This is a genomic window from Bacillus mesophilum, assembly GCF_008923265.1.
GTDB lineage: Bacteria > Bacillota > Bacilli > Bacillales > Cytobacillaceae > Cytobacillus > Cytobacillus mesophilum.
In genome coordinates this window covers 1-57,671 of sequence record NZ_WBOT01000010.1, presented here as the reverse complement: position 1 = coordinate 57,671, position 57,671 = coordinate 1, and the positions used below count along the sequence as shown (strand labels likewise).

The 57,671-nt window shown below is 37.3% G+C and carries 59 protein-coding genes and 2 riboswitches (1 of these 61 running past the window's edge); of the genes, 37 read left to right on the top strand and 22 right to left on the bottom strand.

Annotation, left to right across the window (positions count from 1 at the left end; translation table 11 throughout):
- The 6 genes from F7732_RS20425 to F7732_RS20400 all read left to right on the top strand — a co-directional run.
- A protein-coding gene (locus tag F7732_RS20425; protein ID WP_151575902.1) for an ABC transporter permease crosses the window boundary here: on the top strand, positions 1-408 show its 3' portion. 396 nt of this gene lie to the left of the window's left edge; only the last 408 of its 804 coding nucleotides appear in the window; its start codon lies beyond the left edge, outside the window; its stop codon occupies positions 406-408.
- Position 409: 1 nt separating this feature from the next.
- Entirely contained in the window at positions 410-1,213 is an 804-nt protein-coding gene (locus tag F7732_RS20420) for an ABC transporter permease (RefSeq protein WP_151575901.1), read from the top strand.
- A complete protein-coding gene (locus F7732_RS20415) occupies positions 1,210-2,289 on the top strand; it encodes an ABC transporter substrate-binding protein (protein ID WP_151575900.1) in 1,080 nt (359 codons plus the stop codon). The genes F7732_RS20420 and F7732_RS20415 overlap by 4 nt, the downstream gene beginning before the upstream one ends.
- An 82-nt stretch (positions 2,290-2,371) precedes the next feature.
- Positions 2,372-3,508 carry a M20 peptidase aminoacylase family protein gene (locus F7732_RS20410; RefSeq protein ID WP_151575899.1) on the top strand — a complete coding sequence of 379 codons (1,137 nt, stop codon included), beginning with the start codon at positions 2,372-2,374 and terminating at the stop codon, positions 3,506-3,508.
- 18 nt (positions 3,509-3,526) lie between these two features.
- Positions 3,527-4,636 carry an o-succinylbenzoate synthase gene (gene menC, locus F7732_RS20405; protein ID WP_151575898.1) on the top strand — a complete coding sequence of 370 codons (1,110 nt, stop codon included), beginning with the start codon at positions 3,527-3,529 and terminating at the stop codon, positions 4,634-4,636.
- Positions 4,637-4,691: 55 nt separating this feature from the next.
- Entirely contained in the window at positions 4,692-5,471 is a 780-nt protein-coding gene (locus tag F7732_RS20400) for a divergent polysaccharide deacetylase family protein (protein WP_240056703.1), read from the top strand.
- 297 nt (positions 5,472-5,768) lie between these two features.
- On the opposite strand, the gene F7732_RS20395 is transcribed toward F7732_RS20400, so the two are convergent.
- Both F7732_RS20395 and F7732_RS20390 read right to left on the bottom strand, forming a co-directional pair.
- Positions 5,769-7,043: an ATP-binding protein gene (locus F7732_RS20395; protein ID WP_161598922.1), complete on the bottom strand. Its 1,275-nt coding sequence runs from the start codon at positions 7,041-7,043 to the stop codon at positions 5,769-5,771.
- Positions 7,044-7,331: 288 nt separating this feature from the next.
- The gene (locus F7732_RS20390) at positions 7,332-9,071 is read right to left on the bottom strand and encodes an AAA family ATPase (RefSeq protein ID WP_151575896.1); all 1,740 of its coding nucleotides are present in this window, start codon (positions 9,069-9,071) and stop codon (positions 7,332-7,334) included.
- Between the two features lie 276 nt (positions 9,072-9,347).
- Here F7732_RS20390 and F7732_RS20385 point away from each other — a divergent pair, with 276 nt between their 5' ends.
- Positions 9,348-9,590: a hypothetical protein gene (locus F7732_RS20385; protein WP_066445063.1), complete on the top strand. Its 243-nt coding sequence runs from the start codon at positions 9,348-9,350 to the stop codon at positions 9,588-9,590.
- 40 nt (positions 9,591-9,630) lie between these two features.
- On the opposite strand, the gene qoxD is transcribed toward F7732_RS20385, so the two are convergent.
- From qoxD to qoxA, 4 genes are all read right to left on the bottom strand, one after another.
- The gene (gene qoxD, locus F7732_RS20380) at positions 9,631-9,915 is read right to left on the bottom strand and encodes a cytochrome aa3 quinol oxidase subunit IV (RefSeq protein WP_066445065.1); all 285 of its coding nucleotides are present in this window, start codon (positions 9,913-9,915) and stop codon (positions 9,631-9,633) included.
- 1 nt (position 9,916) lies between these two features.
- Positions 9,917-10,513: a cytochrome aa3 quinol oxidase subunit III gene (gene qoxC / locus F7732_RS20375; RefSeq protein WP_066445068.1), complete on the bottom strand. Its 597-nt coding sequence runs from the start codon at positions 10,511-10,513 to the stop codon at positions 9,917-9,919.
- A complete protein-coding gene (gene qoxB / locus F7732_RS20370) occupies positions 10,510-12,459 on the bottom strand; it encodes a cytochrome aa3 quinol oxidase subunit I (protein ID WP_151575895.1) in 1,950 nt (649 codons plus the stop codon). The genes qoxC and qoxB overlap by 4 nt, the downstream gene beginning before the upstream one ends.
- A gap of 63 nt (positions 12,460-12,522) precedes the next feature.
- Positions 12,523-13,461, bottom strand: coding sequence for a cytochrome aa3 quinol oxidase subunit II (qoxA, locus tag F7732_RS20365; protein WP_151575894.1), 939 nt, complete (start codon positions 13,459-13,461; stop codon positions 12,523-12,525).
- A gap of 480 nt (positions 13,462-13,941) precedes the next feature.
- Between qoxA and F7732_RS23315 the strand changes: the two genes are divergently transcribed.
- The 4 genes from F7732_RS23315 to F7732_RS20350 all read left to right on the top strand — a co-directional run bounded on the left by F7732_RS23315 (position 13,942) and on the right by F7732_RS20350 (position 18,416).
- Positions 13,942-14,070 (top strand): hypothetical protein, encoded by a 129-nt coding sequence (locus F7732_RS23315; RefSeq protein WP_275670940.1) that lies wholly within the window; start codon positions 13,942-13,944, stop codon positions 14,068-14,070.
- Between the two features lie 215 nt (positions 14,071-14,285).
- Positions 14,286-16,451, top strand: coding sequence for a beta-propeller domain-containing protein (locus F7732_RS20360; protein WP_161598921.1), 2,166 nt, complete (start codon positions 14,286-14,288; stop codon positions 16,449-16,451).
- A gap of 166 nt (positions 16,452-16,617) precedes the next feature.
- On the top strand, positions 16,618-17,769 hold the full coding sequence (locus F7732_RS20355) for an acyl-CoA dehydrogenase family protein (protein WP_151575892.1): 1,152 nt from the start codon (positions 16,618-16,620) through the stop codon (positions 17,767-17,769).
- A gap of 68 nt (positions 17,770-17,837) precedes the next feature.
- Positions 17,838-18,416 carry a glycerol-3-phosphate acyltransferase gene (locus tag F7732_RS20350; RefSeq protein ID WP_151575891.1) on the top strand — a complete coding sequence of 193 codons (579 nt, stop codon included), beginning with the start codon at positions 17,838-17,840 and terminating at the stop codon, positions 18,414-18,416.
- Positions 18,417-18,517: 101 nt separating this feature from the next.
- Here the strand turns inward: F7732_RS20350 and F7732_RS20345 are convergent, their stop codons facing one another.
- From F7732_RS20345 to F7732_RS20325, 5 genes are all read right to left on the bottom strand, one after another.
- Positions 18,518-19,729, bottom strand: coding sequence for a M20 family metallopeptidase (locus tag F7732_RS20345; protein WP_151575890.1), 1,212 nt, complete (start codon positions 19,727-19,729; stop codon positions 18,518-18,520).
- 70 nt (positions 19,730-19,799) lie between these two features.
- A complete protein-coding gene (locus F7732_RS20340) occupies positions 19,800-20,615 on the bottom strand; it encodes a MetQ/NlpA family ABC transporter substrate-binding protein (RefSeq protein ID WP_151575889.1) in 816 nt (271 codons plus the stop codon).
- An 18-nt stretch (positions 20,616-20,633) separates the two neighbouring features.
- On the bottom strand, positions 20,634-21,284 hold the full coding sequence (locus tag F7732_RS20335) for a methionine ABC transporter permease (protein ID WP_066445092.1): 651 nt from the start codon (positions 21,282-21,284) through the stop codon (positions 20,634-20,636).
- Entirely contained in the window at positions 21,274-22,305 is a 1,032-nt protein-coding gene (locus F7732_RS20330) for a methionine ABC transporter ATP-binding protein (RefSeq protein WP_151575888.1), read from the bottom strand. The genes F7732_RS20335 and F7732_RS20330 overlap by 11 nt, the downstream gene beginning before the upstream one ends.
- Before the next feature lie 126 nt (positions 22,306-22,431).
- Positions 22,432-22,537: riboswitch (SAM riboswitch) on the bottom strand.
- A 72-nt stretch (positions 22,538-22,609) separates the two neighbouring features.
- A riboswitch (SAM riboswitch) is annotated at positions 22,610-22,707 on the bottom strand.
- 155 nt (positions 22,708-22,862) lie between these two features.
- Positions 22,863-23,054: a hypothetical protein gene (locus tag F7732_RS20325; protein WP_151575887.1), complete on the bottom strand. Its 192-nt coding sequence runs from the start codon at positions 23,052-23,054 to the stop codon at positions 22,863-22,865.
- Between the two features lie 132 nt (positions 23,055-23,186).
- On the opposite strand from F7732_RS20325, the gene F7732_RS20320 reads away from it, so the two are divergent.
- A complete protein-coding gene (locus F7732_RS20320) occupies positions 23,187-23,756 on the top strand; it encodes a hypothetical protein (RefSeq protein WP_151575886.1) in 570 nt (189 codons plus the stop codon).
- Between the two features lie 181 nt (positions 23,757-23,937).
- On the opposite strand, the gene F7732_RS20315 is transcribed toward F7732_RS20320, so the two are convergent.
- Entirely contained in the window at positions 23,938-24,246 is a 309-nt protein-coding gene (locus F7732_RS20315) for a hypothetical protein (protein ID WP_151575885.1), read from the bottom strand.
- 161 nt (positions 24,247-24,407) lie between these two features.
- Between F7732_RS20315 and F7732_RS22885 the strand changes: the two genes are divergently transcribed.
- Entirely contained in the window at positions 24,408-24,551 is a 144-nt protein-coding gene (locus F7732_RS22885) for a hypothetical protein (RefSeq protein ID WP_192913067.1), read from the top strand.
- Entirely contained in the window at positions 24,535-24,870 is a 336-nt protein-coding gene (locus tag F7732_RS20310; protein WP_151575884.1) for a DUF3889 domain-containing protein, read from the top strand. Before F7732_RS22885 ends, F7732_RS20310 begins: the two co-directional genes overlap by 17 nt.
- A gap of 254 nt (positions 24,871-25,124) precedes the next feature.
- Here the strand turns inward: F7732_RS20310 and F7732_RS20305 are convergent, their stop codons facing one another.
- Positions 25,125-25,304, bottom strand: coding sequence for an H-type small acid-soluble spore protein (locus F7732_RS20305; protein WP_151575883.1), 180 nt, complete (start codon positions 25,302-25,304; stop codon positions 25,125-25,127).
- Between the two features lie 197 nt (positions 25,305-25,501).
- Here F7732_RS20305 and F7732_RS20300 point away from each other — a divergent pair, with 197 nt between their 5' ends.
- The 4 genes from F7732_RS20300 (at position 25,502) to F7732_RS22710 (ending at position 30,827) form a co-directional block, all read left to right on the top strand.
- Positions 25,502-25,720 carry a hypothetical protein gene (locus F7732_RS20300; protein WP_151575882.1) on the top strand — a complete coding sequence of 73 codons (219 nt, stop codon included), beginning with the start codon at positions 25,502-25,504 and terminating at the stop codon, positions 25,718-25,720.
- Between the two features lie 431 nt (positions 25,721-26,151).
- The gene (locus F7732_RS20295) at positions 26,152-28,992 is read left to right on the top strand and encodes a 2-oxoglutarate dehydrogenase E1 component (protein ID WP_151575881.1); all 2,841 of its coding nucleotides are present in this window, start codon (positions 26,152-26,154) and stop codon (positions 28,990-28,992) included.
- Positions 28,993-29,006: 14 nt separating this feature from the next.
- A complete protein-coding gene (gene odhB, locus F7732_RS20290) occupies positions 29,007-30,269 on the top strand; it encodes a 2-oxoglutarate dehydrogenase complex dihydrolipoyllysine-residue succinyltransferase (RefSeq protein ID WP_151575880.1) in 1,263 nt (420 codons plus the stop codon).
- 414 nt (positions 30,270-30,683) lie between these two features.
- Positions 30,684-30,827, top strand: a complete 144-nt coding sequence (locus F7732_RS22710) for a hypothetical protein (RefSeq protein ID WP_161598920.1) — start codon at positions 30,684-30,686, stop codon at positions 30,825-30,827.
- A 43-nt stretch (positions 30,828-30,870) separates the two neighbouring features.
- Here the strand turns inward: F7732_RS22710 and sda are convergent, their stop codons facing one another.
- Positions 30,871-30,993 carry a sporulation histidine kinase inhibitor Sda gene (gene sda, locus F7732_RS20285; RefSeq protein ID WP_371806975.1) on the bottom strand — a complete coding sequence of 41 codons (123 nt, stop codon included), beginning with the start codon at positions 30,991-30,993 and terminating at the stop codon, positions 30,871-30,873.
- Between the two features lie 202 nt (positions 30,994-31,195).
- On the opposite strand from sda, the gene F7732_RS20280 reads away from it, so the two are divergent.
- The 6 genes from F7732_RS20280 to F7732_RS20260 all read left to right on the top strand — a co-directional run bounded on the left by F7732_RS20280 (position 31,196) and on the right by F7732_RS20260 (position 35,721).
- Complete coding sequence (locus F7732_RS20280; protein ID WP_161598919.1) at positions 31,196-31,954, top strand: VOC family protein; 759 nt, start codon at positions 31,196-31,198, stop codon at positions 31,952-31,954.
- Positions 31,955-32,168: 214 nt separating this feature from the next.
- A complete protein-coding gene (locus tag F7732_RS20275) occupies positions 32,169-33,806 on the top strand; it encodes an AMP-binding protein (RefSeq protein WP_151575878.1) in 1,638 nt (545 codons plus the stop codon).
- A gap of 134 nt (positions 33,807-33,940) precedes the next feature.
- Positions 33,941-34,111, top strand: a complete 171-nt coding sequence (locus F7732_RS22705) for a hypothetical protein (protein WP_161598918.1) — start codon at positions 33,941-33,943, stop codon at positions 34,109-34,111.
- Between the two features lie 130 nt (positions 34,112-34,241).
- On the top strand, positions 34,242-35,108 hold the full coding sequence (locus F7732_RS20270) for a gamma-glutamylcyclotransferase (protein ID WP_151575877.1): 867 nt from the start codon (positions 34,242-34,244) through the stop codon (positions 35,106-35,108).
- Between the two features lie 124 nt (positions 35,109-35,232).
- A complete protein-coding gene (locus F7732_RS20265) occupies positions 35,233-35,487 on the top strand; it encodes a hypothetical protein (RefSeq protein WP_192913066.1) in 255 nt (84 codons plus the stop codon).
- A 30-nt stretch (positions 35,488-35,517) separates the two neighbouring features.
- On the top strand, positions 35,518-35,721 hold the full coding sequence (locus tag F7732_RS20260; RefSeq protein ID WP_151575876.1) for a DUF6501 family protein: 204 nt from the start codon (positions 35,518-35,520) through the stop codon (positions 35,719-35,721).
- 161 nt (positions 35,722-35,882) lie between these two features.
- On the opposite strand, the gene F7732_RS20255 is transcribed toward F7732_RS20260, so the two are convergent.
- Positions 35,883-36,500, bottom strand: a complete 618-nt coding sequence (locus F7732_RS20255) for a YhcN/YlaJ family sporulation lipoprotein (protein WP_151575875.1) — start codon at positions 36,498-36,500, stop codon at positions 35,883-35,885.
- A 115-nt stretch (positions 36,501-36,615) separates the two neighbouring features.
- On the opposite strand from F7732_RS20255, the gene crcB reads away from it, so the two are divergent.
- Entirely contained in the window at positions 36,616-36,999 is a 384-nt protein-coding gene (gene crcB / locus F7732_RS20250) for a fluoride efflux transporter CrcB (RefSeq protein WP_151575874.1), read from the top strand.
- Positions 36,996-37,352 carry a fluoride efflux transporter FluC gene (locus tag F7732_RS20245; RefSeq protein WP_151575873.1) on the top strand — a complete coding sequence of 119 codons (357 nt, stop codon included), beginning with the start codon at positions 36,996-36,998 and terminating at the stop codon, positions 37,350-37,352. The genes crcB and F7732_RS20245 overlap by 4 nt, the downstream gene beginning before the upstream one ends.
- Before the next feature lie 62 nt (positions 37,353-37,414).
- Here F7732_RS20245 and yidC read toward each other — a convergent pair whose 3' ends face one another.
- Together yidC and F7732_RS20235 are read right to left on the bottom strand one after the other, a co-directional pair.
- Complete coding sequence (yidC, locus tag F7732_RS20240) at positions 37,415-38,197, bottom strand: membrane protein insertase YidC (protein ID WP_240056702.1); 783 nt, start codon at positions 38,195-38,197, stop codon at positions 37,415-37,417.
- A gap of 28 nt (positions 38,198-38,225) precedes the next feature.
- Positions 38,226-38,519 carry a hypothetical protein gene (locus F7732_RS20235; protein WP_151575872.1) on the bottom strand — a complete coding sequence of 98 codons (294 nt, stop codon included), beginning with the start codon at positions 38,517-38,519 and terminating at the stop codon, positions 38,226-38,228.
- Between the two features lie 327 nt (positions 38,520-38,846).
- On the opposite strand from F7732_RS20235, the gene F7732_RS20230 reads away from it, so the two are divergent.
- From F7732_RS20230 to cyoE, 3 genes are all read left to right on the top strand, one after another.
- Positions 38,847-39,773: a lysylphosphatidylglycerol synthase domain-containing protein gene (locus F7732_RS20230; protein ID WP_151575871.1), complete on the top strand. Its 927-nt coding sequence runs from the start codon at positions 38,847-38,849 to the stop codon at positions 39,771-39,773.
- Between the two features lie 46 nt (positions 39,774-39,819).
- A complete protein-coding gene (locus F7732_RS20225; RefSeq protein ID WP_151575870.1) occupies positions 39,820-41,838 on the top strand; it encodes a class I SAM-dependent methyltransferase in 2,019 nt (672 codons plus the stop codon).
- A 139-nt stretch (positions 41,839-41,977) separates the two neighbouring features.
- Positions 41,978-42,898 carry a heme o synthase gene (gene cyoE / locus F7732_RS20220; protein WP_151575869.1) on the top strand — a complete coding sequence of 307 codons (921 nt, stop codon included), beginning with the start codon at positions 41,978-41,980 and terminating at the stop codon, positions 42,896-42,898.
- Between the two features lie 62 nt (positions 42,899-42,960).
- Here cyoE and F7732_RS20215 read toward each other — a convergent pair whose 3' ends face one another.
- Positions 42,961-43,539, bottom strand: a complete 579-nt coding sequence (locus F7732_RS20215) for a biotin transporter BioY (RefSeq protein ID WP_151575868.1) — start codon at positions 43,537-43,539, stop codon at positions 42,961-42,963.
- Positions 43,540-43,644: 105 nt separating this feature from the next.
- Complete coding sequence (locus F7732_RS20210; protein WP_240056701.1) at positions 43,645-44,760, bottom strand: glycoside hydrolase domain-containing protein; 1,116 nt, start codon at positions 44,758-44,760, stop codon at positions 43,645-43,647.
- A gap of 228 nt (positions 44,761-44,988) precedes the next feature.
- On the opposite strand from F7732_RS20210, the gene F7732_RS20205 reads away from it, so the two are divergent.
- The 5 genes from F7732_RS20205 (at position 44,989) to F7732_RS20185 (ending at position 49,680) form a co-directional block, all read left to right on the top strand.
- Positions 44,989-45,735, top strand: a complete 747-nt coding sequence (locus F7732_RS20205; protein WP_151575933.1) for an NUDIX domain-containing protein — start codon at positions 44,989-44,991, stop codon at positions 45,733-45,735.
- 16 nt (positions 45,736-45,751) lie between these two features.
- Positions 45,752-46,294 (top strand): cysteine hydrolase family protein, encoded by a 543-nt coding sequence (locus tag F7732_RS20200; protein WP_151575866.1) that lies wholly within the window; start codon positions 45,752-45,754, stop codon positions 46,292-46,294.
- A gap of 19 nt (positions 46,295-46,313) precedes the next feature.
- Entirely contained in the window at positions 46,314-47,777 is a 1,464-nt protein-coding gene (locus F7732_RS20195; protein WP_151575865.1) for a nicotinate phosphoribosyltransferase, read from the top strand.
- Positions 47,778-47,792: 15 nt separating this feature from the next.
- Positions 47,793-48,614: an ammonia-dependent NAD(+) synthetase gene (gene nadE / locus F7732_RS20190; RefSeq protein WP_151575864.1), complete on the top strand. Its 822-nt coding sequence runs from the start codon at positions 47,793-47,795 to the stop codon at positions 48,612-48,614.
- Between the two features lie 385 nt (positions 48,615-48,999).
- Positions 49,000-49,680 (top strand): hypothetical protein, encoded by a 681-nt coding sequence (locus F7732_RS20185; RefSeq protein ID WP_151575863.1) that lies wholly within the window; start codon positions 49,000-49,002, stop codon positions 49,678-49,680.
- 104 nt (positions 49,681-49,784) lie between these two features.
- Here F7732_RS20185 and pflA read toward each other — a convergent pair whose 3' ends face one another.
- Both pflA and pflB read right to left on the bottom strand, forming a co-directional pair.
- On the bottom strand, positions 49,785-50,513 hold the full coding sequence (gene pflA, locus F7732_RS20180; RefSeq protein ID WP_151575862.1) for a pyruvate formate-lyase-activating protein: 729 nt from the start codon (positions 50,511-50,513) through the stop codon (positions 49,785-49,787).
- A 349-nt stretch (positions 50,514-50,862) separates the two neighbouring features.
- Positions 50,863-53,088 (bottom strand): formate C-acetyltransferase, encoded by a 2,226-nt coding sequence (pflB, locus tag F7732_RS20175; protein WP_151575861.1) that lies wholly within the window; start codon positions 53,086-53,088, stop codon positions 50,863-50,865.
- A gap of 318 nt (positions 53,089-53,406) precedes the next feature.
- Here pflB and safA point away from each other — a divergent pair, with 318 nt between their 5' ends.
- Positions 53,407-54,024 carry a SafA/ExsA family spore coat assembly protein gene (safA, locus tag F7732_RS20170; protein ID WP_192913069.1) on the top strand — a complete coding sequence of 206 codons (618 nt, stop codon included), beginning with the start codon at positions 53,407-53,409 and terminating at the stop codon, positions 54,022-54,024.
- A gap of 223 nt (positions 54,025-54,247) precedes the next feature.
- Here safA and F7732_RS20165 read toward each other — a convergent pair whose 3' ends face one another.
- Positions 54,248-54,700 carry a cupredoxin domain-containing protein gene (locus tag F7732_RS20165; protein WP_151575860.1) on the bottom strand — a complete coding sequence of 151 codons (453 nt, stop codon included), beginning with the start codon at positions 54,698-54,700 and terminating at the stop codon, positions 54,248-54,250.
- 235 nt (positions 54,701-54,935) lie between these two features.
- On the opposite strand from F7732_RS20165, the gene F7732_RS20160 reads away from it, so the two are divergent.
- Both F7732_RS20160 and F7732_RS20155 read left to right on the top strand, forming a co-directional pair.
- Positions 54,936-55,886, top strand: coding sequence for a glycine-rich domain-containing protein (locus tag F7732_RS20160; protein WP_151575859.1), 951 nt, complete (start codon positions 54,936-54,938; stop codon positions 55,884-55,886).
- A gap of 293 nt (positions 55,887-56,179) precedes the next feature.
- Positions 56,180-57,370 carry a D-alanyl-D-alanine carboxypeptidase family protein gene (locus tag F7732_RS20155; RefSeq protein ID WP_240056700.1) on the top strand — a complete coding sequence of 397 codons (1,191 nt, stop codon included), beginning with the start codon at positions 56,180-56,182 and terminating at the stop codon, positions 57,368-57,370.
- The last annotated feature ends 301 nt before the right edge of the window (positions 57,371-57,671 follow it).

Sequence of the window (57,671 nt, the reverse complement as noted above, 5' to 3'; positions counted from 1 at the left end):
CAAATACTCTTTACTGATTTTAGTTTTATTTTTGTTTCGGTATATATATTCCTGCCGTTCATGATCCTGCCGATTTTTAATGCACTGGATGAATTAAATCCGTCTTTGCTGTATGCATCAAGTGATCTTGGTGCCTCACCATTGACAACATTCACACGTGTTATTTTTCCATTAACATTAGATGGTGTAAAAGCAGGCTGCCAAATCGTCTTTATTCCTGCACTATCACTATTCATGCTGACTAGGCTGATTGCAGGAAACCGTGTCATCACCCTTGGAACTGCGATAGAACAGCATTTCCTTGTAACCCAAGACTGGGGCATGGGCTCAACCATTGCTGTGTTTTTAATTTTGGCTATGGTGCTCATTATGATCTTTACGGGTACTAGGAAAAAGGGGGTGCTCTAAAATGAAAAAGAATTCAGTCTTATCAAAAATGTATTTGGTTTTAATTTTTTTCATTTTGTATGCACCTATTTTCTATTTGATTTTCTACTCGTTTAACAGCGGTGGGACCATGTACCAATTTGAAGGCTTTACTCTTAACTGGTACAGGGAATTATTCCAGGATACCAGGTTGCTTACAATTGTATTAAATACAGTTATCATTGCATTACTGTCAGCTACCGTGTCTACCATTCTTGGTGTTGCAGGTGCTTTGGCTATTTTATATGCAAGAAAAAGAAGAGTAAAAAATACGCTTCTTTCTTTAAACAATGTATTAATTGTTAGTCCTGACGTTATCATTGGTGCTTCGTTCCTGATTCTCTTTACCATGATCGGCATTAAACTCGGGTTTATTTCAGTTCTGCTTGCGCATATTGCTTTTAGTGTGCCAATTGTCGTATTAATGGTGCTGCCAAAACTGGAAGAAATGAGTGAATCGATGATTTATGCTGCATTAGATCTTGGAGCAAGTCGATTTGATGTTCTGACTAAGGTCATTCTGCCATACATTACACCAGGTATTTTTGCAGGGTTCTTTATGGCATTGACGTATTCTTTAGATGATTTTGCGGTTACCTTTTTCGTCACAGGAAACGGATTTACAACTCTGTCTGTGGAAATATATTCATTGGCAAGACGAGGTGTATCTCTAAATATTAATGCACTTTCTGCTTTATTATTTGTGTTCACCATGCTTCTTGTAGTTGGCTATTACTTTATTACGAAAAAAAGTGAAAAGCCTCGCGGTATGGGGGTGAGACAGTGAAGCAGCTAGTTAGAGCTTTTGTCGCGGTACTTGCGATTTCATTTATACTGTTATATATCGTTAATCGATTAAATTCTGCACAAGGTTTAACGGAAGGGAATGTACTGACTGTTTTTAACTGGGGAGATTATATCGATGCTGAGCTGATCGACCAGTTTGAAGAAGAAACAGGTATCAAAGTAATATATGAGACGTTTGATTCAAATGAGGCTATGCTTACAAAGATTCAGCAGGGCGGTACTACTTACGATATTGCTGTTCCATCTGAATATACGATTGAAAAAATGAAAGAAGAAGATTTGCTTTTGCCTGTGGATCATAGTAAGATCCCAAACTTAAAAAATATAGATGAACGATTTATGGACCTTTCTTTTGACCCTGGCAATGAGTATTCCATTCCATATTTCTGGGGCACAGTAGGAATTGTGTATAATACAGATATGCTTGAAGAGAAAGGAATGACTCTTACAAGCTGGAATGATCTGTGGGATCCGCGATTAAAAAATGAAATCCTTCTTATCGATGGTGCCAGAGAAATCATGGGCATGGGATTAAATAGCCTGCATTATTCATTAAATGATAAAAATGATGACCATTTGATGGAAGCAAAAGAAAAATTGGATTCCTTAACACCAAATATAAAAGCAATCGTTGGGGATGAAATCAGGCTGCTAATGGAAAACGATGAAGCAAGCATTGGTCTTGTTTGGTCAGGTGTAGCTGCAGAGCTAATGTGGGAGAAAGATAATTTAGAATATGTTGTGCCTGAAGAGGGATCTAACCTGTGGTTTGATAATATGGTTATTCCGAAAACAGCTAAAAATATTGATGGTGCACACCAGTTTATGAACTTTATTCTGGATGCTGAAAACGCAGCTCAGAATACCGAATATGTTGGATATTCAACGCCAAACAAAGCAGCAGTTGCTTTGCTGGATGAGGAAATTGTAGGAGACGAGCGCTTTTATCCTGATGAGGAAATGACAGCCAGATTAGAGGTTTATGAAAACCTGGGACCTAGATTGCTATCTCGCTATAATGATCTGTTTCTTGAATTCAAAATGCATAGGAAATAATGAAGCGATAGCCGATCCTAAATAATAGGGTCGGCTATTAACACAATATAGATAGTATAGAGAAAAAAGGTGGGTTCGTTTAATGATAAAAGAACTTGAAAACTTAAGAGATGAGATCAAAGAAATATTTCAGCATTTGCATGAGCATCCTGAAATTAGCTGGCAGGAAGTTGAAACCACAAAATTCATAACCGCCTTTTTAAAGGACAGAGGCTATCAAGTAAGTAATTTTAAGGAAAATACAGGTTTGGTCATGGAAGTTGGAAGCGGGAGTACTTGTATTGCTGTTAGAACTGATATGGATGCTTTATGGCAAGAAGTGGATGGTGTATTTAAAGCGAACCACTCCTGCGGTCATGATGCCCATATGACCATTATAATAGGTGTACTTCTCTTGCTGGAAAAATTAGAAAAATTAAATAATGACAATATAAAATTAAAGTTTATATTTCAGCCGGCAGAGGAAAAGGGCACCGGCGCATTAAAAATGATTGAGCATGGTGTATTGGACGATGTTGATTACTTATATGGCGTCCATTTACGGCCAATTCAAGAATTGAGTGATGGTTTTGCAGCAGGAGCGATCTTGCATGGAGCTTCAATGTTCCTAAATGGTGAGATCAATGGAAGTGATGCTCATGCAGCTCGTCCTCATCTGGGACAAAATGCAATTGAGGTTGCAGCTGCCATTGTAAATGAAATCAATAATATTCATATTAACCCTTTAGTTCCGTATTCGGCTAAAATGACGAAATTACATGCTGGGGGGGATTCAGCTAATATAATTCCTGGACGTGCTTCTTTTACAATCGATTTACGGGCACAAACAAATGAAATGATGGAACAGCTGATAGCTAAAATTAACATGATTTTAGAGGGAATCAGTCTAATCCATAATGTGAAAATTGATTCACAGATTTGTGCAACAATGCCTGCGGCAACAAAAAATGAAGAAGCAATAAAGATTATGGAAAAAGCGATTGCCGAATGTATAGGCAAAGATAAATTAGTGCCTCCCATTGTAACCACTGGAGGTGAGGACTTTCATCATTATACAAAAAACCGTCCGCACCTTAAGGCAACTATGCTTGGCTTAGGTTGTGATCTGCAGCCAGGACTGCATCATCCAAAAATGATGTTTAATGAAGATAGCATGTTTACAGGGATTGAAATACTGGCAAGAACCATTCTTCATACAATTGATAAAGTACAGAACTGAAAATAGAGGTGTTTTCAATTGATTATTACAAAAGTCATCATGAATCACGTCCGAATGCGACTTCGTGAACCATTTCATACTAGTTTTGGAACGATCCAAGATAAAGATATTGCTATTATTGAGGTAATTGACGAAAAGGGGAACAGCGGCTGGGGTGAATCCGTAGCATTGCCTGATCCAACTTATACGGAAGAAACATTTAAAACAAATTGGCACATTCTTGAGGATTATTTGATTCCTTTGTTATTGAATAGGGAAATCAGCCACCCCGATGAAGTAGGAATGATATTTTCCCCAATTAGGAGAAATTATATGGCAAAGGCCGCCCTCGAGGGTGCCGTCTGGGATTTATACGCTAAAAGAGAGGATCTTTCTCTCTCAGCTGCACTTGGAGGCACCAGAAAGAGTATTGAAGCAGGAATAAGTATTGGCATTCAGCAATCCAAAGAAGAACTTTTTAAAAAGATTAAGGGTTATCTGGAAGAGGGTTTTAAGAGAATCAAGATTAAAATTAAACCTGGTATGGATGTAGAAATCATTAAAGCAGTCCGCGACCGCTTTCCTGATGTTCCATTAATGGCAGATGCAAATTCTGCCTACACTTTAGAGGATATCGACCTTTTGCGCAAGCTTGATGAGTTTAATCTGTTAATGATTGAACAGCCATTAGGTGCTGATGATATAATCAATCACGCAAAGCTGCAGAAAGCCATTAAGACACCTGTCTGCCTTGATGAAAGCATCCAAAGTCTTGATGATGTGAAAAAAGCAGTAGAACTTGGGAGCTGTCAGATCATAAATATCAAAATTGGCAGAGTTGGCGGACTTAGTTCAGCACGAGATATTCATCATTACTGCAAAGAGAATGGAATTGCTGTCTGGTGTGGAGGCATGCTTGAAGCAGGGATTGGAAGAGCATTTAATATTGCTCTCAGCTCTTTAGAAAATTTCACCTTGCCTGGTGATACGGCTGGATCTGCACGTTATTGGGAGGAAGACATTATTAACCCAGAGGTTGTTGTAGTTGATGGGGTAATTGAAGTCCCGTCAAGAATTGGGATAGGATTTGAACCAAATCGTGAGACCATTAAAAAATACACAGTAACTCAAACAATGTATTCGAAATAAAGATATGGAGATTTTCCTCTGGTATTTGGGAAAGCTAAACACCAGAGGTGATTCTATGAAAAAGATAAAAATGAGTTTAACATTAGGGCTGTTCATTTTGCTGAACCTTCCGGCAGGAGTTTTTGCTGCTGAAGAACAGAAGAACGAATTAGCAATCGTAATTGATGATCTTGGCAATAAAATGGAGGGTACAGAAGAAATCCTAAGTCTTGAAGTCCCGCTTACTATTGCCATCATGCCTTTTCTTGAATCAACGAAAGAAGATGCAGAAAGTGCTTTTAACAATGGTCATGAAGTTATTGTGCACTTGCCTATGGAGCCGAAGAAAGGGAAGAGGAGCTGGCTTGGTCCCGGAGCTATAACGACTGATCTTTCAGACCAAGAGATTCGTACAAGAGTGGAAAATGCAATTAAAGATGTTCCGCACGCTGTTGGCATGAATCATCATATGGGTTCTAAGGTGACAGAGAATGAGCGGATTATGCGAATTGTCTTGCAGGTTTGCAAGGAACAAGGGCTATTTTATTTGGATAGTAAAACGACCGGAAAGAGTGTAGTCGGCAAGATTGCGTCAGAATTAAAGGTGCCTTATTTGGAAAATAACATTTTCTTTGATGATATATATACTAGACAGCATATAACAAAACAGGCCAATAAGTTAGCAGAGAAGATTGTAAAAAAGGAACAGCTAATTGCGATTGGTCATGTTGGAATTACCGGCAAAAAAATGGCAGAAGTATTGCAGGAATATATCCCTGTTTACCAGCAGAGTGCTGACATAGTCCGATTATCAGAATTAATTCCGGGATACGAACTTATTGATAAAGGGATATAACCTTTCTGAAATAGGCATAAAAAAGAGCCGCCCACAGATTACTTTGGTTAGTCCCGCAGTCGCTGCGTGTAAGATTGTGGACGGCTCATGAATTAGTATAGACAGTGATTGATCGTTTTATAATTAATTATTCTTCAAGGTTAAGCAGTTATCGAACAACATTCATCCGGATATTTTAGAAAATTAGAAAATTATTTCTCGGGAAAGCGCATAATCAGACAATTTAGTACATAGGAGTGCTTATTATATGTAAAATAAACAATAAATAGAATTGAATTTGTCGCATAATCTTTCGCATTAACTAATTTTTGTCGAAATGTCGCGATACTCCTTGGCAGGAGCGAGTGGAAATAGTAAAGAAAATGTTGTTCCGCATCGTTCTTTGCTTTTAATTTTATATTCCCCATTCATGCGTTTGATGATGTCAAAGGAAATCATGAGACCTAGACCAGTTCCTTTTGTTTTTGTAGAATAATAAGGCTGTCCTAATTGTGTGAGCTGCTGCTCTGAAAGTCCAATCCCCTGGTCAATAATATCTACCACACCTTCTCCATCACTTTGATAGGCCTTAATAGTTAAGCTTCCTCCAGATTGCATCGCTTCTATACCATTCTTTGTTATATTAATGAGTACCTGTTTCATCTCATGTGAATTTCCTAATATAAAGAGATCTTGTTCAATATCGCATTCGATAAGCACATTCGAAATATTTGCATACGGTTTCATAAAGCTAAAGACTTCTTCTATTGTTTTGGTTAAGGAAATAAGTTCATTGCTTTTTGTCTCTGGACGTGCAAGAGAAAGAAAATCATTAATAATTTGATCTGTTCTCTTTAATTCTTCCAGAGAAATAGAAATAAACATCCCTTGCTCTTCTGTAAGGTTATTGTCACTTTTTATGAGCTGCAAAAACCCTCTTACAGAAGTCATTGGATTACGAATTTCATGAGCTACTGATGCAGCTAATTGACTAATTGCATTCATTTTATCAGAATTTTGCAGCTGTACCATCATAGATAGCTGTATGTTATTTAATTCGATAAGATAAATAACCATTGTTAATGTTATAGCGGACATAATAGAAAACCAAATTAAATTCAGTATTTCATCCGTATCACCAGATCTGACAATCGCTAAGTATCTTGTCAGTGTAATTGGGATATAAAAACATGCACCAAAAATAATTTTTTGCATAAAAGAAAATCGATTGTAAAAAGTAGACATGATTATAAAAATGACTGAAACAATTCCATAGTTTAAAAGTAAAAATAGCACTTCACTTGGATTCACCAAGGATTTAAATAAAATAATAAATACAACAAACAAGATACCAATAGCAGGGCGTATATAGAAAAAAACAATGAATAAAGGAATAAATTTTAAATCAAAATGAATATTTCCTGTAATATTAGCAGGGAATGACATAGTTAAAAATAGTGCAGCAAAATTGGCAATCGCAAATAGAACAGTGGTTTTGGTATCCATGCACCTTCTATAAAGAATAAAACAGCTTAACGGAATCATCATCATAACAAAAAAGTGTAAGGCTAATTCAGCAACAAACTCATACACAATAAAACCTCCGACTACAGAATTTACTCTTATTGGATTAGACATAAATCTTTAAAATCCTTGTTTCTGACTGAAAAAACTGTAATTTTATTCCTTATAGTAGAAAAGTAGGAATCTTTTTAACTTTATAAGCAGATGAAATATTAGAGGTTTTATTAGCTAATGAACTGAGATTTAAAATTCTATAATTTAAACAAATGAAAAAGCCTCCGCTTTGTGTGGATTAGGGTCCACATAAAGGGAGACCTTTTAATGTTGAAGAGGGTTCGGAGAATTGTTAAAGTTCTTTTAAACAATAACTAAATGTTCAGTTTGCTCAGTGCTGACATGATCTGCTATTCTTTGAACCTCATTGCCTTCAAGTGTTTCATATTTTAGTAATGCCTCAACAAGCTCATCAAATTGAGGACGATTATTTGTAATAATGGTTTCTGCTTTTAATAAAGCTTTTTGAAATAGTTCCTGCATTTTTTCTTCTTTTTGCTTCGTGCTGAATGTGAGTGTAAAGCCGTCTTCTAGCAAACCAGTGTCGACCATTTGCTCAATAATTGATTTAGCTTGTTTTACATCACCGCTGACTCCAATACTGTGTTCACCTAATAATAATCTTTCAGCAGTTCCACCGGCTAAGATCATTGCTACTTGGTCTAAAAGCTCTGAAGCAGTGGACAGCTGCATTTCCTTCGTAATAGGAGCAACGTATCCCAGCGCCTGACCGCGCGGGATGATAGTAGCCTTACGGACAGAACCGGGTTTCGTAATGGCAGCCACAAGAGCATGACCAGTTTCATGAATAGCAACTCTTCTTTTTGTATCGGCATCTTGTAAAGCTCGGCTGCTGGTTCCTAAAATGGTTCTGTCTAATGCAAAATCAAGATCCTCACGTGATATATTTTCTTGACCTGACTTAGCTGCCCGTCGGCTGGCTGTTTCAAAAAGAGAATGTAAGTCAGCGCCAGAGAAACCAGATGTGCTTTCAGCTAGTTGACCTAAAAACGCAGCGACATCCGGAGCTAACTGCCTGTTTTTAGAGTGAATATCAATGATTTCTTTACGTCCTTTTGTATCAGGAAGAGGAACATGAAATGAAAAATCGATTCTGCCAGGCCGCAAAAATGCTTCGTCTAACATATCCCGTCTATTCGTTGCTGCGATAAAAAGGATTCCTTCGTTTGAGAGACCTCCATCTAATTGAACAAGCAACTCAGTTAATGTCTTTTCTCCTTCTTCACCGCCATGCTGTTTTCTTCTCCCTGCAAGTGAGTCTACTTCATCAATGAAAACGACAGCAGGAGTTTGTTTTCTGGCATTTTGAAAAAGGGAGCGTACTCTCGAAGCACCAACACCAACAAACATTTCATTAAATGCAGAACCGCTTGTACTAAAGAACGTAGCGCCAATTTCTTTGGCAATCGCTTGAGCAAGCAAGGTTTTTCCTGTCCCAGGGGGACCATATAATAATATGCCTTTAGGCGGTTTAATTCCCAGGCGCAATGCTTTTTCAGGGTCTTTAAGGGTTGCAAGTGTTTGGAGAATTTCATCTTTCATTTCCTCCTGAATACCGCCCACGTCTTCTAAGGAAATAGTAGGCAGCTCCTTCGGCTTAGAAACACTTTGCTTCATTGAGTTAGCTGCACCTAATCCGCCTTTACCAGATTTGAAAAGGTAAAAACCCAATCCAGCCATAACAGCCACTAGAAAGATTAAAATCATAATTGTATAAGGGTTTGATGCTGAATAGCTATATTGTAAGTCATAATTTTCAACAAGGCTGTTTACCATATCGCTATTTGGGGGAACATGTGAAATATATTCTTGATCATCGGCTGTGATGATTAATTTTCCACTTTTATATTCTTTAATGGATGATTCATTTGCTGATGCAGAGATGATATTTTCAACTTGAGAGAATGGGATAGTTGTTTCTTTACCTTTCGTACTCATGAAAGTAAACAATAATGCTAAAATCACGACTGAAGCTGCTGCTAACCAAAGAAATGAAGAGCCTTTTCTAAAAAGTGATTTCAACCTAAAACCTCCTTATATATCTATATATATTATAGACTACTTGTCTCCTAAGTGTTAGCAATACAATGCTTTTAAACGTGGTAATTATTGGTTAGGTGTAGACAGTTTATACATGCAGCTAGAGGATTTAAGATTACAGCCTATATTTGCCAATGAAAGTAAAGATGTTTAACGAGTTCGAAAAAAGTCAATATATAAATATAGAACATTTTGTGAAAATAAATTGACAATTTTGTGAACAAAGGAATATTATAGAGGTACAGGAGGGTGATGGATATGAGTAAACATCGAACCATGTTAAAGGCAATTAGATACTGTGGAATTTCAATTTTATCAATTGGCATTATTCTATTTACAATAGGTTTCCTTGAAAGCGGTTCCAGTATTCTTACCCCAATAGGAATCGGAACAGTAATGGGAGCAATCTTTATTTTCTTAATGGGTGTTTTCTTTGTAGCAACAGAGGAAACATTAGAAAAATCGGAAAAAACACCACGCGGATTTTTGTTTAAAAGATAAAAAGGAGCGACATTAGTCGCTCCTTTTTGTTTGCTGCAGTTTATACATAACCCCATACCATTGTCAGTAAAGTACCCAATATTGTAACGATCGCAATAAAGATTCCATAATAGACATTTGTGTAAATATGAGCTTTGTCTTCTGATTCTCCAGCATGCATAAACATAACCAGCTGCAGACCTGCTTGTATAAATGCTGTGACAAGCAGGATTGTCATTCCCGCAGTAAAAGACATATCAAAGAAATAAACGGCTAATGCTACTGCTGTTAAAACAAGAGAGAAGATAAAGCCCATAACTTGTTTGATAGGAAATAGCTCTTTCATATTACATCATTCCTTTCAAGTAGATGAAGCTGAAAATAAAGATCCAAACTACATCCAGGAAGTGCCAGTAAAGAGAGAATATAAAAGATTTATTAGCAGTTTGAGGTGTTAAACCATTCTTCTTAATTTGAATCATGATGAATAATCCCCATACAAGACCAAATGTTACGTGAGCTCCATGCGTCCCTAACGTTGTTAAAAGGATGGAGGTGAATGCACTTGTCTGCAAGGCAGCACCCACATGAATATAATGATTAAATTCGTAGATCTCAACACCTAAAAACGCAAGCCCAAGAATTAGCGTGATTCCAAAGAAGACTAACATTGGTTTTGTTCTTCCAAGTCTCATCGCGTGAATCGCAAGCCCAATTGTGAAACTGCTTGTTAAAAGCAGAATAGTTTCTGCCAGCACTGGTGTTAATTCAAAAATAGAAGAACCAGCAGGGCCGCTTCCAGTTCTGGGTGCTAGAACAAAATAGGAAGCGAATAGTGTAGCGAATAGCATGATTTCAGCGCCAAGGAAAATCCAAAAGCCTAAAATCTTCATTTGATTTTCTTGTGTACTGTATTCAAGAGGGAGTGAATGATCTATTTTCATACGGTAGGACCTCCCAGTTTTTCTTCAGTTTCTTTTATTTCTTCGACAGAGATATAGCGGCCATGATCTTTTTCAAATGACTGATAAGCCATGCAGCCGAAAATTCCGATCGTTGCAATAATTAATGGAATCCACATTGCAAATACGAATGAGAAGCCCCATACAAAGAAGATGCTGCTCATGATGAAAGGAATTGGACTGTTGTTTGGCATGTGAATCTTTTCGAGTTCACCTTTAAACAGCTTGTGGCCTTTCTTTTTAGCATCCCAGAATGCTTCAGTTGAATCAACATTTGGAACAATTGCAAAGTTATATTCCGGTACTGGACTATGTGTAGCCCATTCAAGTGATCTTGCATCCCATGGATCTGAACCGATGTCTCTTGGAGCGTAACGAATACTATAGTAAATATTATAGACAATCAACGCAAAACCGATTGCAAGGCCGGCTGCTCCAACAAAAGAAATCATATTCCACATTGTAAAGCCTGCTTGTTCAGAATATGTGTACATTCTTCTTGCCTGACCATCCAGACCAGAGAAGAACATTGGAATGAAAGCAACAAGTGTACTGATGGAAATAATCCAGGCACTTAATTTTCCAAGTCTTTCGTTTAACATAAAGCCAAACATTTTTGGCCAGTAATAAGTTAAACCTGCAAGCATAGCGAATACTACGCCTGGAATAATAACTAAATGGAAGTGAGCAACTAAGAACATTGTGTTGTGATACTGATAGTCAGCTGCTGACATTCCGAGCATTACTCCGGTAACTCCGCCGATTGTAAATAGCGGAATGAATAGCAGGGAATAAAGCATTGGTGTCGTAATAACAATTTTTCCTTTCCAGAGTGTAAACAGCCAGTTAAAGATCTTTACACCTGTTGGAACGGCAATGGCCATTGTTGTAATTGAGAAGATACTGTTAACAAACGCACCTTGACCCATTGTAAAGAAGTGGTGAACCCAAACAAGGAACGAAAGCAATGAAATAATAACCATTGATGCGACCATTGATTTGTAGCCGTAAAGGTTTCTGCGCGCGAAAGTTGAAATGATCTCACTATATATACCAAACGCAGGCAATACTAAAATATATACTTCAGGATGTCCCCAAACCCAGAACAGGTTGGCCCATAACATGTCCATTCCGCCATTATTCGTTGTAAAGAAATTAGAAGCGAATAGACGGTCAAGTGTACCCATTGCAAGAGCAACTGTTAGTACTGGGAATGCAAAAACGATAATAATATTTGTGATAAAAGCTGACCATGTGAACATAGGCATTTTCATTAAAGTCATGCCTGGTGCTCTCATTTTTAAGATGGTTGTCATAAAGTTGATCCCTGTTGCCAGAGTACCGATCCCAGCAATCTGCAGGGCAATCATATAATAGTTCGTCCCGACTGACTCACTAAACTCGGTTCCTGCTAACGGGAAGTACGAAGTCCAGCCTGCGTCAGGTGAACCGCCGATTACGAATGAGATGTTAAAGAGCATTGCTCCCATGAAAAATAACCAAAAACTTAAAGCATTCAAACGTGGGAAAGCGACATCTCTCGCACCAATTTGCAAAGGTACAACAAAGTTCATCAGTGCCATAATAAATGGCATTACCATGAACATAATCATAACAACTCCGTGAGTTGTGAATATTTCATTATAGTGCTGTGCATCTAATAATTTGTTCTCCGGCATTGACAGCTGAGCTCTCATCATGATCGCATCAGCGCCACCGCGGAACAGCATAAGAAGCGCAGAAATTAAATACATTATACCGATTCGTTTATGGTCAACAGTTGTTAACCATTCGCGCCATAAATAACCCCATTTTTTAAAGTAAGTTAATCCAGCGATGATAGCAATTACGGTTAATCCAATAGCGACCATGGAAGCGTATATTGCTGGGCTTGGATGCGGTATGGCGAATCGTTCAAAGAATTCCATACGATTTTATCTCCTTTCACGTATAACAAACAAGTTTACTAGCTTTAAATATTTATCTGCATATTAATGATGATGTTCAGATTCCTCGTGATCGTGGTCCTCATGATCATGATCTTCATGATTTTCTTCATCAGAATCGTCTTCGTTACCAGATGATCCGTGATTATGTCCGCCATGTTCACCTTCAGGAGCTGGACGGAAGTCAAGATGTGTACCAGTAAAAGTTAATTGACCAAGATGACCTGGTTCAAGTAGTTCATCAAACTTTTCTTCAGTAATAGGTGAAGCTGTATCTTTCACTTCTTCTACCCAGTCGTCAAATTCGTTTTGAGGCATTGCTGTAACATTAAATGTATTCTCAGCAAAGCCTTTACCATTAAAGTTAGCATTTCTTCCCATATATTCACCAGGGACATCTGCAGCAAGATGCAAAGTGTTAACCATATCGGACATTGCATATTTTTGTCCGCCTAATTGCGGAATCCAGAAACTGCTGATTGTTCCAAAAGAGTATAATTTGAATTCTAGAGCACGGTCAGTTGGAACGTATAGGTAATTTACCGTTTCAATTCCTTCTTCTGGGTAGCTGAAATGCCACTTCCATGCTGAAGATGATGCATAAACAACTAAAGGTTCTTTATCTTCATATCCCGCTGGAGTTGCTTCGACTTTATAGTTGCTTTGCACAGACATAAAAGAGAGGACAGCAACAATCAGGACAGGAATACCAACACAGATTGATTCAACGAGTATGCTGCCTTCAATATGCGGCGGTTCATAATCTTCTTTTTGCTTTGAAGCTCTGTATTTAATTAACATGTAGGCCAAAATACCAAACACAGCCAATACGATAAATAACATGATACTAGCTGAGATGATAATGTCATTTGCCTGTGTTGCTGCTTGCGGGCCTTTTGGATCCAGAACAATTAATTGTTCACACCCTGTAAGCACTGTGGCAATAGTAATAACTAGAAAGAGGATTGCCGATTTAAGTTTCATTATTGTGCTCCTTTCATCAATCAATGAATGAAATATAATTTTCATCATTACTAAACTATATATTGTTCACATTAACAGTCTCTATATTAGTCTCATATAATGTTAATTACAATCATTTGTGATTTGTGTCACAAAATGTTCATGATTAGAAGACGTGTTTTTGTCACAAAAAGTTCATAAATAGACTAGTAAATGATTGGTAACTCCTATTTTTTATTAGTATTTTTGATAAAGCTAGAGTAGTATAAACACTTTTAACCCATATTGTAAGTAGAGCTAAAATTTTTTTACTATAATTCATTCCATGTAAAAATTCTTTTTATGGCAGTTTATATGTGTACATATATGGGTAAAATATTTTCAACTATGTATACCCCCAGAAAAAGGTCCTTAACCTCGAATTGTATTGTAAATGAAAAGTTTAATTTATTGTCACAATATATTTTTTAATGGGGCATTTATGTTACAAGGAGTCTGATTATGAAAATCTTTAATGCGGACATAGACCAAATATTAGATGATACATCCGATATGGCTGATGAAGATCTTTCTCATCTAATCAGACATATAGAAATAGATCTTTTACTTGATCGTACACAAGATTGGTAATACATATTAAGATTAAGGATTCTAATTGGAAGGAGCTTCGGTAATCACGAGGCTCTTTTTTTAATGCTAAGCAAAGAAATAGCATAAAGAAAATAAAAAGTGGAGTACATGGAATTCAATTATATAAGACTTAATAAAGCCGCTAAGAAATCTTTAGCTTCACTGTAACCATCTTCCAATTGTTCTCGTCAAAAGGAATAAAGGGGGAAATGGCGATGAAAAAGATATGGATTATTATGAGCATTTTGCTTCTTGTTCCTGCGGCAATAGCTGCTGTTATTATGAGCACGCAGCTAAAGGTTGTCAGCCAGATTGAAAATGAAAATGTGGAGGTACTCAGCAATAAAACGTGGAAGATTTATTTTTCACGAAAGTTAGATCAAAAAACAGTTAATTCACAAACTGTATCTGTCATTAACGATCAAGGTGAGAAACAAGATATTGACATAAACTTAAGTGATGATCAAAAGAGCATCATTGTTAAACCTCCCGAATCAGGCTTTAAAGCAAGAACAGGTTCATACAAGCTATTACTGACAGAGGGCATTCAATCAGTGAACGGAAGAAAATTAGCTCATCAAACAGAACAGCTTTTTAATGTCGAGCTTACATTGCCAAAAGCTGATTCAGTTGCTCAAATAAATGACCATTTCCTTACACTGTTAGAAGATAAAGGGCGTTCAAATGGACCTGGATTATACAGCAGTTCAGGTTCTACAGAGTTCAGCAATATGGAAAGCAGCGGGGAAGGAGGACAGTATTCTAAAACAAATATCCAAGTTGATGGAGTTGATGAAGCCGATGCGGTAAAAACTGATGGTCAATACATTTACCGGGCAGCAGATGGCGAAGTGCAAATTGTATCTGCTCATCCAGTTAATGAAATGGAAGTCATGTCTGTGCTGAAGTTCACTCATGATTTTAGTCCGCATTCTCTGTTTCTGCATGAAAACCAGCTTGTTGTTTTAGGACACAGTTATACAGAAAATAAAAAGGGTGCTGAAAACAAAGTTCAAGACATTTCTTTTCCCGCATATTATCAAAGTGTAAAAGCAATTGTTTATGATATCGAAAATAAAAAACAACCAAAAGTAACAAGAGAAGTTGAAGTGGAGGGTTCCTTGACAGCAGCAAGGATGAAGGAAGGAAAGGTATTTATGGTTACAAATCAATATCCAGATATTTGGATCTTAGAGGAGAACCCAGATATGGACCTTCGACCAATTTTTAAAGATACTGCAAAAGCGGAATCCTTTCAGCGTGTGGATTTGAAAAATATCAATTATATACCAGAATCAAAAGATCAAAACTTCACAAATATTGCTGTCTTTGATTTGAAGCAAAATACCAAAGAGGCAGTAATATCCTCATTTATTGGCAGCGGTGACAATATGTATATGTCAAAAGATTATCTTTATATGGCTTCGGCTGATTATTCATTAATGCCACTGCGTGAAGAGAGCTTTGAAGATTTTAGTCCGGATACAACGATTTATAAATTTAAGTTTGAAGGTCTAAAAGCCGTTATGATGGCGAGCGCCGAAATAAACGGCACCATTTTGAATCAATTTTCAATGGATGAGCATGATGGTTATTTCAGAATAGCAACAACAAAAGGGAATACTTTCAACGATTCCAGCCCTTCAGCTAATAATCTCTACATTTTAGACGAAAACTTAAATGAGACAGGTAATCTTGAGGACCTAGCGAGAGGAGAAAGAATATATTCCGCTCGATTCATGGGTGATAAGATATATATCGTTACTTTTAAAGAAACAGATCCATTGTTTGTTATAGACAGCAGTAATCCGAAGTCTCCTAAAGTTCTAGGCGAGTTGAAGATTCCTGGTTTCAGCAACTATTTACATCCTTATGACGAAAACCATTTAATTGGATTTGGTTATGATACAAGGGTTGAAGCAGGCAAAAACGGTAGCGATCCGCTCGTCTTTACTGAAGGCATTAAAATTTCACTTTTTGACGTTAGTGACATGAAGAATCCCAGGGAAAAGTTTACAGAGATTATTGGCGGCAGAGGAACCTATTCACCTTTAAATTATGATCACAAAGCATTACTATTTGATAAAAATAAAGATATTTTCGCTTTTCCCGTTACGGTATATGAAAACATTAAAGATAGTCAGTATGATAGTAAATATACATTTCAGGGTGCCTATATTTACGGAATTGATGTAGAGAAAGGTTTTACAATAAAAGAGATGGTGACCCATCAGGATCAAGATGCAATTTACGAAGAATGGGAAGATACAATTGATAGACTCGTTTATATCAACAACATGATCTATGCACTATCTCCAAATGCCATCTCAGCATATGATATGAAATCCTACAGGAAAATAAATTTTGTTGAAATCAACTAGGAAGGAAGTGAGACTGCATCTTGGCATGCAGTCTTTTTTGAATTATTCTTACATAAATAAATGCAAAACAACCTTTGATAACTCCTCTAGAAGTCACAGTAGTTCACATCAGAAAATAAATCCATTAAAATAATTATATAATCCGATAGGAAAAGAGGGATTTATAATGAATTTTTTACAAACAAAAGATGCCAAAGAACGTTTGAACTATCTTGAGAAAATAGCTGAAAACTTTCGAACGAGGGCAGATATACATGACAGGGAAGGAACATTTCCTTTTGAAAATATGACTGAGTTAAAGAGGTCCGGCTATACTGCACTGACTGTACCTGTAGAATATGGTGGTAAAGGAATCTCATTAACCGAACTACTGCATTTGCAGGAGACCATAGCAGAAAGAGATGGATCTACTGCCCTTTCAATTGGCTGGCATATGGGAATTGTTCACAATCTATTTGAGAAAAAAGCATGGGATGATAGCATTCTTCAATGGATAGCTCGTGAAGTTTTAAATGGTGCCCTTATCAATACGTTGGCAACCGAGCGGCAAACAGGCAGTCCGACTAGAGGAGGTAAACCGCATACAACTGCAAAGAGACACAAGAATAAGTGGATTATAAATGGCAGGAAAAGCTTTGCAACCATGTCACCTGTCCTCGATTATATGATCGTTACAGCAACAATTACAGAAACGGAGGAAGTTGGAAGCTTTATTATCCCTGCAAACAAAGAGGGAATTATAATAGAAGAAACTTGGAATAGTGTAGCGATGAGAGGGACGGGCAGTCATGATGTTATTTTTCAAGAGGTTGCCATTCATAATGATTTTCTAGTTGAAAAAATGCAGCGGGGTCCCAAACAGGCTAACGGCTGGCTTCTTCACATTCCTGCCTGTTATTTAGGAATTGCCCGTGCTGCTCAATCCTATTCCATCCAATTTGCAAGGGAGTATACTCCTTCTAGTATTAATAGGCCGATTATTGAATTGCCTAATGTTCGTCAAAAACTTGGTGAGATTGAGCTAGAGATCATGAAGTCCCGCTATTTCATGTATGGAGCTGCAAAAGGGTGGGATGAAAGTGAAGCTGAGGCACGAAATACAATGACACCTATTTTATCAGCTGTTAAACATGAAGCTACAAATAGTGCATTGAAAATTGTTGATTTGGCTATGAGAATTGTCGGTGCCCATAGTTTGGCACAAAATAATCCGCTGCAGAGATACTACAGGGATGTTAGGGCAGGTCTGCATAACCCTCCTATGGATGATATGACCATTGAACAGCTTGCTGCGTTTTCAATTGACCAGAAAAAGTAAAACAAGTTAATACATTGGCAAGGGTCCATGTTATAATACGGGAAGTATATTTTCGCTAGGAGAACATTATGTTGTTCATTATCTATTTGTTTGCATATTTTACAGGAAATCTTTTGACAGGTGTTTTAATCGGCAGTCTGTTTAAAAAAGGGGATATCAGGGGAACGGGATCTGGAAATCCAGGAGCACGCAATGCAGGACGTTTGTATGGAAAAAAGGCTTTTGTATTTACGTTTTTAGGCGATGCAATAAAAGCATCTATTGTTGTAGCAGTATGTTTTTATTTTCACTTAACGACGACCGAAACGCTTTTTGCACTACTGCTGACTATTATTGGTCATATTAAACCAATTCTTTTCCGATTTAAAGGTGGAAAAGGCATTTCATCCTTTATAGGAGGAATTCTTGCTATTGAGCCTTTCATGGCAGTTGTCATTATCTTCGGCTTTTTGATCTTTTATCCGATTTCTAAAAGTTTTACGATAGGTGGACTTGGTTCTTTTATACTTATCCCCATTACAGCATATTTTGTTTTTCACAGTTCTTTGGAAGAAGCTCTCTTTCTTTTTCTTATCATCCTGGTCGTAATAGCAGCACACGAGAAAGACATAAGAGGTTACTTTATACAAAAATTCACTTCCAAGTAATACATAGCTTAAGCTAAAACAGTAAAAGACCCGAACGATTAGACAGAAAGTGAATACTGCAATCGCTCGGGTTTATCTTTAATTTCTTTATTTAGATAGAATTACTTGTTTTCTAAGGCTTTTCTTTCATGAAATTCTGCTGTAATTGCAGCAAGAGTTTCCGGCTCAGTTATCAGTTTGAGAGCGGTTAAGGCAAGTGCCTTGGCACCAGTTATCAAGGCTTGATCTCCTTTTGGAGACGCAGCAGCTTCTCTAAATGGAACCGTGTGCGGGATCAAATCACTTGACCCAATTTTAATATAAGGATGGATCGTCGGCACAACTTGGCTGATATTTCCGGCATCTGTTGAGCCAAGCCCTTCGCGTACGCCCATGATAGTTTCTCCTAATTCTTCAGCAGCTTCTCTAAAAACTTCATCATACTTTTCGTTTGCAAGAAGATTATCAACCTCATTTTGGAAAGCAATAACGTTTAATTTAGCACCAGTGGCTAAGGCTGCTCCTTCTGCAACTGCTTTTACTTTTTCAGTAACTTCATTTAATTTTGCTCTAGTTGCTGCACGAATAAAGAATCTTGCTTTAGCGTATTCAGGAATAATATTCGGAGCATCTCCGCCATGAGTGATAATTCCATGAATACGCACATCATCTGTCAGCTGCTGTCTTAAAGCATTGATACCATTGAATAATTGAATAACCGCATCCAGTGCATTAATGCCTTCGTGCGGGGAAGCAGCAGCATGAGCAGGTTTGCCGGTATATTCAAAATCAAGCGGATCAACCGCCAAAGAAGGTCCAGTTAAACGAGTTTCACTATTTGGATGAATCATTAAAGCCGCATCTATTCCATCTGTTAGATTATGTTTTACAAAGCTTCCTTTCGCACTGCCGTTAGGTCCGCCTTCTTCAGCAGGTGTTCCAAATACAACAGCTTCACCGCCAGTTTCTTCAATCACTTTGCTTAATGCAATTGCTGCAGCTGTACTTGTCGTGCCAATAATATTGTGCCCGCATGCATGACCAATCCCTGGAAGAGCATCATATTCAGCTAAAAATGCGATTGAGGGTCCAGGTTTGCTGCCTTTTTTGCGTGCGACAAAAGAAGTTTCATGTCCTGCAACGGCCTTTTCTACAGCGAAACCTTCTTTTTCAAGCAGTTCAGTCAGAAGGGAAGAGGCAAAGAATTCCTCGTTTCCAATTTCCGGGTTCTCGTGAATTTTATGACTTGTTTCAATGTAAACAGATTTGTTGTCTTCGACATTTTGAATAATTTTCTCTTTTAAAACAGCTGCTGATTGTGTAGATGTGCTCATTATATTTCCTCCTTATAATAGAGGAGGTTCTTGCTAAGCAAAAACCTCCATGAATTTTTAAAGTGACGGTTTACCAGCCAATGTTGCTAAGTGGAACAAATGTAGGGATTAAGTTGCCATCGTATTCTTCTTTAATAAATTCTGCAGTATCTTCTTCCTGGTAAAGTTCGGCAATTCTTTTATAGGTTTCGTTATCTTTGTCTTCTTCGTTGGCAGCAATAATATTAATGTAAGGTGTTGCCGTTTCGCTTTCATGGTAGATGGCATCAGTCAATGGAGTAAGTCCTGCATCACGTGCAATTCCATTGTTAATAAGAGATGCAGCTACATCTGGCAATGCTCTTGGAGTTTGAGCAGGAACCATTTCAACCAATTCAAGGTTTTTAGGGTTTTCGGTTACTTGAGTTAAGTTGCCGTTAGAATCAAAATCTTCTGGCAGTCCGATTAGTCCGGCATCTTCAAGGAGCATTAATGCACGCCCTTGGTTCGATGCATCATTTGGGATTGCAATTTTAGCACCATCAGGAATATCGTTAACATCTTCATATTGGTCAGAATAGATACCCATCGGAGCCAGAACCGTTGTAGCAATAGGAACAAGGTCTAAATTATGCTCTTCAATAAAAACATCAAAGTAGGCAACCGTTTGGAATGCATTTAAATCCAATTCATTTTCTGCAAGTGCTGTGTTTGGTGCTACGTAATCAGAGAATGACACGATTTCGATGTCAATGCCTTCCTTCTCAGCTTTTTCAGCAATAAAATCCCAGGTTCTTGTATCTGTGCCGCTAATTCCTATTTTTACCGTTTCCGAACTGTCGCTGGAGCAGCCTGCTGCAAATCCTGCAAATGCTAATAATATGCTTGATAGTATAAGTTTTTTCATGTTGTGTTTCCTCCTAAATTATCTTCGTCTAATTTTTTTAGCTGTAAAATTCCCTAAGCTTTGTAACCCTTGCACAATGACCACAAGAATGGCTACCGTGATCATCATTGTAATTTCATCAAAACGCTGATATCCATATGTAATGGCTAAATCGCCAATACCGCCGGCGCCAACTGCTCCTGCCATTGCTGTTGCCCCTACAAGCCCGATGGTTGCGATGGTGAGCGCAAGGACGAGGGAGCTTAGCGCCTCGGGTAGCAGAAACTTAGAAATGACCTGCCATGGAGTAGCGCCCATTGCTTCAGCAGCTTCAAGAACCCCTGGGTCTACCTCCAATAAAGAGTTCTCTACCAATCTCGCAATATATGGCCCAGCATAAAAGACAAGAGGTACGATTGCTGCTGCTGTTCCAATGGATGTGCCAACAATCAGTCTTGTGACAGGAATGAGCGCAACCAATAAAATAATGAATGGTACTGAACGGAAAATATTAATGATTCCATTTAAAATATTAAAGACAGGCAAGTTTTGAAGCAGATGACCTTTTCTCGTGACAACCAGCAAGATTCCAAGCGGCAGTCCAAGCAGGGTCGAAAACAAAAGAGAAAAAGTGACCATTTGAATCGTTTCAATCAGAGCTTCGATAATTTGATCTGTATTAGCTAGCATGTTCATTCACCTCCTTAATGCTGATATCCTTTTCTTGGATATAAGTTAAGGTGCGGGCAATTTCTTTTTCGTCACCTTGGAACTCTACAATTAAGTTGCCAAACGGAGTTCCCTGCAATTCTGTAATATTGCCAAAAAGGACATTAATATGAATATCAAACTTCTTGGAAATTTCCGATAATAGCGGCTGTCCAGCTTTGTTTCCGACAAAGTTAATGCGGAAGATTTTTTGCATGCCGGCGTGCTGCTGAATCAGTTCCTTGATCGATTCAGGAAGCTGGTCATTCATGACCGTGCTGACGAAATTTCTTGCTGTTGATGTTGTTGGAGAAGAGAAGACGTCAAAAACAGTTCCTTCCTCAATAATTTTTCCGGCTTCAATGACGGCAACCCGATCACATATTTCTCTAATAACAGACATTTCATGGGTAATGATTAAAATAGTAATGTTGTATTCTTTATTTATTTTTTTCAAAAGCTGCAAAATAGAGCTTGTTGTCTGCGGGTCCAATGCAGATGTTGCTTCGTCACAAAGCAATATGGAAGGCTGGGTTGCTAAGGCTCTCGCAATACCAATTCGCTGTTTCTGTCCTCCAGAGAGCTGGTCAGGGTAATTATCTGCTTTGTCAGCTAGACCCACAAACTCTAGCAGCTCTTCAACACGTTTCTTGATCTGTTCCTTAGGTGTATTCACTAATGTAAGCGGCATTGCGACATTGGCAAAAACAGTTTTAGAGTTTAATAGATTAAAATGCTGAAAAATCATCCCGATATTCTTTTTAACTTTTCTGACCTCTTTGACAGATAGGGAAGTAAGGTCGTGTCCATCTACAATGACATGACCAGATGTCGGACGTTCAAGCAGGTTCACACAGCGAATGAGCGAGCTTTTACCTGCACCGCTAAAACCGATCACCCCAAATATTTCTCCTTTATTGATTTTTAGGTCGATACCGTTAAGCGCAGCAACCTGCTGTCCGCCACTTTCGTATACCTTTCTGAGCTGCTGAAATTCAATCAAACTTTTCATCTCCATTTCCAGTTGTGTTTCTTAAGAGAAGCGCAAGCGCCTTAACTCCTTTACAATAAAAAAGTCTCCTTCTTGAAAGAAAGAAGGAGACCTGCAAAAAAATACTGCAATTCGTTCTCCTTATCTTTCAAGCTCTTCAGCTTGCTGGATTTGGCACAAACTTCATATGGAAGCCGCTGCCGAGGTGTCATAGGGCCAGTCCCTCCGCCTCTCTAGATAAGAATGTTATTTAGTTAAAATAAAAACCCTCTTCTAAAATAAGAAGAGGGCAATAAATAATAAACGTCATGACCTCTTCTTATCTTTCAAGCCGTGCTTGCTGGAGTTGGCACAGAATTAGATTCCGCTGCCGAGGTGTCATAGGGCCAGTCCCTCAACCTCTCTTGATAAGAAGTGTGTTCGTATTTTGTTTTGTTAAAACTTGATTATTAATTTAACGCATTAAATCATAGATGTCAAACGTTTTTTGAAATAATATAATTTTTATTATGAAATAGCAAGTGATAAACTTTCCGGATATCACAATACGATCCCTTTTATTCTATTTCTTATTCCTCGAAATATTCTTTAATTTCCTTTTCATTTGAACCATTAAAATAAGGATTTTTTTCTGTGGAGTTTTCTTCGTCTAGATTCATGCGAATGACTAGAGATGGACTTGAAGAATGCTTAGCAATTATCCGATCATCCAGCTTCGTGAACGACGGCAGCTTATTATTCCCGAAGTTTTTGTTATCCATTGTAACACCTCCCAGTGTTAGCTTTTCTAACAAATGCGTAAAATATCCATAAGAGGTTTTGGTTTTATCATAAGAAAAAAAAGGTAAGATAGTATTAAGTTATTTACCAAGGAGTGCTTTGGGGGGAGAGTTTTGAGTATGTTCGATACAATATTAGATATCATAGACAATAAAGGTCCCATAACAATGCCTGCATTATGTGATGAGATAAATGAAAAGAATGAAAAAGGTGATGGAGGAGAAACCGTACAAATAGCTGACGTTGAAGCAATAATTACTCGTAAGAAAGATTTGTTCAAAGTCCAAGACGGTTCTATTATGATTGATCCTAATAAAGACCCCATTCGATTGCGCGTTTCTTTAGGCGGCCATCCGGGTCCTTGGTATAAAATAAATATAGATTTTGTCCAACATCATTTTCATTATTTTGAGTGGCATTTAAGCAGACATTCTAATACCAAAAGGCTTCCTAAAAGAGCAGGTAATCTTGCTTCGTTCAAAAGGCAAATGTATCGTTATCGGATATGGAACTGGTTAGAATTTTATGAAGACGATGGTTTGAGGCTGGAAGATACTTATTGGGATGTAAAGCTTATAACGAAAGGGAAGATATACAAAATGAAAGGTAACGATTCTTATCCTAAGGAATGGACAAACTTTTGTATATCATTGTCAAAATTGATCGGAAAGAGAATTTGTTAAGCCCCTTTTTTTATCCTCAATAAAAATTGGGTGAAAGACAGCAGTAATTGCAGCGAAAATCAGCTTACATATTAAGTTCAGCACTATTCAATCTCGTAATGGAGATATTGAATGAGTGCGTTTTTTTTGATAAAGAACCGTTTTGCTTTTTTATTATTAAAGCTGCTGGAGCTTAGCCGAATTAGTCAGCATCAAGAACTCGCAATATAAATGTTTCATTTATTGCATCAATGAATAGACAATATTCATGCTCACAATCAACATTGAGCAGCAGCTGCAGTTCTTTTGGAATATATATTGCCCCGCCTTCGGTAATAATTCTTTTATTATTTGTTGTACCTGACCGTGCTTTTTGAATAACCACCTGTTTCTTTGCATACGTAAGTTCAGCAAGCTTGCCGGGCAGCAGGCCAAACTCTTTCCGCCATTTACTGGGAAGCTGAATTTTTCCTGTCTTGCTAAAGTTTTTGCATTTATAAATATCAGGCATAAATGATCATCTCCACTTTGTTCATATATATCTATTTCACCAATTCGCAGATTAAAAACATTTTTAAATAATTCAAGTAGGTTCATAAATAATTTTTAATGATGTGCATAAAAAAACAGAGCTAACTTCAAACTGAATATAAAAAGGTTTGGAGGTTTAAGATGAAAGACAATCATATGGAAGATAAGGACATATTGCATCATTTATTAGAGGAACAAATCGCTTATATACTAGTGGATGAAGAAAGAGAACGTGCTAAAATAGAGCATTTGAGAAAGGCAGAACAACATGATATTAGCAAATAGTCTATTTCTGATTTTTTCATTAATTTTTTCTTCAAATATTTACTCTGCAGAGCCGTTATCACATCAATTCGTAGCGGTTCAAGATGGCTACGCACAGTGGGGAAGACTTGCCATGCAAACTGCGAAACAAAAATTTCCCGACGCTCAAATAGTCGATTACCGCTATGATGGTCGAACTAATGAAGGTGAGACGGCAATAGAGCAATTTAAATTGTGGGCGAAAAAAGGACAAGAGGAATTTGGAATTGTAATAAAAATTAGAATAGATCAAAAAACGAATAAATTAAAAAACATTCAAGTAACAAAAACTCAACAATAATATTATTATGTAAACCTGTAAATTCAAGGTAAAGCAATAGGTTTTACTTTAAGAAAAACAATAAATAACCCGAAGGATTAGCAGGAGTCTTCATAAAAGGCTGTCTAATCTTTCGGGTTACTTCTGTTGTTTGAATGAAAACCAGCTGCAACTGATATAGAGGCCTTACACCTGGAGGGAACAAAGGAAAGAAAGTTTCTCCAATGCCTCGCCAAAGCCTTCTCTCAAGAGGCAGCAAGAATTGTTTTAACTTCTCATTCTTCAATTAAATAAAGTACTGGAACTTCATGTTCACGCTCGGGTTCTTTCTTATAATAGATCCTAGCCGTTTTAGTGTGTTCATCTACATGTTGGATAATGACTGGCTCATCCATATAAGTAATGTTAAAGGTTTCTGCAGCAGAAGATATTTCAATGGCACGCCCAATATTCACTGATGTTCCTCCTATTTCATATATATAGATTATTTTATCATTACAAGCGTATTTTATACGGAAAAATATAGTAGAAATTGAACCTTAACGCCTGTAAAAATCTGAATTTTTATACTATAATTAAACATAGGTTTTTTTATGTCACATAGTTTTATACGCAAAAAATTGGTGCTTAAAGAAAGGATGGAGGCTTTTACATGCAAATTCATTTTCATGCTACGGAATTAATGGGTGAGGATGATCCAATGGTTATTGCTACAGAAGATGGGATTGAAGTTACTCATCAATGCAAACAGAATCAGTGTTTCATGTGCAGCGGTCATATTGATGATCCTGGGAATTCAAGATCAATCATAGAGACTGCCAGGTCTGTACAGAAAAAAGTAGAGCCTCTTTATTTAGTAGAAATGTGCTAAGCTGGAAAATAGCATTTAATTCTGTGTAAAGTCGCCTTAAAAGGAATGAGAACAGAGCTTCATTCTTTTGAAGGCAGAATACGTTATTTTTATGCTTGCCCATTGGCAAGTTTTCTTTGTTTTAGGGTATACCATAAGTTTTCATATTTATAAATATATGCAAATAAAACCGAATGACAATTCATTTTCTCAATATAAGTATTTTTCTAATAAATAATATTTTATTTTCCACTATTTTCGTGTTTTTATCTTTGTATCTACGCCTTTAACGTGTTAAAATGGCTATGGAAACGTTTTATCCTCTGAAAAATAATATTATTCATAATCTTTTCCGTGTTTTTTAAAATGGAGTTTCTGAATACCATTTAATGAGGATAAAATTTTAATATTATATAAAAAACATTTAAAAAGAGTTATGGAGGTAATTTTCCATGAAAAAGCCATCTAATGGCGAAGGGCCATTTGGTCTTGGTTTTCACGGCCCAAACCTCGGCTATGTAATTGAGCTTTATGAAAAATTCTTAGAAGATCCACAATCAGTAGACGATGAAATGAGAATGTTTTTTGAAGAAAATGGATCACCATTCCAGGAAACTGGAACGTTATCTCAACCTGCACAAAACACAGAGCTTGCAGTAAGTGCTGGGCAATTGGAAAAGAGTCTGGCTGCTATTAAACTTGCTGACAATATTCGCTCATATGGTCACTTAGGTGCGAAGATTTATCCACTAAATGACCGTCCGGTTGAAGAAACGTTATTTGATCTAAACACATACGGTTTAACAGAAAATGATTTGATAAATGTGCCTGCACATGTTATATGCACAGATGCACAAATCCCGCTTCGAAATGGCAAAGAAGCTATTGACTACTTAAAATCAGTTTATATGGGATCAATCGCTTTTGAGTTTAACCATGTATACGATGCCAGTGAAAAAGAATGGCTTCGCCGCAAGGTTGAAAGCAATAGTGTAAGGGCTTCCCTTTTAAAAGAAGAGAAAGTAAAGGTTTATAAGCGTTTAACAGAGGTAGAAGAATTTGAGAAGTTTCTTCATCGCACCTTTGTTGGTCAGAAACGTTTTTCAGTAGAAGGTTTGGATACAATGGTGCCCCTGCTTGATGAAATTGTTTCGGAATCAGTAGGTGACGGTGCCAAAACAATCAATATTGGCATGGCCCATCGGGGACGTCTGAACGTTCTGGCACATGTTCTAGGTAAACCATATGAAATGATTTTCGCAGAATTTCAGCATGCGCCAAATAAAGATTTAGTTCCTTCAGAAGGTTCAATTGGCATAAGCTATGGCTGGACTGGAGATGTAAAATATCATCTTGGACTTGATAAGCAAATTAAAGCTGAGAATACAACAGTTGCACGGCTGACTTTGGCAAACAATCCAAGTCACCTTGAATTTGTAGGAGCTGTAGTGGAAGGTTACACAAGAGCTTCTCAGGATGATCGCTCTGCATCTGGTTATCCTGAAGTAAATCACAGCAGTGCATTGTCCATTATTATACATGGAGACGCTGCCTTCCCGGGACAAGGTGTAGTTGCTGAAACGTTAAATCTTGGTCAATTGACAGGGTATGATACAGGCGGGTCTATTCATCTAATTGCAAACAACACAATCGGGTTTACAACAGAATCACGTGATTCACGTTCAACAAGATATGCGAGTGATTTAGCAAAAGGGTATGAGATCCCGATTCTTCATGTGAATGCAGATGATCCTGAAGCTGTTGTATCAGCAGCCAGATTGGCATGTGAATACCGTGCTAAATTCCAGAAGGACTTTTTAATCGATTTAATTGGCTATCGCCGTTTTGGCCACAATGAAATGGATGAACCTATGACAACGAATCCGTTGATGTATAACATTATCCATCAGAGACCAACGGTTAAAGAGCTTTATGGAAAACAGCTTCTAGAAGAATCCTCCCTTTCAGAAGGAGAAGTAAAGGGAATTCAAGACGAAGTACTGGCAAAACTGACAGCTGCGTATGAAAAAGTGCCAGCCAAAAAGAAAACAGTGCAAATCGAGGATATGAATCCTCCTGAATTTGTTGATAAAGAGCTTCCTTTTATTTCTACAGCGGTTTCAATTGATAAATTGAAACAAATGAATGAAGAATTGCTGACATGGCCTGAGGATTTTAAAGTGTTTGACAAGCTGGGTAAAATTTTAAAACGCCGTACAGATGCCTTAGAAGGACATGGAAAGATTGATTGGGGATTAGCGGAGACACTTGCTTATGCTTCCATCCTCGCAGATGGAACGCCAATTCGTTTAACTGGACAGGATTCAGAACGCGGAACTTTCGCACAGCGAAATGTTGTCCTGCATGATCATACAACAGGAAAAGCATATTCACCATTGCATAAGCTAAAGTCTGCTAATGCTTCCTTTGCCATCCATAATAGTCCATTATCTGAAATGGCTGTCCTTGGTTTTGAATATGGATACAATGTTTTTGCACCTGAAACACTTGTATTGTGGGAAGCGCAATATGGAGATTTTGCCAACTCAGCTCAAGTGATGTTTGATCAATTTATTGCTGCTGGCCGTGCAAAATGGGGGCAGAAATCAGGTCTTGTTATGCTACTGCCTCACGGATATGAAGGTCAGGGACCAGAGCATTCAAGTGCAAGATTAGAGCGTTTCTTAACTTTAGCTGCTGAAAATAACTGGACTGTTGCCAATCTGTCTTCTTCAGCTCAATACTTCCATATCTTAAGAAGACAAGCGGCTATTTTAAATAAAGAGGAAGTTCGTCCTCTCGTTATCATGTCGCCAAAGAGTTTGCTTCGTAATCCACTTGTTGCTTCAAATGGCATCGAGTTGAGTGAAGGTGAATTTAAGCCTGTTATTGAACAAAACGGTCTAGGCGAAAATCATGAAGCTGTAACAAGAATCGTTCTAGCAACAGGAAAAATGTCGATTGATCTGGCTGAAAGCCTGAGTAAAAAAGAGGATATGGATTGGCTTCATGTTTTACGTGTTGAAGAAATCTATCCATTCCCTTTAACAAAAATAAAAGAAATTATGAGTCGCTATCCAAACCTTCAAGAAATCATTTGGGTTCAGGAAGAGCCTAAAAATATGGGGGCATGGACATTTATTGAACCTCGTCTAAATGAGATCGCACCTAAAGGATCCGCTGTAAGTTACATAGGCAGACGCCGGAGATCATCACCTGCTGAGGGAGATCCAAATGTGCATAAAATGGATCAAGCGAGAATAATCGAAGAAGCATTAACACGTAAGCAATAAGGGAGGAAATTAAGGTGGCAGAAATTAAAGTTCCTGAATTAGCAGAATCGATTACGGAAGGTACGGTTGCACAATGGTTAAAACAGCCAGGTGATGCAATAAACAAAGGGGATTATATCGTTGAGCTTGAGACAGATAAGGTTAATGTGGAAATCATCTCAGAATACAGCGGTGTATTATCAGAGTTAAAAGCACAAGAAGGCGACACAGTAAATGTTGGGGAAACGATTGCTGTTGTTAGCGAAGGCGGAGAAGCGCCTGCACCTCCTGCATCAAAAGCAGACGAAGCACCGGCTGTACAGCAGAAAGAAGAGCAAAAGGCACCTGCTGCTGCAGAAAAAGCTGAAGAACCTGCTTCAGCATCCAGTAAACAGCGTCCGATTGCTTCACCTGCTGCTAGAAAAATGGCCAGAGAAAAAGGAATTGATTTAACTCAGGTTCCAACAGCAGATCCATTAGGCCGAGTGCGTGCCCAAGATGTATCAGGTTTTAATCCTGAAGCAAAATCGGCACCAGCTGCACCTGCACCAGCTCCAAAAGCTCCTTCCCAGCCTGCAGCAGCTTCAGCAGACAGTAAGCCGGTTGAACGGATTCGGATGACTCGCCGCAGACAAACGATCGCAAAACGACTTGTTGAAGTTCAGCAAACAGCTGCAATGCTAACAACATTTAATGAAGTCGATATGACAAACGTTATGGAGCTTCGTAAAAAACGCAAAGATAAGTTCCAGGAAGAAAATGATGTTAAGCTTGGATTCATGTCTTTCTTTACAAAAGCAGTTGTTGCTGCTTTAAAACGCAGCCCGCTGCTAAATGCGGAAATCCAAGGTGATGAGCTTGTGCTTAAGAAGTTCTATGACATTGGAATTGCTGTTTCAACGGATGAAGGGTTAGTTGTTCCGGTTGTCAGAGATGCGGATCGTAAAAATTTCGCAGAGATTGAAAAAGATATTGTTGGCCTTGGCAAAAAAGCAAGAGACAATAAATTGGCTATTTCAGACTTGCAGGGTGGTACCTTCACCATTACAAATGGCGGTGTATTCGGCTCATTACTCTCTACACCAATTTTAAATGGACCGCAAGTTGGTATTTTAGGAATGCATTCCATCCAATTGCGACCAGTTGCCATTGATGCAGAAAGAATGGAAAATCGTCCAATGATGTATATTGCATTATCCTACGATCATCGAATTGTTGACGGAAAAGAAGCGGTTACGTTCTTAAAGCGTGTGAAAGAGCTAATCGAAGATCCTGAATCTTTATTATTTGAAGCTTAACAGAAACGGAGGCCAATGGCCTCCGTTTTTTTTAGCTCTTTACTGAGCGATTGTTGTTATTGGTCATCACTACCAAGAGGGGAAATAGTTATCTGACTTTTCATGTTTTGCATATGAGGAAGCGGTGAAAATAAGCGGAATTCTTCCGTCTATTTATGAGAGATTTATAAACCTATAGTTTTGGAAAATCTAATTAATTTTTTTGCCTGTTAATCTGAAACATAAACGTGTGGGACACCTTCTTAGGATCAGACCATTCTAAGTTAGAAAATGAGTACACGAGGTGGACATCAAAGCAGCGTATCCTAAGAAAAATGGGTTTTATATAAAGGATCAGTAAGGTTTAAAATTGTTGCATTAAGGAAACATTTTGGTTGTTGTGCATAAAATGGAGTAAAAGCAGGAGTGGTGATCATGAAAGGAAGGAAAGAGAAGATCGTACTTTACAGTATACTGCTTCAAAAAGCAGGAATTTTAACAAAAGAAGATCTGGATTCAATTGCAACTTTAAATCATATCTCATTAAACAAGAAGAAGAGAGAGAATGATCAAATATGAAATAAAAAAGAACGGAAGAAGACCTTCCGTTCTTTTCATATTGTTAATCTTTAAATGGCTTTAATCCGCGTCTTTGAATTTCTGACTTTAACATTCTAATCCATTCCTCTTCAGAACCTGACTTTAATGCATCACGATACGAGACGACCAACTGTTCATTACTCATAATTTTCAATGTGCATACCTCCTGGTTAAATGGATTGAATTTTCTATCTTTTGTTCATTGTAAAGGATATGTTAAGGTTTGAAAAGCAATATGTTCGTAAAATTTACAAAAGGAATGAATTACCACTAATTCCAGAATCCTATCCTGGTTGTCTAAAGAATGATAAAATAAAGATTATGTTTTGATTAAAGGGGGACTATATGTGAATATTACATTAGATCATGTCGTTCATTTTATAGCAGATACGCCGAAGAACGTTGTAGATACATTTCAGAATAAAGGAATACATGCTGTACCAGGAGGAAGTCATCAACATTGGGGAACATACAATGGTCTTCTGTATACCGCATCCTCCTATATCGAATTTTTTGCTATTGAACACGATGTAATTGCAGCTGGAAGTGATAATCCTTTAGTAAAATATCTTAGAGAGAGAATAAAAAGAGAAGAAGGCATTGGTCAAATATGCTTTAGAACGGATAATATGAATAACCTGCAGCAGCATCTGCACAAACAGGACCTTAAAACACTGCCTATATTTAATGGCAGCAGAGTACGTGATGATGGGAAACGAATACAATGGAAGATGCTTTTTATTGAAGAGACGGATCCTTCTATACCATTTCCTTTCTTCATCGAATGGGCCGAGAATGATGATATTAGATTAACAGAATTAAAGAATTCAGGGTTTATTCACCCTGCACTTGAAAATAGTTATATTGAGTTGATACAATGGCCGGTACCTGATTTTAAACAAGCAGCGCGTGCTTGGAGCCCTTTATTTAAAGATAAAATGGTCATAAATAATACTATGCAAATCACACAGATAACAGCTGGAAATACTAAAATTCAACTATTTTCTGAAGATGGGAAAGAGTCGTTGAAAAAAGAATGTAAAATAAAAATAAATCCTCCACTCCAAAATGGACCACTTTATGTAAACGGAGTAGTTTATGAATAAGCATTAAATGTCATCCATTATTTAGGTTTAAAAAAATGAAGTGAATATAAAGCTTCATTTTTTTATTTATATAATTAGTGTAGTTTAAGTTATTTTAGAATCTATTAAGTAGTATAGGTGCAAGGAAAGCATAATAAATATTGAATATTATAAATTTTTTGATATTATAATATGAAAGCGCTTTAATAATAAAATTTAAGAAAGGGCTGGGTATATGAACGGATTGATGAACAAAACAGTAGGGCAATTGCTTGAGGAGAAGGCTGTACAGTATCCAGAAAAGCAAGCCCTAATTTATTCTGATCGAAATTTACGACTCACCTACCAGCAATTCAATGAATCCTGTAATAAAGCTGCTAAGGGATTCATGAAGCTTGGAATTAATAAAGGTGATCATCTTGCCGTTTGGTCCAGTAATATTCCCGAATGGGTAACGACTCAGTTTGCAACAGGGAAAATGGGGGCTGTGTTGATTACGGTAAATACAAATTACCGGAAAGCGGAGCTCGACTATTTGCTGAAGCAATCAGATACCTCAACACTGATATTAATGGAAACATATCGGGATACCTCATATATTGAGATGTTATATGAGCTTGTTCCTGAACTGGCAGATGCAGAAAAAGGGAACCTAAAGATTGAGAGATTTCCATTTTTAAAGAATGTGATTGTAATAGGAGAAAACAACTATCCTGGTACATATAAGTGGGATGATGTGATAGAAATGGGCAAAGCTGTTACAGATGAAGAGTTGGAGGAGCGTCAGAAAAGCCTCCAAAGTGATGATGTCATTAATATGCAATATACATCTGGTACAACAGGATTTCCAAAAGGAGTAATGCTTACCCATTCAAATATTATAAACAACGCTTTTCAAATCGCAGGCTGTATGAAGCTTACCAAAGAGGATAAATTGTGTATACCTGTTCCGTTTTTTCATTGTTTTGGATGTGTAATAGGTACACTTGCAAGTGTCTCAGTAGGTGCTGCCATGGTGCCAGTTCAAGAATTTAATGCTGCAGAGGTATTGAAAACGGTAGAGAAAGAGAAGTGTACAGCTTTGCATGGAGTGCCGACTATGTTTATTGCAGAATTAAATGACCCTCATTTTGACACTTATAATCTTAGCTCATTAAGAACAGGCGTTATGGCCGGCTCAAACTGTCCAATTGAAGTAATGAAGGATGTTATTCATAAAATGGGTGCAGTTGAGATTACCATTTGTTATGGGCAGACAGAATCCTCTCCTGTAATTACGCAAACAAGAGCCAATGATCCACTAGAACTAAGAGTTGAAACGGTAGGAAGAGCATTGCCAATGGTTGAAGTGAAGATTACGGAACCAGGTACCAGCAAAGAATTGCCAATTGGCATGCAGGGGGAGCTATGCACCAGAGGATATCATGTAATGAAGGGTTATTATAAGAATCCTGAAGCCACCAAGAATGCCATTGATGAAGAAGGCTGGCTTCATACTGGTGATTTGGCTGTTATGGATGAGAACGGATATTGTAAAATAACCGGTAGACTTAAGGATATGATAATTCGTGGCGGTGAAAATATTTACCCGAGGGAAATCGAAGAATTTTTATATACTCATCCTGCCATCTTGGATGTGCAAGTGGTTGGCGTGCCTGATGCTGTATATGGAGAAGAAGTTGCAGCGTGGATCGTCCTCAAAGAGAATGCCAATCTCAATGAAGAGTTATTACGTTCTTTTTGTGCTGGCCGTATCTCTCGCCACAAGATTCCGCGTTATATTGAATTTACAGAATCATATCCAATGACAGCTTCAGGTAAAATTCAAAAATATAAGCTCAGAGAGCAGTCCATTGAAAAGAAAACACATTAAAATTTATAACATTATAGATTCCTTTTACCTCAGCCAAAAGATGTAATAATGTTCATTCTTCGTGCCAATGTGAGCAGGGTGCATCACGAATATAATGAAATAGAAGAAGTTGAGGCACGAAAGGAGCAACCACAATGAATATGGATATCTTTACAATGGAAATGCTTAAAAAAGAAAGAGAAGAAGAACTTAAAGGCATTCTCGATAGCATTCATTTAAGTAAAACGAAGAAACCTGCATTCTGTAAACTGCCTATTATAAAAAAAATTAACTATTGCCAATGTAAGTGCTTAATGGCTCAGTAGAGCAATACTATTTTGTCATTTAAGCTCCTAAACCTTCATTTCTGCCCCATTAACCAGCGGATATTTTAAAAGGATTTTGTTTTTTCGCTGGAGAATAAGGTAAAGAGAAGAAGGTAAGGGGGCTATATTTGTGAGTGATAAATACAAACTGTTTGTTTATGGAACCTTGAGAAAGCACGAACAAAATCATTTTCTATTAGAAGGCAGCAGATGCCTTGCTCAGCAGGCATGGGTATATGGAGAGTTATTTGATACTGGGTTAGGCTATCCGACAATGAAGGGACCACATTTAGAAAATAAGGTATATGGCGAGCTATATGAAATCAATCCTGAGCAATTTAAAGAGCTGGACGAGCTGGAAGATTATATACCTGGTGATCCGGATAATTTATATAACCGAATAGAACAAGAAATCCATACAGATTCAGGCATAGAACATGCATTTGTTTATGTATCCAATCGAGATGATCTTTTAGTTAAGCCAATCGTTTATGGTGATTGGAAGCTAAATAGACTATTGGAGAGGAAACCAGACAAAATATTTTATTTTGCTTATGGTTCTTGCATGGATATGGAACGTTTTAAGGCAGCAAAAGCTGATCAATATTTCCGCACCATTCGGGGAGTTGGTGTGTTAAAAGGCTATTCAATGAAATATGTATTTCCAGGTGCAGATGGAGGAAGAGCAGATATAGTAGAAAATGGCGGTGAAACGGAAGGTATTTTATATGAGATTCCCTATGATGGTGTTGAATATTTGTTCCAGAGAGAAGGTTTTTATGGAGGATGGTATCGCCCGGTTTTCGTCGATATAGACTTGTTTGATGGAAGGAGAATTACAAATGTCTTAACCTTTCACGTCTATAACAAAAAAGAAGAAATAGCACCACCTCTTCATTACGCAGCAGAAATACTGAGAGGAGCAAAAGGGAGGCTTAGTGAAAAGTATTTTGAACAGCTGGAGGAGCAGTTAAAAGGCTTGGGGTTAGACATTTAGTAAACCATAGTTATTCATTTAATATAAACATGCACATCATGCAAAAACAGTGTGCAAAAATGTTTAATACATGCTGAGCTGGTGGTAAAGATAGATGCCAACAGCTTAGAAAGAAGGTCATTTAATGAATACTATTGCAGATTACGGATTAATTGAAATTGAATACAACCATCAGCAATATGAAAATATGGAATTCATTAGAGTTGATCGCATACAGAATATAACATATATTACCCTTAAACATGTGTTAACAGGTGAAATGTATACATTTGATGAAAATAAGATCCAATCTATTCGCAAAAAAATGAAAATAATGCCTGGAAAGACTCTATACCCGCAAAATCAACTTGCAGATACTGATTCATATTCATTATACTAAGAGAGAATGAATATGAAGGAGTGTCAGATAATGATTCATCAATCATGGAATGAAAAACCAACATTTAAAAAAGTGAAATGTGTTCATACAAATGCAGCCAAATATATTGTGAACAGAGCCTTAACTGCAGGAAAAACGTATGATGTTAAAAACGAAACAGAGGAGTTCTATTTCCTCGTTGATAACTCCGGAAAAGTTAGCGGTTTTTATAAAGATTACTTTGAAGAGATGTAATGAATGATTCTAAAATGCAGGCTTGTACTTGGGTTTAGTACATAGTGGCACAAAACCATCTGGTTTTGACATACATCTCTATTTTAAAATGATAAGAAAAGGCAAGCTGAGGAAACTTCAGCTTGCCTTTTATCATGGAAATTGAAGGGTGCTATAGAAGGTTAGTTATTTTGAGTCGGAAAAATTCGGCGCACCATTTCGTTAAATTCATCAAAGAATCCTTCTACTGGTTCGCCATTGCGGATATCATCAGCGTAATTTGTCATACGATTATTAAAATCTGGATCAAATGATACATATACATTATTGATATCCTGATCAACCGACTTAACTTGATCAGAAATCTTATTTTCTAGTGTACCCCTTGTCTCTAAGTTCCTGACATCCTCAAGTGAAGCTGCAACATAGGCGTTATTATCTGTGACAATGACATTGGCGCGATCAACTTCCTGCATATCTGTAATTTTGTCCGCTACACGATCAGCAACCTTCATAGAGCGGTTGATTTCATCCTCGGCATTGTTAACTCTATCGCCGCCATTTAAACGGTAGTCGTTAAGCTCTTGATTGCCATTATTATTTATATTATAGGATCGTGTATTGCCATTATTTTCATTTGTTCTGTTCATTCGGTCATTATTTTCATAATTTACTCGAAGTGGTTCGTTTAAGTTTCTATCATCAAATGCAGTATCATTGAGGTTGTTGTTATTGGCACCACATGCTGATAGCATAATGGCTGCAAAAGCTGTTCCGATTAGTGCTTTCTTGTTTATCAACTGGATCACTCCTTCTCTTCATTATCTTTTTTAGAATGTGTAAAATACATTTAGTTATGTAAGATGTTAAAGTGGGAGTTAAAGGCAATCGGACTATAGTAAGGAGTTTTTAAATATGACGTATATATATGTTGGCATTGGCGGAATGATTGGAAGTGTAATGCGTTTTTTAATTGCGTCATTGCCATTTAGTACAGTTCACTCATTTCCATTTGCTACATTTTTAACCAATATGTTAGGTTCATTCCTATTAGGCATACTTGTTACAAATTCAGCAAGGTTAAAGATAAATCGGCACCATCAGCTTCTCTTAGGAACTGGAGCTATTGGTTCTTTTACAACCTTGTCAGCAGTGAGTGCTGAAACAGCAAGGTTAATATCTGAAGGAGAACAAATAACTGCATTTATATATATTTTCTGCAGTGCACTTGGAGGTATTTTGGCAGCTGCTCTGGGATTGAAATTTGTGGTAAATCGCAAGGAGGAAACTCATTCATGACGATCCTTTTAGTCGCTGCAGGAGGTTTTTTAGGGGCGGTTTGCCGATATTGGGTGTCTATATTCTTTTCAAGCACAACTAATAGCAGGATTCCATATGGTACACTTTGTGTTAATTTGATTGGTTCCTTTTTATTAGGCTTGCTTGCAGGCAGCGGTTTGAAAGGGGATCACTATGCCTTAACTGCAATAGGATTTTTAGGGGGATTTACTACTTTCTCAACACTTTCGATTGAGCTTGTAAATATGTTTAAACATAAAGAATATGGTTCTTTTTTCTTTTACTTGAGTATCAGCTACTTTGGCGGCATTGGCTGTGCGTTTACCGGGATGCTGCTGTATATGACTGGTTAAAAGTGAAGCTGGAATATTCCAGTGTCTGCAAAAAAAGCGCAGAATCACTCTGCGCTTTTTCTTTATGCTTCATTATTAACTAGTCCAGATGGTTCTTTTTTCTGCTGATATAGCTTGCGTCCTAACCAGGACTGGAACATTAAGAAGATGCCTCCAACCGTCCAGTAAAGCGGCAGAGCAGCAGGTGCATTTAATGAAATAAACACGATCATGATTGGAGAAAGCAATCCCATAAATTTCATTTGCTGCTGCTGAGCAGCAGGCAAACTTGTTTGGGTAAGCTTGAATTGCAGAAAGTAGACAATACCAGCTAATACTGTAATCCATATATCTGACTCTCCGAGGTTAAACCAAAGAAAGGAATGTGTGGCAATCTCCTCTGATCCTCGAATAGCATAATAAAAGCCCATTAGTATTGGCATTTGAATAAGCATAGGCAGACAGCCGATGTTAAGCGGGTTAACCCCATGCTTTTGGTAAAGTCCCATCATCTCCTGCTGAAGCTTTTGCTGTTCTTTCTGGTTCTTTGTTTCTTTTAACTTCTTTTGAATCTGTTCCATTTCAGGCTTCAGAATGTCCATTTTTTCTTTCATAACCTGCTGGTTCTTATATTGTTTCATCATCAGCGGCATTAATAACAGCCGAACTGCTAGTGTAATAATGATAATAGCAATCCCAAAGTTATCATTAAAAAACATGCCAACATAGTGGATGGAAACAGCAAATGGATTAACAAAGACAGTATGGAAGAAACCTCCGTCACTTCCTTGCGATTGACAGCCTGCAAGCAGTAATGCTGATAAAATAATCATCGTAAACATCAATAGTTTTTTGTTTAATTTCAAGTATGTTCAATTCCCTTCTGTTTTCATTTTAGTGATTGAAACAGATAGGGAGGTGTGATGCTGAATCGTCATTTGGTGCTTCTTTTCTGCGGACACAAACAAATAGAAAACGCAATTCAAAGTTTACATTTAGAGAGTCACTAATTTTTAAAATATAATCCTCTATATGAAGTGAAAACTGCTTCTGATATTTATTGGGTTTTAAATGAATGGATTCTGTATTCCAAGCCCACGCAAATTTAGCAGTAAAGACGATGAATAAACTAGCATATAATGTGTAATGCGCATAGTTGTTGCTAATTTCTAATATAAAATCCGTCATTTATTCACCTCTTTGTTCCCACACCATTTGTTTGTTATATCACAAATTATACAGCAATTTGCCTCTAATCACAATGGCAGGAGGAAGAAGCAATATAGCTAACATGATTGGCAAGATCACAATTAAATGTGATTTATATTGTGCATTGAGAAAGGCAGTTACAAAATAGCTATCTATGTGATGTAAAGCAGTACGGTTGGGCACGGATCAGTTTATTCCTTTTTAAGGGTTGCTATTGGGGAAGTTTTCCTTATATCATTAAATGGCTGACTTTCTTTATTGCAATTATTTCACGGAAAGTTCAATAGGTAGAATTGGAGGAGTAATTTGTCTATTATTAAAAAGAAACACGTTGTAACAATTGCGAAAGTGGTTTTTCCTTTGGTGATCCTGGGCATCATTTATTTTGAAGCACAGGGGATTATGAAGGATTTTAATTGGAGTCTGTTAAATTTGTATATGGACAGGCTGTCTGTTCGGCATATTATTTATATCTTTATTCTCGGTTTCATTGCACTTTTTCCTATGTATTATTATGATGTTATTCTTGTAAAGTTATTCAAAATCGAAATTTCAAATAAGAAACTGTTTTGGATGTCGTTATCCGCTAACGGATATTCGAATTTAGTGGGATTTGGCGGTGTTGCAGGAGCAACTTTACGTTCACTGTATTATCGCCGTTATGTTCATAATGACGTTCCATATATTAAAATTATTGCCAAGCTGTCATTATTTTATTTAACAGGTCTATCTATTTTATCATTTTTAATTATCCTATTTGACGGCCGTTTTTTAAATGAAATGAAAATGGCAAAAATTGCAGTCATTGCAGTAGCAGCCTATACACCAATATTGTTTGTTATTTTCTCTCTTCGTAAGAGTACATGGAGTCTCGAAAATGTTAAAAAGTCTTATCTTGGTGAGCTTTTACTGATCTCTTTCTTCGAATGGCTCTTTGTTGTGATCTGTATATGGGGAATTTCCAATATTTTAGGTGTGCATATTTCACTTCTCTCTATTTTACCTATTGTGATTTTATCCTCATGTGTTGGAATTATCAGCATGATCCCTGGTGGTATTGGATCATTCGATTTTGTTTTCTTAATAGGGATGGAGTTTTATGGAGTTCAAGCAGAACTGTGTTTATTAATTCTTTTATTTTACCGGTTAAGTTATTATTTGTTTCCTGCCATTCTAAGTACTCCATTTGTCTTGAAGGAACTATTTAGGAATCAGCGAACGAATTATTTATAGAGTTAACATAATATAGAAGGTTAATAAAAGCATTGGGGGAATTGTTTTGTATCAAACTCATTTTGAAATTATACATGCTTACAAAAATAATAAACTTACGGGAGTATTGCCCGATTGGCTTGATATGATTGTTTCAGCAGAAGAGATCACGCAAAATTATGAGTCAGTCGAAGCAGTGAATCATATGAGTTCATCTCACCTTTTTGATTATGTTTATCGTACTCTTGCTATCCTTGAGGAAATAAAGGGTGAGCGGGATGAAATTTATTACATGCTATCAACAGTTATGGCTTATAGTGAAATTTCAAAAGGCGGCAGTTACAGCCAAAGGAAAAGATGGAGTGATCAGGGCTATCAGCTTCAAATTCACAATGAAGCCTCAGCTCATATCTTTCGCGATCTTGTTTTTTATGAAAATCCTGAACGAAAAGATCTGACTTTTCAGCTGATTTTCACACACGGATTAATTGGTCAATACATAAGAGGAGAGTCCCGGCTTCAATCCACAATGGAGTTAATTTTTAGCTTAAAGAAGTTTTATCATGACAAGCAAATAAGAGAAATGCTTATGATATTAAATGAGTGTATTATCAGGGCGGTGTCTGAAAAAATATGGATTGAAGTAAAAGATGAAGCAGAAAAGATCATTGACAATATAATAGATGGGGAAATAAAACAAACCGCCAGAGAACGTCTCTGCAGGTTAACAGAAGGCAAGTATACCGGGGGAGAGATGAACCCATCTATTGAAGCGTTTATTGAACATGCTGATTTTTGGTATGCTGCAGCTGCCTTACATGACTTTTCTCTTTTAGATATATTGACTATTATGGAATTATCTGCAGATCATACAGCTTCTTTACAGATAAGGCATATTCATTTTGGTGAGTTTATGGTGCAGATGCATTATGACTATAAAGGGATTAAGCATACAAATATTTATCGAAAACGAGTTATTGAGAAATATTTGCTGGAATATCGTCAATCCAGGAAGCCAGATGAGACACATGTGTCTTATAAGATGGATTATGATAAAGAGGCACACTGCGCCTTCATTTCCTTTGCATTTTCTGATGTTGGTGAAGCTTTAATCCGTTTTTGCGTAGAAGCAGAAAAAGTGGATCTGATGCATTCCAGAGCGACCATCATGTTATTTGACTTTTTTGGCCTAAGAAGAGATGCGTATGACCGCTTTCATAATGAACAGGATTATTTAGAAAGTATGAACAAAGCAGCAGATGATAAGCGGATCATTCTCGATTATTTAAAAGGAAACAAAATAGTCGATATCGGTCCAGGCGGGGGCATCATGCTTGATCTGATTGAAAGTGAGACAACTAATAAAGAGATTATAGGTATTGATATTGCTGAAAATGTGATCGAAAATCTGCTGAAGAAAAAGGATAAAGAACAGCACACATGGCATGTCATGAAGGGTGATGCACTTCAGTTAGCAGATACATTTTCTGCTGAATCTGTTGATACGATCATCTTTTCTTCTATATTACATGAACTATTTTCTTATATACCGTTCAATGGCCGCAACTTTAATCATGAGGTAATTGGTGAGGCTCTGCAAAGTGCATTTTCAGTTTTAGGGCCAGGAGGAAGAATAATTATAAGAGATGGGATCATGTCGGAAAATAAAGATGAATTCAGAAGAATTCGTTTTAAGGATAAGAAATGGATGACCTATTTAGAACAATATTCAAAAGAATTTAAAGGCAGAAAAATCACCTATGAAATAATAGCTCAAAATGAAGTGAAAATGTTGATTAACGATAGCATGGAGGCATTGTACACACTAACATGGGGACCAGAAGCCTTTGCACATGAAGTGCAGGAGCAATTTGGCTACTTTACACCTCGGGAATACGACGAATTTATAAAGAAAACACTAGGAGAAGAGGCAAAGATTATTTGTTTAAAGCATTATTTGCAGGAAGGATATCCCGATCATTTACGTGAAAAAATAGTGTATATGGATGAGCTTGGAAACGAAGTTGCTTTACCAGATAGTACATGCTTGATCGTGATTGAAAAGAGAGAAACTAATTATAACTAGAGAATTAAGGTGTATTGCTTAAATGGTTCTGTGAAGCTAGATGATTTTGCCTTATAGGCATATTTTCCTCAGGCAGCTTAGAATGTATGATACAATCCTTATATAAAGTGATTACATGTAAAGGAAAGAATATGTGGTAATGGCAAATAAACATGAAGAGATAACGATACAGAAACAACCAATGACAAAAATTTTAGCTGCAACAGTTAAAACAGGAATTATAAAATCGAATCTAATTCCTATGTTTGCTGGACTTACATTGGCAATATATACGTATGATTTAGATCTTATAGATCAAATCCCGAATATACTTTTTGCCCTTATTGGTTCAATTTTAGTGATGGGTGCAGCTGGTGCATTTAATAACCTGTATGATCGGGATATTGATGCGGTAATGGAAAGAACGAAGCAAAGACCAACTGTTACAAATGAAATAACATTTTCTAAAGCATTATGGCTGGCAATCATTATGACAATCGCTGGAATCATTTCGCTTGCATTAGCCTCTCCATTAGCTGCCATCATCGGTTTTGCGGGCTTGTTCTTATATGTGGTGCCATACACCATGTGGAGCAAGAGAAGAACAGTCTATAATACGGAAATCGGGAGTCTGTCTGGAGCTACACCGCCATTAATTGGCTGGGCTGCTATTAATCCTGAAATTACCCATCCAGCGATATTAGGATTATTTATTATTACGATTATTTGGCAAATGCCGCATTTTTACGCAATTGGCATTCGCAGACATGATGAATATAAACGTGCTGGTGTGCCTATGCTTCCTGTTGTAAAGGGGATAAAAAGGACATATTGGCAAACGAATTTTTATCTGGTTTTATTGATCTTAACAAGCTTTCTTTTTAGCTCTTTAAGCATGGGTTTAACACTTGTTGCATTTCTCCTTGGAGGCGGATGGCTAGCCTTAAGTATTTATGGATATCACAAAATGGATCCAGAAAAATGGGCAAAAACAATGTTTATCTATTCGCTTTTGCATATGACCATTCTTTTTTCAACAGTCATAGTCTACTCGCTAGTGGGAACGATCTTTAATTTATAGGCAGAAATAAAAAAAGAAGCCAAGGCGTCTAAAAGGACGCTTTGGCTTACTTTGTGTTTTATTTAAGCTGTTTTCTTCGCTGTATACTCTGTAGGCAGTAAAAGCTTGGCTGATTGCAGCCGTTTTCTTACTAAAACTCCAATCCATGCAGCCAATGCTGCTTTAATAAGACCAACAATGATGAATGGTGTAATTCCGCCGGCAATAGCAGCAAGCCAGGACATATCAGCAGCAATCTTTAGCCAGACAGTACCAAAAATAAGAGCAATCAGCATACCGATTGTATTTGCGATCATTGCATGTAAAAAGGTAAAAGCGGTTTTCTCCATATAAAAGCCCATTATAAATACGGCAGGAATAAAGCCAATTAAATATCCGCCTGTTGGCCCAACAATGGTAGAAAGCCCACCTGAAAATTCAGCAAACACAGGAACACCAGCAGCGCCAATCATTAAATATAAAAGAACCGAAAAAGTGCCATATTTTGCCCCTAGTATAGTTGCAGCAAGTCCGATTGCCAATGTTTGTCCTGTAATCGGAACAGGAGGGATAGGAATGACCATCTGCGCCATCACGCCTATCACGGCCGCAAATAGAGCAGTAACAATCATTGATCTAAGTTTAATTTGTTCGCTATTCATATGTATCTCCCTTTCTAAATATGTAAACTATTTATCGTTGTTAGTTTACATTATAAAGAAAAGGATGGTTTTTAGTCAACTGAATTTTCTATTAAGTTTACTATTTTAACTCCATAAATAATCGGTTAAAGCACCACGAAATAAGTTTGTATCAATATTACATGTTTGAGCGTCAAGACCATATTGCCATCCATAGACTTGTGAACCTTCTGGAGCTTCGGGATTATATTCTGGCGCATTCTCCTTCGTAGTAATCCCTTCCTGTGGAGATGCGGTCCAAATAATCATGTCATTCTGCAAGTCAGAATTATTCGCAGCCGCTGCAGCATATTCTGTAAATAATGCTCGTTCAGAATCAAAAACACCGTACACGCCAGGAACATAAGAAGATTCACTTAATCCGTCATAATAACCGCGAATAAATTCGCTATCAACCGGATAATTTGGTTCAATATCCGCAAAAATGGCAACTCCTTCTGGTATTCCAAGCTGCCTTGCTTCTTCAATTGCTTGTCTAGCTTCGTTTTGCCCATTTTCGTAGCCTGTGGCATTAGTGAAATGATTCCATATAATTAGGACTTCAATTCCTTCATTATGAAGAAGATCAATTTCTTCAGGGGTTATACCAGCTGATACACCTTCCTTTTCCCCTAAATATCGGCCCCAGATTGCTGGATCACCAAAATTTTCACGAACACAGGAAAGCAAGTCGTTTGTGGTTAGACTCGCTGAGTCTACACCCCAAACGACTTCTTCACTACCGTTTCCGTTACCGCTGGCATTTTGATCGCTGCTGCTTTGATCAGCATTTTCTTCACTCGAGTTCTGATCATTTCCAGCATCATTACTCTCATCAGAATTTTGATCTTGATTGGATGATGCACCATCAGTATGGTTTGTAATATCATTTTGAACGTTTACATCGACATTAACGTTAATATTGTTTGTTATATTGTTATCAATTGAATTATTGTTTCCGTTCTCTATTTGATTATCTATCGAATTATTTATATTTGCTTTATCGCTATTAACATCATTTTCAACATTATTTATAACACCGCTTTCTCCGCCGCTAGCTGGTTCGGATTCCTCGGTTTCATTGGCATGCGTTTCTCCGCTTGGATGATCTTCCTTACTGTCAATAAAAGAGAATAGAAATATAGACACTACCGCTGCAGCAAATGCTGTGATGGCATAAGATAGCCATTGTTTTCGATTCAATGTTCCTTGCCTCCTTCGGTATATAGTTATGAATACTTTGTGGGTAAGATCCATACATCCTATGCAAAATGAGAGGCAGGCGTGAAAAAGCAAAAATTAGTGAGTAAGAGAAAAAAAATAGGGAAAATAAAGTAAAAGACTTTCTTTCTTGGAGAAGATTGCATATAATAAAATTAACAATTAACATTTTGTTAAATATAAAAGGTGGTGACGTTTTAACAATTGGATATGAACCAAAAATATCGTACACCTGATGGCTATACGGCTGATATTGCTGTTTTCACGATTGTCACTGAAAAAAGAGAGGTTTTTAAACCTCCTGTTATGTCATTGAAAATTATGCTTATAAAGCGCAGTGAATTGACTGCAGAAGGGACAGCAAATATTGAGGCAGGAAAGTGGGCACTTCCTGGAGGTTTCGTCAAAGAAAGTGAAAATGGACGGGAAGCCGCTCAAAGAGAATTAATGGAAGAAACAGGCATTCAAAATATTCATATGAAGCATTTTGCAGTGTTTGATCAGCCTGGAAGGGACCCGCGCGGATGGATTCTTTCAAACGCCTTCTACGCGCTAGTGCCTGAACACTTATTAAAAAGCCGTCAAGCAAATGATGATGCAGCAGATGTTGCCCTTTTTTCAGTTACCGAAGTGCTGAAATCGGAATTAGCTTTTGATCATCAGGAAATAATCAAACAAGCGCTTGAAATGGTTACTAAGGTCATGCTTCAGACAACCGCAGCCAAAAATTTTCTGCCAGATGAGTTCACATATTCAGAGCTTCAAGCTGTGCTCTCAACTGTCACAAATGATTCTGCCATATTGAATGAACAATCATTTGCAAGAAAGATTAAAACATTGCCGTTTATTGAATTAGCAGATGGAAAAACGACACAGCGGACATCCAAAAAAGGAACAAAGCTTTATCGCTTTATTGATATGGATATCGTAAATCCTATCTATACCGCCAGATATTAATGAAGGAGGAATCAGTGTGAATAAAGCTTTAATAGTCATTGACTACACAAATGATTTTGTTACTGGTGCATTGCCATGTGGAGAACCTGCCATCAAGATTGAAGATAAAATCACATCATTAACGGAAGAATTTATCTATGGAGGAGATCCAGTTTTTTTCGCAATCGATTTGCATCACGAAGGAGATCCTTTTCACCCGGAAACTGCATTATATCCTCCGCACAATATTGCTGGAACTGAAGGAAGAAATTTATATGGGAAGCTTGCAGATGTGTATGAGAAATATAAATTGGAAAACCATGTAATATGGAAAGATAAAACACGATATAGTGCATTTGCCGGGACCAACATTGAGCTGCTGCTTCGGGAAAGAGGCATTCAAGAGCTTCATCTTGTTGGGGTCTGTACAGATATTTGTGTGCTTCATACTGCTGTGGATGCATATAACAAAGGATTTAAAATCAATATTCACAGTGATGCAGTTGCGAGTTTTAATGCAATAGGACATGAGTGGGCACTTTCCCATTTTAAAAATACTTTAAATGCAAACATAATCTAAACGGAGAAGGTGAGTCATTATGGGTACAATTTTTGAAGATGATAGCTTAGGGCTTCACACAGATCTTTACCAAATCAATATGGCTTTCACTTATTGGCAGGACGGCATTCATGAAAATAAGGCTGTTTTTGATCTCTTTTTTCGCAAGCTGCCTTTTGGAAATGGATATGGAATTTTTGCAGGTTTGGAGAGAGTGATTGAATATCTGCAAGGTTTTTCATTTACAGAAAGTGATATCCAATTTTTACGTGAAACATTGAACTATCCAGAGGAATTTCTTGCGTATTTAAGTGAATTGCGTTTTACAGGTACAGTTAACTGTATGGAAGAAGGAGAATTGGTTTTCGGCAATGTGCCTATTTTAAGGGTGGAGGCATCACTAGCAGAAGCACAATTGATTGAAACAGCCCTGTTAAACATTGTTAACTATCAAACATTGATCGCTACAAAAGCGGCAAGAATTAAAGAGGTTGTTGGTGATGAAGTTGCCATGGAATATGGTTCACGGCGCGCCCAGGAACTTGATGCTGCGATTTGGGGCACTAGAGCAGCTTTTATTGGCGGATTTCAGGCTACATCAAATGTAAGAGCCGGAAAGAAATTCGGAATACCAGTAGCTGGTACGCACGCCCATGCCCTTGTCCAAGCATATGGAGATGAATATAAGGCTTTTCATAAATATGCAGAAAGCCATACAGATTGTGTATTTCTAGTCGACACTTATAACACCCTGCGTTCAGGAGTGCCTAATGCAATTAAAGTGGCAAAAGAGCTTGGAGATAAGATCCGATTTAAAGGAATTCGGCTTGATAGCGGTGACTTAGCGTATCTGTCAAAGGAAGCACGGAAAATGCTTGATGATGCTGGGTTCACTGAGACAAAAATCATTGCTTCTAATGATCTTGATGAGTATACCATTATGAACTTAAAGGCCCAAGGTGCTAAAATTGATATATGGGGAATCGGGACGAAGCTAATTACTGGCTATGACCAGCCAGCACTGGGAGCGGTATATAAACTAGTCAGTATTGAAAGAGACGGAGAAATGACCGATACCATTAAAATTAGTGCGAATCCTGAAAAAGTATCAACACCAGGACTTAAAAAAGTTTACCGTATAATCAATAAGGCAAATGATAAATCAGAAGGCGATTATATTGCCCTAGATTATGAAGATCCACAGCAGGAGGAACGGTTAAAAATGTTCCATCCAGTCCACACGTATATTAGTAAATTTGTGACAAATTTTGAAGCAAAAGAACTCCATGTGCAAGTTTTCAGTAATGGCGAACTGACTTATCAAAAGCCGGAGGTCGAGAAAATTCAGCAAAAAGTAAAAGCAAATCTCAGCCTGCTTTGGGATGAATATCGCCGCGCATTAAATCCTGAAGAATACCCTGTTGATTTAAGTCCTGCTTGCTGGGAAAACAAAATGAATCATATTGCCGCTATTAAAGAGAAGGTTAAACAAAATGAAAAATAGAGAGGATGCTGTAAATTGAGCTTGCAGTCTGAAATTATTGCCGCATTAAATGTAAAACCAGAAATTGACCCAAAAGAAGAGATAGCTAATCGTATTCAGTTTCTAAAGGATTACTTGAAAAAAACAAACGCAAAAGGCTATGTGCTGGGCATTAGCGGGGGGCAGGATTCTTCATTGGCTGGACGCCTTGCTCAATTAGCTGTCGAGGAATTGCGCTCAGAAGGAAATGAAGCAACATTTGCAGCGATTAGACTGCCTTACGGTACACAACTGGATGAAGATGATGCGCAGCGTGCCATGGATTTTATTAAGGCAGATCAAGAATTTTCATTTAATATTAAAACAGCTGTGGATGCTGTTAAAGAAACTTATGACACGTCTGCAGCCGGAGATGAACTGAAGGATTATCATAAAGGAAATGTAAAGGCAAGAATGAGAATGATCGCACAATATGTTTTTGGCGGACAAAAAAACCTGCTTGTCATTGGAACAGATCATGCTGCAGAAGCGGTAACTGGGTTCTTTACTAAATATGGTGATGGCGGTGCGGACGTATTGCCATTAACAGGCTTATCCAAACGGCAAGGAAAACAGCTGCTTCAAGAGCTTGGGGCAGAAGAGAGAATTTATTTAAAGGTTCCGACAGCCGATTTACTTGATCAAAAGCCTGGCCAGGCAGATGAAACAGAGCTTGGTATTTCTTATGATCAGCTGGACGACTATTTGGAAGGCAAAACAGTTCCAGCAGATGTTGCTGAAAAAATTGAAAAACGCTTTGTGATGACAGAACATAAGCGACAAGTGCCAGCATCTATGTTTGATACATGGTGGAAATAATTTTTGTGACATATAATTTAATGTAGATGAAAAGCCCAAACGATATGGAGAGATTCTTTTACTCCATCAAATCGTTTGGGTTTTTTGTTCCTTTCTTCATTGATCGCTTATCATCTGCTTTTTAAAATGTACTTTAGAAATGTAGCTATTATATATTGCTGAATCTAAATTGCAAATAAAATAGGTTTAAGGCAAAGAATTCAGGATAAAGTGAAATATCTGTAACTTTTAAATAACTACTACGTCAAATGTAGAAAGATAGAAATATGTTGAAATTATTCTGTAACATTTTTGAAATATTTTTAAATGAATTATCAACTTTTACGTTTTTTGCATCGTCTAATTAGTAAACAAATTAAAGCAAGAGAAAAAGGAGTGGATGATTGTGAAGAAGAAATGGATTTATACTTTAGTGGCGACTTTATTCTTTTCTGCAGCAGGAGCTTTTTATTATGAAGGCAGACCTGATGATGCTTCTGCAAACGAAGAGCAAGTAAATGAGGAGATTAAAAGTGACAGTCAGGATGCTGTAACTGGAACTGCAGATGAAGAAACTGAATCTAATAATGAGTTAAACAAGGAAGATCCTAGTGAAGCAGAAGAACCAGTAAAAGAAGAAGTTGATCATCAATCTGAAACCAATCCAGCTAATGATGAAAAGCAAGTAGGAAAGACGGAAGACACGGATGAGAAGCCTGAGACAATTGTATCTCCAGAAGGGGATACCTATCATTTAATTGAAGACAAAACAAAATATAGTAATCTTGCAGATTTGATCGATGCTGCTGCAAGCATTGATGCATCTTTATATGGCATTAAAAATTCTGATGTATTTACCATTATAAAGAATGGCGAGCCAATCGGCGGGTTATCAACAGGCAGTTTGTCTATTGATCCGAAGTATAAAAGTTTTGCCATTCAAATACACAGCTTTTATAAGGACAAAGGGCTGGAAGATAATATTAATCTAGCTATTCGAACAGGTGCCAGCATTACTGTAAACTTTGATGAATATACAGGTTATCATATTCAACATAAAAACGGCAGACTAATTATTAATCATTAATTTTGTTGTTGTTTTTCTCTACAATGGATAGTATATTAAATATACACTAATCACTCATACATGTATAAAAAAGCATTCCTGATCACTAGGAATGCTTTTTCGTATTATTGTGTTGTTAATAGCTGATAAGCCCACTCAGCTTTTTCTTCGCTAGGTGGTTCAATATCCTTTAAAGGATAGTCTAATCCAAGAGCCTCCCATTTATAAACACCAAGTTTATGATATGGCAACACTTCTACCTTTTTAACGTTATTTAAAGTGCTAATAAAGCTGCCTAAATGGACCAAATCTTCTTCAGAATCTGATATTGTTGGAACAAGTACATGGCGAATCCAAACAGGAACTTGTTGATCTGATAAGAATTTGGCAAATGACAAGATATGCTCGTTTGTTAACCCTGTTAATTTCTTATGTTTGTCTTTATCAATATGCTTTAGGTCAAGCAATATTAAATCGGTGTATTTCAGTACTTCTTTTAATTGACTCTGAAAATGAGGGGAAGTGGAATAACAGCCTCCTGAAGAGTCAATAGTCGTATGAATACCAAGTTTTTTGCATTCCTTAAACAATTCAATTAAAAAGGGCAGCTGCAATAAAGGTTCTCCGCCGCTGACTGTAATACCTCCGCCTGATGATTCAATGAAAGGAAGATATGTTTTTAAATCAGCAATGATTTCGGAAACAGACATTTGTTTACCTGTGCCAATCTCCCAAGTATCTGCGTTATGACAGAATTGGCAGCGCAGAAGGCACCCCTGCGTAAAAATGACATATCGAATGCCTGGTCCATCAACTGTTCCAAAGGTTTCTATTGAATGTATATTTCCGTTCATTGTGATCTTCCTTTCATGATTCAAGAGTATTGAAGGGGAGAAATCAGGCGAAGCTGATTTCTCATTGTAAGAAGGGCGAGCGCCTTCCGCTTTTATTGTTCTCTAGCTGCAGGCGCTAGGGACTCGAGGTCTTAAGCCAATCTGTCCAGAAGGTTAAAGAACAACCTTCTAGCCATCTTGTCTTAAGCTTGTCGTCCCTGGGCGAGCGCCTTCCGCATTTCTTGTTGTCTTGCTGCAGGCGCTAGGGACTCGAGGTCTTAAGCCAATCCAGTCAAAAGGTCAAAGAACGACCTTCCGCCTGGCTCGTCTTAAGCTTGTCGTCCCTGGCAAGCGCCTTCCGCATTTCTTGTTACATTGTTTCGTGGAAGGTTCTGTTGATTACGTCTAGTTGCTGTTCTTTTGTTAGTTTAATAAAGTTTACTGCGTATCCTGAGACGCGAATGGTTAGCTGCGGGTATTCTTCAGGATGTTCCATAGCGTCTAAAAGTGTTTCTCTGTTAAATACGTTAACATTTAAATGGTGGCCTTCTTTAATGGAATACCCATCAAGGATGGAAACAAGGTTGCTCTTTCTTGACTCATCATCTTTACCAAGAGCTTTAGGGACAATTGAGAAGGTATTAGAAATACCATCCTGTGCGTAATCATAAGGAAGTTTTGCTACAGATGATAAGGAAGCAAGTGTTCCTTTACGGTCACGGCCATGCATTGGGTTTGCACCAGGTGCAAATGGTTCACCAGCACGGCGGCCGTCAGGTGTATTTCCGGTTTTCTTACCATAAACGACGTTAGAAGTAATGGTTAAGATCGACATTGTATGCAATGAATTGCGGTATGTCTGGTGTTTGCGAAGCTTTGTCATAAATGTTTCAACAATATTAATCGCGATGCTGTCTACACGATCATCGTTGTTTCCATATTGCGGATAATCACCTTCTGTTTCAAAATCAACTGCAACTCCATTTTCATCACGGATTACTTTTACTTTTGCATGTTTGATGGCACTTAATGAGTCAGCAACTACACTTAATCCTGCGATCCCAGTTGCCATTGTGCGAAGAATTTCTGTATCATGCAATGCCATTTCGATTCGTTCATAGCTGTACTTGTCATGCATGTAGTGAATTACATTTAATGTGTTGATGTATAATCCTGCGAGCCATTCCATAACATTATCAAACTTCTGCATCACTTCTTCATAATCAAGTACATCAGAAGTAATAGGAGAGAAGCTAGGAGCTACTTGAATTTTCAGCTTTTCATCTACGCCTCCGTTAATCGCATATAATAACGCTTTTGCGAGATTGGCGCGTGCTCCAAAGAATTGCATTTGTTTTCCAATTTCCATAGCAGAGACACAGCAGGCAATTCCATAATCATCACCATACTCTGGTCTCATGATATCATCGTTTTCATACTGGATAGAGCTCGTATCAATTGACATTTTCGCACAATATTTTTTAAAACCTTCAGGAAGATCTTTTGACCATAGGACAGTTAAATTTGGCTCTGGTGCTGGTCCAAGGTTCTTTAATGTATGAAGAAAGCGGAATGAGTTCTTTGTTACAAGCGGACGGCCGTCAATTGCCATACCGCCGATTGATTCAGTTACCCATGTAGGGTCTCCGCTGAATAGATCGTTATAATCAGGGGTACGGGCAAATTTTACTAAACGAAGCTTCATGATGAAATGATCAACAATTTCTTGTGCTTCAACTTCAGTAAGGGTACCATTTTCGATATCTCTTTCAATATAAATATCAAGGAATGTAGATACACGTCCAAGGCTCATTGCCGCACCATTTTGTTCTTTAATGGCAGCAAGGTAACCAAAGTATAGCCATTGGAATGCTTCTGCCGCATTGTTTGCAGGTTCTGAAATGTCGAAGCCATAGCTTGCAGCAAGCTGTTTTAATTCATTAAGAGCCCGTACTTGCTCTGAAAGCTCCTCGCGAAGGCGCATTATTTCTTCGGACATTACGCTGCTTGAGTTTTTGATATCTTCTTTCTTCGCTTCAATTAAGCGGTTAACTCCATATAATGCTACACGTCTATAGTCACCAATGATTCTGCCGCGGCCATAAGCATCTGGAAGTCCGGTAATAATTGCCGCTTTTCTAGCTAATTTCATTTCATCTGAATATGCATCAAATACACCTTGGTTATGTGTTTTGCGAAATTCTGTAAAGATTTTTTCCATTTCTTTGCTTGCTTCGAATCCATATGATTCACATGCTTGCACAGCCATGCGGACACCGCCAAATGGCTGGAGGGACCGTTTGAAAGGTTTATCAGTTTGTACACCAACTACCTTTTCTAAATCCTTGTTTAAATAGCCAGGTCCATGTGAAGTAATCGTTGAAACAATTTCAGTATCCATGTCAAGGACACCGCCATTTTCTCTCTCCTGCTTTGTAAGGTCCATAACTTGTTCCCATAATCGGTCAGTTCCCTCAGTTGAACCGACTAAGAATGACTCATCTCCATCATAAGGCTTAAAATTCTGAAGAATAAAATCGCGGACATTTACTTCTTTATTCCATTTGCCGTCAGTAAAACCATTCCATTGTTTCATTATCAAGTCACCTCTGTAAAAAATGATTTTAAATATCTTATAACAGTTGATACAACTTAACTACAATTTGAGTATAACAGATATATTGTGAAAACAATCACAATAAATATGAACGTATTGTGAACACTTGGTAAATATAGATTTTTTACCTATTTAACACTATGAGTATAGTGGTAAATAGATAACTGTATTATATTAATATGTCTTAAAACTCGAACTGTTATATATAGTAATCTATGGGGAACTTTAATGAAATTAGGCAACTTCGGCAACATTTACCGCTATTTAAATAGCAAGTTATCTGTTTTAATTAAGACTATGAAAAAACTACTTCTAACTTTCATGTTGTCTGTTACTCTAGTCTTTGGAATTTATACCTCAGCATCTGCAGCGTCTGTACACAGTGTTCAGACAGGAGACACGATGTGGAAAATTGCGTTAAAATATCAGGTTGGAGTTTCTGAGATTATAAGTGCAAATCCATCTGTTTCAAATCCTAATATGATTTATCCTGGTCAAAAGCTTAATATACCATCTTTATCAGCTTCTACATTAACGATTGAAGAAGAAGTTTTAAAGCTGGTAAACCAAGAAAGAGCCAAATATGGGTTAAAACCATTAACATCAAATTGGGAGCTTGCAAGAGTTGCTAGATACAAATCTCAAGATATGATTAATAAGAATTACTTTGACCACAATTCACCAACGTATGGTACACCATTCCAAATGATGAAAAACTTTGGAATTACGTATAAAACGGCTGGTGAAAATATTGCAGCAGGTCAAACGTCAGCACAAGCAGTTGTGACTGCGTGGATGAATAGTGAAGGGCACCGTAAAAACATTCTTTCTTCAAGCTACACACAAATGGGTGTTGGTTACGTAAAAGGCGGATCATATGGCCATTACTGGACACAGATGTTTATTTCTAAATAAAAAATAAGTTTTTATCCATTAAAAAGGATGTCCAATCTAAATTGAGGACATCCTTTTTTGCATTTTAAATAGTTGGAAATGAGCAGCTGAGAATGATTATGCGAAGCAGCTAATTGAGGTGAAGATGTATGTGGAATCAAACTAAGCCGTTTTCTTTCTGGTTTTGTCTTAATAAGGTAACATGATAAAATATTACAATCTGTCAAAAATATAAGACAATTTTTTAATCTACCACGATATATGCAATCATCGTACCATGATTTTCATGATGGGAATGAACATTACAAATGAGCTTATATGTTCCTTCTTTCGCAAAATTTAATGGTACTACGGTTTCCTCTCCTTTTTTAACGACACCTTTTATGTCTGTACCTTCAATGTAAAATGGATGCTCACTTCCATTAACACCTAAAATTTTTAAATTTACATTTTCGCCTTTTTCAACAAATATGGTACCGGGATCCCAGCGGTAAACTTCCATCTCTTTTCCATCAGCAGTGTTAGTTGTAAATTCGCCTGTTACCATGTGAATGTCTCTGGCATTCTCACCTGCAGCAGGACTGAATGCAGTAACATTTTCAGATCTTGTGTAAATAACTGCTGCTGCACTTGCAACCACAGTTAACACAGCCAAAAACAAGATAATTGTTCTCTTTTTTAATACAAAAAATGTCATTCCTTTTTCTCCCCCTCAAATAGTTTGTCCATTATAAAGGTATGCGAAATAGACAGGCAAACTTGTCTATTTTCATGTTTTTTTTTTAGAAAACCTTGAAAACATTTATTTAACATGAAGATAGTGATTTCCATGTAGACAAAAAGAGGGAAAAGTGTAAAAATTTAAATATAACTTATGGATAAATACCAGTTCCTTTAATTTTGATGTTTTTCTAAAGAAATGGGGGAGAGGCATGGAATTTTTTGTTGTTATTTTTATAATGATCTTCTTAGCTGTGATCATTACAGCAGCAAACAGACCTAAAAAACGAATTGGGACTTTAAAGAAAACACCAGTACCAGATGATTTAGGTCTGCAAATAACAGCTGCAATGCCAATTGAAGAAAAACTTGAGCAGTCACTGCCATTTTCGTATGAAGACAATGTGCTTAACAGAGTAGTAAGAGAGTTTCCAAAAACGTCTTCTCTTCAAGTGGACTGGGCAATTTATGAGTTAAAAAGGTATTTTGTCATGAATGCCATTTTAAAATCTGTTCCAATGTTCAGTGCAAAAGCTGATGAAGTCTGGCATGAAATGCTGATGTTTACAAGAGAGTATCAGCAATTTTGCAATTCGTTCTTTGGAGGATATTTACACCATGCGCCAAACTTAAATACTGCTCCAATTCCTGGAGAACGTGCATTTTTTGATTGGGTCTATTTAAGTTTATTTAAAGTAGAAGAAAACAGTAAGATCATTTGGGGAGCATTTCTTAAACATCCAATGAAAAAGGAAATTCTTAGTGATTTTCGCAATATGGATGACGAAGCGTTACTTGAGAAATATTTTAATACAGGCAAAGAATACATGGATGTAAAAATGTATCTAATCCACAAGATGAAAGATGAAATGAATGAAGCGGATCGTTTAATGAACAATGGAGATTTATTGACCCTTGAAAAAGGGACGGACAAATCTCAAGTATATATGTATGCTTCGAGTGCGATTATCTTTTATTCTCTATATGAGCCGGATCTTTATGAAGATCATATGCATGAATACATGCCGAAAGAATTGACGAAGGATCACTATGCAGGAGGAGGATCATCATGCTCCGGGTTTGGGTGCAACAGTTCGTCAGATTCAGATAGCGGTGGAGGATCAAGCTGTTCAAGCTGCGGTGGCGGAGGGTGCAGCAGTTAATAAGAAATAACATTGACCAGATACCAATATAAAAAAACTTGTCATAAGACAGGTTTTTTTAATGTAATTAAAATAATATTTTCCAGAGGTATTTCTTTTATGATAAGAATCTAAGTAAAAAGAATTAGAATAAGATACTTCATATAGGACATAACGCTTACCAATTCTCATTTTTTTCAAAAAAAGGAAGAAACATTTCATTTTATTAACAATTTAATTTCATTTATAAATCACAGTCAATATTTTGGTACAATCTATAAAGGTTAAAGGCTAAGTATTGGATGTGTATATTTGTGAAGAAACTTATATCATTTGTTCTATTTTCTTTTATTATGATTCCTTTTTCAACCCACACCTACGCTGAAACGGCAATTGTTGAAGAAAAAAAAGTGGGGTATCCTGAAATCGTCAGTGAAGCCGCTATTTTAATGGATTCTGATACAGGTGCAATCCTTTATGAGAAAAATGCACAGGAAAAAATGGCTCCTGCGAGCTTAACGAAAATAGCTACTGCGATCTACGCTCTTGAAAAAGGTGATTTATCAGATATTGTGACTGTTAGTGAGGATGCAAGAAATGTTGTTGGCACTCGTGTTTATTTAGAAGAAGGAGAGCAGGTTTCTCTCTTGAAACTGCTTCAGGGAATGCTAATTAACTCGGGAAATGATGCAGCATGGGCAATTGCTGAATACACAGACGGGAATATCGATCAATTCTCAAAACATTTAAATGAATACTTAGAAGAAAAAATAGGAGTGAAAAACACTCATTTTACCAACCCACATGGCTTATACAACGAGGATCATTATACGACAGCAGAAGATTTGGCTTTAATTACGAATTATGCAATGCAAAATGAAACTTTTCGAACCATTTTTGGTGAAACAGAATTGAAGTGGGCGGGAGAATCTTGGGATACTACTTTATATACGCACCATTTAATGCTTCTAGATCAGTATTCATACGAATGGGTGACAGGCGGGAAAACTGGATTTGTAAATGAATCAAAACAAACTCTTGCTACAACTGCCTCTAATGGTTCACTAAATTTAACCGCCATTGCCCTAAAAGCTGATTTTAAGCGTGATATCTATCAAGACACAATTAAGATTTTCGATTATGGATTTAATACCTATATTCATGATCATATCGATAAAAATGAAGTCTATCAGGATAATGAGAATATTTATACAACAAATGGACAAACAATAGAAGTTACCATTCCATCCAATCACAAGTACAGGGAAGAGTTATCAGATAATGGAGAGCTGCAATTTTTTAATGATGATCGTACGTATGTGCAGTCCATTCAGCTTCACCGTAAACCTTCAGAAGAGAATATATCTCAGCACTTAAAAAGTGCAGCACCGCCACCAGCTGAAGAAAAAGGCGAGGATAATAAAAACTGGGTTGTGAATGCATTATTAACTGCTGGTATGCTTGTAATTGCTATAGTCGGCGTTCGTAAATTAAAAAGACTTTAGAAACTTAGAATATTGTCGGATGGAGAATGGAACATAAGTATTTAAGTAATCCGAATGGTAAAACATTCGGATTTTTTGTTGCTTCTGCTAAAAAAATTTAAAAATATGAATGAAATGGAGTGGAGGGCCCTCGACTCCTGCGGGCTGCAGAGCAAAGGGTGAACCCCCGCAGGAACGGAGTGAGGGCACTGATTTTCTTATAATTTATGTTTCTTGTTTAACCCAGTGGGAATCTATACTGAATTTTATAAAGTAAAAAAGCCATTTTCTGTCTTTTATCAGATAGAAAAGTGGCTTTTTC

Excerpts from the sequence above, each read along its gene's own strand:
- F7732_RS20420 (WP_151575901.1), top strand. The coding sequence starts at position 410 with ATGAAAAAGAATTCAGTCTTATCAAAAATGTATTTGGTTTTAATTTTT.
- F7732_RS20410 (WP_151575899.1), top strand. The coding sequence starts at position 2,372 with ATGATAAAAGAACTTGAAAACTTAAGAGATGAGATCAAAGAAATATTT.
- F7732_RS20400 (WP_240056703.1), top strand. The coding sequence starts at position 4,692 with ATGAAAAAGATAAAAATGAGTTTAACATTAGGGCTGTTCATTTTGCTG.
- F7732_RS20385 (WP_066445063.1), top strand. The coding sequence starts at position 9,348 with ATGAGTAAACATCGAACCATGTTAAAGGCAATTAGATACTGTGGAATT.
- qoxD (WP_066445065.1), bottom strand. The coding sequence starts at position 9,915 with ATGAAAGAGCTATTTCCTATCAAACAAGTTATGGGCTTTATCTTCTCT.
- qoxC (WP_066445068.1), bottom strand. The coding sequence starts at position 10,513 with ATGAAAATAGATCATTCACTCCCTCTTGAATACAGTACACAAGAAAAT.
- qoxB (WP_151575895.1), bottom strand. The coding sequence starts at position 12,459 with ATGGAATTCTTTGAACGATTCGCCATACCGCATCCAAGCCCAGCAATA.
- qoxA (WP_151575894.1), bottom strand. The coding sequence starts at position 13,461 with ATGAAACTTAAATCGGCAATCCTCTTTCTAGTTATTACTATTGCCACA.
- F7732_RS23315 (WP_275670940.1), top strand. The coding sequence starts at position 13,942 with ATGAAAATCTTTAATGCGGACATAGACCAAATATTAGATGATACATCC.
- F7732_RS20360 (WP_161598921.1), top strand. The coding sequence starts at position 14,286 with ATGAAAAAGATATGGATTATTATGAGCATTTTGCTTCTTGTTCCTGCG.
- F7732_RS20355 (WP_151575892.1), top strand. The coding sequence starts at position 16,618 with ATGAATTTTTTACAAACAAAAGATGCCAAAGAACGTTTGAACTATCTT.
- F7732_RS20350 (WP_151575891.1), top strand. The coding sequence starts at position 17,838 with ATGTTGTTCATTATCTATTTGTTTGCATATTTTACAGGAAATCTTTTG.
- F7732_RS20345 (WP_151575890.1), bottom strand. The coding sequence starts at position 19,729 with ATGAGCACATCTACACAATCAGCAGCTGTTTTAAAAGAGAAAATTATT.
- F7732_RS20340 (WP_151575889.1), bottom strand. The coding sequence starts at position 20,615 with ATGAAAAAACTTATACTATCAAGCATATTATTAGCATTTGCAGGATTT.
- F7732_RS20335 (WP_066445092.1), bottom strand. The coding sequence starts at position 21,284 with ATGCTAGCTAATACAGATCAAATTATCGAAGCTCTGATTGAAACGATT.
- F7732_RS20325 (WP_151575887.1), bottom strand. The coding sequence starts at position 23,054 with ATGGATAACAAAAACTTCGGGAATAATAAGCTGCCGTCGTTCACGAAG.
- F7732_RS20315 (WP_151575885.1), bottom strand. The coding sequence starts at position 24,246 with ATGCCTGATATTTATAAATGCAAAAACTTTAGCAAGACAGGAAAAATT.
- F7732_RS22885 (WP_192913067.1), top strand. The coding sequence starts at position 24,408 with ATGAAAGACAATCATATGGAAGATAAGGACATATTGCATCATTTATTA.
- F7732_RS20310 (WP_151575884.1), top strand. The coding sequence starts at position 24,535 with ATGATATTAGCAAATAGTCTATTTCTGATTTTTTCATTAATTTTTTCT.
- F7732_RS20300 (WP_151575882.1), top strand. The coding sequence starts at position 25,502 with ATGCAAATTCATTTTCATGCTACGGAATTAATGGGTGAGGATGATCCA.
- F7732_RS20295 (WP_151575881.1), top strand. The coding sequence starts at position 26,152 with ATGAAAAAGCCATCTAATGGCGAAGGGCCATTTGGTCTTGGTTTTCAC.
- F7732_RS22710 (WP_161598920.1), top strand. The coding sequence starts at position 30,684 with ATGAAAGGAAGGAAAGAGAAGATCGTACTTTACAGTATACTGCTTCAA.
- sda (WP_371806975.1), bottom strand. The coding sequence starts at position 30,993 with ATGAGTAATGAACAGTTGGTCGTCTCGTATCGTGATGCATTAAAGTCA.
- F7732_RS20275 (WP_151575878.1), top strand. The coding sequence starts at position 32,169 with ATGAACGGATTGATGAACAAAACAGTAGGGCAATTGCTTGAGGAGAAG.
- F7732_RS22705 (WP_161598918.1), top strand. The coding sequence starts at position 33,941 with ATGAATATGGATATCTTTACAATGGAAATGCTTAAAAAAGAAAGAGAA.
- F7732_RS20265 (WP_192913066.1), top strand. The coding sequence starts at position 35,233 with ATGAATACTATTGCAGATTACGGATTAATTGAAATTGAATACAACCAT.
- F7732_RS20260 (WP_151575876.1), top strand. The coding sequence starts at position 35,518 with ATGATTCATCAATCATGGAATGAAAAACCAACATTTAAAAAAGTGAAA.
- crcB (WP_151575874.1), top strand. The coding sequence starts at position 36,616 with ATGACGTATATATATGTTGGCATTGGCGGAATGATTGGAAGTGTAATG.
- F7732_RS20245 (WP_151575873.1), top strand. The coding sequence starts at position 36,996 with ATGACGATCCTTTTAGTCGCTGCAGGAGGTTTTTTAGGGGCGGTTTGC.
- F7732_RS20235 (WP_151575872.1), bottom strand. The coding sequence starts at position 38,519 with ATGACGGATTTTATATTAGAAATTAGCAACAACTATGCGCATTACACA.
- cyoE (WP_151575869.1), top strand. The coding sequence starts at position 41,978 with ATGGCAAATAAACATGAAGAGATAACGATACAGAAACAACCAATGACA.
- F7732_RS20215 (WP_151575868.1), bottom strand. The coding sequence starts at position 43,539 with ATGAATAGCGAACAAATTAAACTTAGATCAATGATTGTTACTGCTCTA.
- F7732_RS20205 (WP_151575933.1), top strand. The coding sequence starts at position 44,989 with ATGAACCAAAAATATCGTACACCTGATGGCTATACGGCTGATATTGCT.
- F7732_RS20195 (WP_151575865.1), top strand. The coding sequence starts at position 46,314 with ATGGGTACAATTTTTGAAGATGATAGCTTAGGGCTTCACACAGATCTT.
- pflA (WP_151575862.1), bottom strand. The coding sequence starts at position 50,513 with ATGAACGGAAATATACATTCAATAGAAACCTTTGGAACAGTTGATGGA.
- pflB (WP_151575861.1), bottom strand. The coding sequence starts at position 53,088 with ATGAAACAATGGAATGGTTTTACTGACGGCAAATGGAATAAAGAAGTA.
- safA (WP_192913069.1), top strand. The coding sequence starts at position 53,407 with ATGAAAAAACTACTTCTAACTTTCATGTTGTCTGTTACTCTAGTCTTT.
- F7732_RS20165 (WP_151575860.1), bottom strand. The coding sequence starts at position 54,700 with ATGACATTTTTTGTATTAAAAAAGAGAACAATTATCTTGTTTTTGGCT.
- F7732_RS20160 (WP_151575859.1), top strand. The coding sequence starts at position 54,936 with ATGGAATTTTTTGTTGTTATTTTTATAATGATCTTCTTAGCTGTGATC.